The sequence below is a fragment of the Streptomyces daliensis genome (assembly GCF_054782395.1).
This window is the reverse complement of record NZ_BAAGSO010000075.1, coordinates 1-43,674: the sequence shown is the minus strand read 5'-3', so window position 1 is coordinate 43,674 and position 43,674 is coordinate 1. Positions and strand designations below refer to the sequence as shown.

Genomic DNA, 43,674 nt, shown 5'->3' with positions numbered 1-43,674 from the left:
CTCACCACAGCAGCCATCGTCATATGGCTCCGCGACACCGTCCAAGAGCCATCAGAAACGGCCTAGGCCGTGTCGTCAAAATAGCGTCGTTCCGCCCGCTAGGGCGGTGTGGGGCGGGGTCAGGTGCGTGCAGATGCAAGGCGGAGGGAGGAGAGCGCCGGGGGCACCTCCCAGCCCGCAGGGCCTGGGGGAGGGCTGCGCCGACGACTGACAACGCAGCAGATGTGCGTGCATGGCCCCGCCCCACAGACGAAATTTTGACGACACGGCCTAGGCCGTGCCTGACAACTGAGCTTGGCGAGGTTCGCGGAGCCAAAGGGATACTCCACAGGTCGCCGGCCGACGGGCGGAGACCGGGACGTCTCAGGAGCCGCGCAGCCCGTCGAGGATGACGCGGAGCGTGCGGGGTCCCCGGGCGGGGTCCGCGGGCAGGCCCAAGAAGCATCCGGGCGTGACCGCGGCCTGGGCCAGGAACGGGATGTCATGCCAGTCCACGTCGCCCCGGAGCGTGCCGGCCTGCTGGGCGCGCTCGGTGGCCTGCCGGATGAGACGCAGGAGGCGATGGCGCAGCGCGGCGATGTCGGGGCCGCCGTGTGCGTCGAGCGTTCCCGACAGGCCCGCATTCTCCGCCGTGCGGGTGGCCAGACCGCTGAACAGCCGGGTGAAGCCCTCCCATGGGTCCGCGCACTCCACAGCGGCTTCGGCGGTGCGGACCAGTTCGTTCAGGATGTCGCGCAGCACGGCAGCCATGAGTTGGTCCCGTTCCGGGAAGCGGCGGTAGACCGTGCCGACGCCCACCCCCGCTTCGCGAGCGATCTCGTGGTAGCTGACGTCCAGCCCCTTGGAGGCGACAGCGCGCCGCGCCCCGGCCAGGACGAGCGCGGCGTTGCGCTGGGCGTCCGCGCGGGGCGCCTTCCGGTCCGCCGCGTCGCTGGTCGCCGCCTGTCGTCGTGCGTTCATGGCCACACCGTACACAGAAATGGACAGGATCTGTCCGGTTCCGTTAGCCTCAAGAAACGGACAAGTCCTGTCCGTTTCGCTGGAAGAAAGAGGCGGTAGCCATGACCTCGCCCTCACCGGCTCCCCCAGGAGAAGTGCCGTCCCGCGGGAACACCGCGGTCGTCACGGGCGGAAGTGACGGCCTGGGCTACGCCATCGCCGAAGCGCTGGCCTCACGGGGCGCCGATCTGATCCTCGTAGGACGCGATCCGGACAGACTCGGCCGCGCCCGCCAAACCCTCCTGGGGCACGATGTCGCCGTCCACACCGTGTCCGCCGACCTCGCCGAGCCCGGCGCCGTAGCTGCGGTCGGTGAGGCCGTCCGCGCGCTGACCGAGCACGTTGACACGCTCGTCAACAATGCGGGCGCCGCGCACTTCGCTCCTCTCGCGGACACCACGCCGGACATGATCGATGCCATGCTGCACCTCAACGTCAAGGTGCCGCTGCTGCTCAGCCGGGCGCTCCTCGCCGAACTCACCAGGGCCCAGGGCAGCATCATCAACATCAGCAGCTACTGGGCGCGCAGAATGACGGCCGGCCGCGCCTCGGCCGCCTACTCCGCGACCCGCGGAGCCATCAACTCCCTGACCATGGCCCTGGCCAACGAACTCGGCGCCGACGGCGTACGGGTCAACGCCCTCGCGCCGGGCGCTGTCCACACCCCCACCTACCAGCGCTCCTACCTCGACCCGATGACGCCGCGGCAGCGCGCGGCGCACGACGCCGGTATCCAGGCCGCCTATCCGCTGGGCCGCATCGGCACCCCACGGGACGTCGCCGAGGCAGCCGCCTACCTGGCAGACGCACGCTGGACCACCGGCACCGTTCTCACCGTCGACGGCGGGCTCACCGTGCGCTAGCTTCCGTTTGGTCCTGTACGCCGCTTCCCCGCCGCGCCTGACGGGGGGAGCGACGCCGGGAATCAACACCTCTACGGGGTGCGGCAGTTCCGTCCGTGTACCGCGTCCCCACGCGGACGTGGCCACTCCCGCGGCCTTCAGCCCGAGGACGCGTCCTAATCAACAGAAGCGCGGAGTTCAGCACTTCGAGCGATTATCGGCCGAACGCCTTTCCGGAACGCGCCGCAGCCGCGCATGCTCAACCGCGTGACGGGACGACACCGGTGGAGACAGACCTCGGCAACTGCCCTTGCCTGCACGGCACTCGCGATGATCTGCGCCGCGCCCGCCGTGGCCGACACGGTGCCCAGTTCCCCCTTCGCCACTCCGGAGAACCAGCGGGCACGCGCCGGTGCAAGCGCCGGGCTCTCCGTGCGGGCGGGTGAGACCGAGGTCCGCGCGAACGCCCGGCACGGCGGCTGCGCCTCCCTGTCCGTGCGCGCTCCAGGGGTGAGCCTGGATCTGGTGACGCGGCACCGCTGCGGGTGTCCGCCGCCCCCACCACCTCCACCACCTCCACCCCCGCCGACGCCGACTCCACCGCCCACTCCCACGCCGCCGCCTCCCCCGCCGAGCAGCAGTCCGCCCCCGCCGCCGGAGCCGACTCCCACGATCACACCCACCCCCACACCTACGCCCACCCCCACGCCGCCGCCGCGCAGCACGCCGCCGCCCAAACCGAGCAGTCCTCCGGCGCGCTCCGAGGCCCCGGCGCCCGAGCCGAAGCCCGTACCGCCGAAGCCGGAACCGGAGCCCGAGCCCAGCGCGTCCTCCCGCGCGCCCGAGCCCGAGCCGCCGGAGCCCGAACCGGAGCCGGACGATCCGAAGCCGCCGCACACCGAGGCCGCAGCCCCCGCACCGGCCCATGTGACGCCGGACAACGAGCGCCCGAGCGGCAGGCTCCCGATGGTCACCCGCACCCTGCTCATCCTGGCCCCCGCCGTGCTGGCCGCCGCCGCGCTGCGCCCCCGCGGAAGCGGCGGTTCGGGCTCGGGCGGCTCCGGCTCCGGGACCGCTTCGGGCGGCGGAGGCCCCGCCTCCTCCGCATAGCCCCGCCCTCCGCGTAGCCCCGCTCCCTCCCGGGCCGTCACTCCGGTGACCGGCGCCGACCCCGTTCCCGGCCGCAGGCCCCGTACACAAGCCCTCTCCTGGGAGGGCGCAGGAGACGCCCATGTCCGACTGGCTGGTTCTGACCCTCGCGGTGCTCGCCGCGTGCGCGTTCGTCGTCGTCATCGTGCTGCTGCGGCAGCGGCGCGTGGGCGAGGACGACGACCCGTCCGAGACGCCCGACGTCATCGAGTACATGACCATGATGATCGGCGTGGTGTACGCGATCGTGCTCGGTCTCGCCATCGCCGGAGTATGGGAGGCCCGCAACATCGCCGACGACTCGGTGAAGGCCGAGGCCCAGGCGCTGTACGAGGTGCACCAGCGCGCCGATGTCCTCCCGAAGCCCGACCGTGAGCGCGTCCGCGACGACGTGGACGCCTATGTGCGCTACACCGTCGACAAGGAGTGGCCGTACATGGCGGAGCACGGCAAGGTCACGGAGCACGGCGCGAAGCTGATGGACCGCATCCGGCACGACGTGGTCTCCTTCGAGCCCAGCACCGTCCAGCAGGAGCAGTCCTACCCCTCACTGATCGACCAGGTCGCCGAGGCCGACGCGGCCCGTACGGACCGCGCGTCGAGCGCGGAGCCGACGATGCCCGGCGTGGTGTGGGTGGGGCTCATCGTGGGGGCCGCGGTGGCGGTCGGGATGCTCTTCACGCTCCAGATCCAGCGCTCGGGGCGGGAACTGCTGCTCGCGGTCCTCTTCACCTCGCTGATCGCCTTCCTCCTCTTCCTCGTGTGGCACTTCGACTCGCCCTTCGCGCGGGGCCTCACGGACGCGACGGAGTCCTTCACGACGCTCTTCCCGCACGTGACCTGAGCCCGTCGGCCGGCCTGTCAGCCGGCCCGTCAGCCGTCAGCCCTTGATCCGTTCGCGGATCCAGACACCGGCCTCCTTGAGGACTCCGGTTCCCGTCCACTGGTCGCCGTCGCAGGTGCCCGGCTTGAAGACGGCGCCCGAGCGCTCGTCGTCCGAGAAGTTCCAGTTGGTCCAGGAGATGCCCTTCTCCGCCATCAGGTCGAGGTACTTCTGCGCCGAGGCGAAGTCGTTGGCACCCTCCCCCGCGTAGTTCTGGGTGCCGAACTCGGTGACGAACACGGGCAGCCGGTCCGCCGCCCTGGAGAGTGCGCCAAGGTACTCCTCGCCGTGCGAGGCGGCGTAGAAGTGGAAGGTGTACATGATGTTGTCGGCGTCGACGGGGTTGTTCACGACCTCCTGCTCGTCGGCGCCCTCGGAGACCCCCAGCGAGGACCAGGCGCGGGTGCCGACGAGCACCACGCCGTCCGGGTCCTGGGCGCGGACCACCGGGATGACCTCCTCGGCGTAGGACTTGATGTCGGCCCACGCGACGCCGTTGGGCTCGTTGGCGATCTCGTAGAAGACGTTGGGCTGGTTCGCGTACTTCGCGGCCATGTCCGTGAAGAAGCGCTTGGCCAGGGCGGTGTTCCGGTTCGGGTCGCCCGGGGTGAGCTGGTGCCAGTCGATGACCGCGTACATGCCCCGCTCGATGGCCTGGTCCACGATGCGCTGGGCGAGACGGGTGAATCCCTCGGGGTCGGTCTCGTAGCCGCCCTCCTGCACATACATCGACACGCGCAGGACGTCGGCGCCCCAGTCCTGGGACAGCGCGTCGAGGGACCCGTCGGTGACGCACTGCGCGTACCACTGGGTGCCGTGGGTGCTCATGCCCTTGAGCTGCACCGCCTGGTTCCGTTCGTTGCACAGTCGCTCGCCGCAGACCGAGAGCTGCCCGTTCTCGGCGACGGCCGAGCCCGCGGGCGCGGCCGTTCGGGCGGAGGCGCTGTCGGCACCGCGCGCGGCGGGCGCCGCGGTCTCGCCCGCGCCCGCGCTGGACCACGACGGGAGCGCGAGGAGTAACGCGGCGAGCGTCGCGGCGCACAGGGCGAGCCAGGTGATGCGGCGTCTGCTGAGGTGCTGGTGCACGGATGCCTCCTGCGGAAGGTGGGGGTGAGGCCGATGAGGGGGGCATGTCATTCCCGGGTGATGCGGGAGTGGCGTGAAAGTTAGGGACCCTGACTATCGGCGTCAAGAGGTTAGGAAAGTTTCCTTACCCTTGACGACTCCTCCCCTCCCCCGGCACGGCCCGTGCGTCAAGTGAGATGCTGACGGCCCGAGAGACGAGATCACGAAGGAGTCCGGGTGTCCCTGCTCTTCCCCGCGCTGCACGCGGCGTCCTCGCGCCCCGCGCTGCGCTTCGGCGACCGCGAGCTCAGCTACCACCAACTCGCCGCCGCCGCGGGCGACGTCGCCGCACGCGTCGAGTCCGCCGGACGCGTGGCGGTGTGGGCCACCCCCGGCCTGGAGACGTGCGTCGGCGTGGTGGGCGCGCTGCTCGCGGGCGTGCCCGCGGTCCCGGTCAACCCGAAGAGCGGTGAGCGCGAACTCGCCCACATCGTCACCGACAGCGCGCCGAGCCTGGTGCTGGCCGAGCCGGGCGCCGAACTGCCCGACGCGCTGGCCTCGCTCCCCCGCGCCGACATCGACCTCACCGGCACCGGCGAGCCCTCCGACTCGGCGTGGTCGCTGCCGCCGGAGCCGGGGCCCGAATCGGCCGCGCTCATCGTCTACACGTCCGGCACGACGGGTCCGCCCAAGGGCGTCGTCCTCTCCCGCCGCGCCATCGCCAGCAGCCTGGACGCGCTGGAGGACGCCTGGCGGTGGACGGAGGACGACACGCTGGTGCACGCGCTGCCGCTCTTCCACGTCCACGGCCTGATCCTCGGCGTCCTGGGCCCGCTGCGGCGCGGCGGCGCCCTGCGCCACCTGGGCCGCTTCACCACGGAGGGCGTCGCGCGCGAGCTGTCCTCGGGCGGCACGATGCTGTTCGGGGTGCCGACGATGTACCACCGGATCGCGGAGGCCCTGGCGTCGGACCCCGCGCTGGTGTCGGCGCTGTCGGGCGCGCGGCTGCTGGTCTCCGGCTCCGCCGCGCTGCCGCTGCCCGACCACGAGCGGATCACCGAGGCCACGGGGCGGCACGTCATCGAGCGGTACGGGATGACCGAGACGCTGATGAACACCAGCGTGCGCGCCGACGGCACACCGCGCCCCGGCACGGTCGGGGTGCCGCTCAAGGACGTGGACGTGCGTCTCGTCGACGACGCGGGCGAGCGTGTCACGGTCCAGGACGGCGAGACGGTCGGCGAACTCCAGGTGCGCGGGCCCAACCTCTTCACCGAGTACCTCAACCGGCCCGATGCCACCGCCGAGGCGTTCGACGGCGGCTGGTTCCGTACGGGCGACATGGCCACGCGGGACGCGGACGGCTACGTACGGATCGTCGGCCGCAAGGCCACCGACCTCATCAAGAGCGGCGGCTACAAGATCGGCGCGGGCGAGATCGAGAACGTGCTGCTCGCTCACCCCGGTGTCGCCGAGGCGGCAGTGGCGGCGGAGCCCGACCCGGACCTGGGCGAGCGGGTCGCCGCCTGGATCGTCCCCGCCGACCCGGCGAACCCGCCCGACACGGAGGAGCTGACCGCGCTGGTGACCCGTCAGCTCGCCCCGCACAAGAGGCCGCGCACCGTGCGGTTCCTCGACGCGCTGCCCCGCAACGACATGGGCAAGGTCATGAAGCGTGAGCTGCCCGACCTGCCTGTCCAGGGCGGCTCCAGCCAGGCGCCCTGAGCGCGGGGCGGGACGGAACAGGACGGGCCGGGACGGGGCTGCCGGGCGGCGCCGGGGGCGGACCAAGCGGACCAAGCGGACCAGCCGACAACGCGGTGTCCGCGACCTCCGTGAGGAAGTCGCGGACACCGTTTCTGCGTTTCTGTTCGCCGGGGATCTCGCACGGCCGGCGGGCTCACGCTCACCCCGACGGCCGTGCCCTCGTCATCCGGGACCTGGGCCGCCGGGACCCGGGCCGTGGAAGACACCCGGACCAGGGCCGGGACCACCCGGGCCGCCGGGTCCGCCGGGGCCAGGGCCGTGGAAGACACCCGGGCCAGGGCCGGGACCGCCAGGGCCAGGACCGTGGAACACGGGGCCCGGGCCACCGGGACCGCCAGGTCCTGGGCCCATGAAGTGACCGGGCGGGCCGACCGGCTCGGGGACCTTCTCGCGAGCCGGTCCGTCGCCGTTGCCCAGGGTCTGGCGGGAGAACTGCGTGCGGTACAGCTCCGCGTACAGCCCGTCCAGTTCGAGGAGTTCCTCGTGGGTTCCGCGCTCCTTGATCTGCCCCTTGTCGACGACCAGGATCTGGTCGGCGTCCCGGATCGTGGAGAGCCGGTGGGCGATCACCAGGGAGGTCCGGCCCGTGAGCGCGGTCTTGAGAGCCCGCTGAAGGGCCGCCTCGGACTCCGAGTCGAGATGCGCGGTCGCCTCGTCCAGCACGACGACCGGCGGGGCCTTCAGCAGGAGCCGCGCCATGGCGATGCGCTGCTTCTCACCACCGGAGAGCCGGTAGCCGCGGTCGCCGACCATGGTGTCCAGACCGTCGGGCAGCGAGTCGACCAGGTCCCAGATCTGCGCGGCCTTGCACGCCTCCTTCATGTCCTGCTCGGTGGCGTCAGGGCGGGCGTAGGCGAGGTTCTCGCGGATGGTGGTGTGGAAGAGGTGGGCGTCCTGGGTGACCATGCCGACCGTCTCGTTCAGCGACGCCAGGGTGAGGTCCCGCAAGTCCTTGCCGCCGATGCGCACCGTGCCCTCGTCCGGGTCGTAGAGCCTCGGCACCAGGTGGGTGATGGTCGTCTTGCCCGCACCCGACGGGCCGACCAGCGCCGTGAGCTTCCCCGCCGGAACGGTGAAGCTCAGGTCCTGGAGGGTCCAGGCGTTGTCGTCGTCGCGCTCCGGCATGGGCGCGGCGATCGATTCCAGGGAGGCCAGCGAGATGTCGGCCGCCTTGGGATAGCGGAAGGACACTCCGTCGAACTCGACCTCCGGTGCCGAGCCGTTGCCCGAGGCCGCGGACGGCAGGGCCACCGCGTCCGGCTTCTCGGCGATCAGCGGCTTGAGGTCGAGGACCTCGAAGAGCCGGTCGAAGCTGACGAGCGCGGTCATCACGTCGGCCTGCGCGTTGGAGAGCTGGCCGACGGGCGCCATCAGCCGGGTGAGCAGCGTGGCGAGCGCCACCAGGGTGCCCACCTGGAAGGCGCCGTTGATGGCGAAGGCGCCGCCCACGCCGTAAACGGCTGCCGTGGCCAGTGAGCCGACGAGCATCGTCGAAAGGAAAAGCATCTTCATGGAGACGGAGTGCCGGACGCCGATGTCGCGTCCGCGGGCCGCCAGTTTCGAGAACTGGCCCGTCTCGGTGTCAGGGCGGCCGTAGAGCTTGGCCAGCAGGGCCCCGGTCACGTTGAACCGCTCATGCATCATCGAGCCCATTTCGGCATTGATCTGCATGTGCTGGCGAACGAGCTGCTGCATTCGCCGTCCGATCAGCCTGCCGGGCAGGATGAAGAACGGCATCAGCACCAGGGAAAGCAGGGTGATCGTCCATGACAGGTAAAGCATCGTGCCCAGGATGAACAGCAGGGTCAGCCCTGCGGAAACCACCGTCGACAACAACTGCGTCACGGCCTGCTGGGCGCCGATCACATCGGTGTTCAGCCTGCTGACCAGTGCTCCGGTCTGCGCGCGGGTGAAGAACGCCAGCGGCTGGCGCTGCACATGGTTGAAGACCTGCGTACGCAGACTGTAGATGAGCCCTTCACTGACCTTGGCCGAGTACCACGCCTCCCCGAATCCGATGACGGCGGCGAAGAGGGCCAGCACACCGACGGCCACCGCGATCCACACGACGATGGAGAGGTCCTGGGCGAGGACTCCGCTGTCGATGAGGTACTTGAGCAGAAGAGGCGGAGCAACCGCGCAGCCGGCGTTCAGCGTGGTGATGACCAGCAGAAGGCCGATGCTGCGGCGGTGCGGCCTGGTGTACGGAAGTATCCGCTTGGCAGTACCGGGTTTGACCTTCTGTTTTGTTATCGAGGAGTCCGGCCCGTCCCCTCTTATTATCATCGGCCCTGGGCCACCCATCATGGCCACAGATACCACCTCTGTTTCGTCGTCACCGTCGGGGAGGGCTCGCCTAGCTGGCGGTCTCTAGCTTGTTCATCTCATCGATGAGGCTCTGCGGACGCATATCCGTCCACTTCTCCTCGATGTACTCCAGGCACGCCTTGCGGGTGTCCTCGCCGAAAACGATCTTCCAACCGGCCGGCGTATCGGCGAAGACGGGCCAGAGGGAATGCTGGTTTTCGTCGTTCACCAGCACCACGAAAGTCCCGTTTTCATCGTCGAACGGATTTGCCATGACCACTCCCACCATTCCTGTTTTGCGGGATAAGACGTGAAACACGATAACCGAGCGTCTGAACGGCTACAAGGTCAGCAATACGGGACAGCCGCCTGAACGCCCGTTCAGAATCGGGCAGTTGACTTTCCCGTCATGACGGACGGCTCAAGTTCTCCGCATACCGAAGAAATAGGTGATCGCGGCATTCACGGATTCGGGCTTCTCAAGATATCCGTAGTGACCGCATCCGGAAATCTCTGTGTACGTGCCGTCCTGGACGCTCTCGGCGACCTCCCGCGCCAGGTGCGGGCGCACGATCAGGTCGTCGCCGAACCCGATGACGAGGCAGGGGCAGGAGATCCCGCGGTACGCGGCGAGGCGGTTCCCGAACACCTGAAGCCCCAGCTGGCCCCGGATGGAGCTGAGATCGACCGCCGACATCTCGAAGATGTCGAGCCAGTCCTGAAGCTTCGTCTCGTCGTTGAGCGTCTCCGGGGACAGGTTCTGGAGCGCCTGGATGTAGGCCGCGTAGCGCGGCGGGACCTTGGCCCCGCTGTCGCACAGCTCGATCTCGGCGGCGGACATGGCCGTGATCAGTCCGTCGGCCCGCCCGCAGGTCGCCATCAGCACGGCCTCCCGCACCAGTTCCGGCCTGGCCACCAGCAGCTCCTGCACGATGACCGAGCCCAGTGAGAAGCCCACCACCCGGCAGGGCCCCACCCCGAGGTACTCGATGAGGCCGGCGACGTCCGCCGCCATGTCGTCCAGGGTGAAGCCCTCCGGGCACAGGTCGCTCGGCGGGATGCCCCGGTTGTCGAGCGTGATCGCCCGGTATCCCGCCGCCTTCAGCGCGGGCACCTGGTGCGTGCGCCACATCCTTCCCGGCGCCCCGGTGCCGGTGACCATCACCACCGGCTCCCCCGAGCCGTAGTCGTCGTAGCCGAGGCTGATTCCGTTGATCCGCGCCACCGGCATCGGATCGTCCCCCTTCTGCTGCGTGTGCCGTACCCGCGTACGTGTGCTCAGCGGCCGGTCCAGACCGGTTCGCGCTTCTCCGCGAAGGCGCGCGGTCCCTCGACCGCGTCGTCGCTGCGCCTGCGGCGCTCCTCCCAGGTGTAGGTGGCGGTGAACGCCTCCTCGAGCGGCATGTCGACGGACTTGAGCGCGGCCTCCCTGATCGCCCGCACCGACAGCGGCGCGCTGCGGACCAGGTCCGCCACCCATCCGTCGACGCACTCGTCCAGTTCCCCGGCCGGTACGACCTCGTTGACCAGCCCGTACCGCAGTGCCGTCGCGGCATCCATCCGACGGCCCGTCAGCAGGTAGCCCATGGCGACCCGTTGGGGCATCTGGCGGGCGAGCCGGAAGGCGCCGCCCGCGCCGGGGATCAGCCCGAGCCTGGCCTCGGGCAGGCCGAAGACGGCCTGGTCAGAGGCGATGATCAGGTCGCAGGCCAGGGCGAGTTCGAAGCCGCCGCCCAGTGCGTAGCCGTGGACGCGCGCGACCACGGGCTTGGAGAGGGTGAACCGGTCGGTGAGCCGTGGCCAGCCGGGCTGGCCGCGGCTGCCGAAGGTCGTCAGGGGCGCGCCCTCCCGGTCCAGGCGGGCGCGCTCCTTCAGGTCCTGTCCGACGGAGAAGGCACGGTCGCCCGCTCCCGTCAGCACCGCGACCCTGACCGTGTCGTCGGCCTCCACGTCGTCCCAGACGCCCGCGAGTTCCTCGTGGGTGCGCAGGTCCATCGCGTTGAGCACCTCGGGACGGTCGAGCGTCACATGCGCGACGTGGTCCTTCTTCTCGTAACGCACCCGGTCGTGGCGCACCCGGTCCTCACGCGTCCGGGCGGCGGCTTCGCTCATGCGGAACGCCCCGCGAACCGGCCGACCTTGGCGATGACGTCCTCCCCGTACAGGCGCAGTGCCTGCTGGAGGGCGAACTCCGACATGTAGCGCCGGAACTCCTCCGGTGGCTCCTCGGCGAGGTTGAGCATCCTGCGGTTGGCGACGACCGCGGGGCTGCGCAGCCGCTCCACGCTCCTGGTGACGGCCGCGTCCATCTCGTCCGGCTCCACCACCTCGTCGATCACCTGGCGCGCGTCCGGCTCGTTCGCCCAGAGCCTGCGGCCCTGGAGGATGACCTGCCGGGAGACGCGCGGCCCCGTGTGCCGCCCGAGCCGGAAGTTCCCCGCACCCGGCACGATGCCCTCGCGGGCCGCGGGCAGGGTGAGGTAGGAGTCCGAGGCGGCCAGCACGTGGTCGAAGACGAAGAGCAGCTGCATGCCGCCACCGATGGCGAAGGTGTCGACCGCGGCGATCCAGGGCTTCTCGACCGTACGTGCCTGCCACGCGCCCTCGTGCTCGGTGAGCACTCCCCTGACCAGCTTGTGGATGTACCCCAGCTCGCGGCGGAGCAGGAAGTCCACCAGGGAGATGTCGCCCGCGTGCAGGCTCTTGAGGTTGATGCCCGCGCTGAAGACCCGCTTCCCGCGGTAGCGGGGGTGGGTCATCTCGCCGCCGCGCAGCACTCCCACCTCGATGTCCGGGTCGAGCAGCGCGAGATCGACGACGGTCTCCATGTCGTCGACCTGCTGGCAGTCCTCGGCGTTGAGGCAGTCGTCGCGGCACATCGTCAGATACGCCGCGCCGTCCCAGCGCTCCAGCCGGACCGACGGCGTCTCCACGACGCCGGTCCTGCGGAACTCGGGCAGCAGCTCCAGTGCGCGCCGCGTCGGCCGCAGCATGGAGTCGAGCAGGTGCGAGCCCGCCACCGGGGAGCCGAGGACCGCCTTGAGGAAGATCCCCTGGTCGATCTCGTACCCCTCCTTGTCGGCCTGGCGGCGGCTCCGGTCGGAGGCCAGCCGCTCGGCCGACGGCACCAGGGAGGGGAACTCGGCCGCCGCGGCCTCGACCAGCTCCTCGACGCGCAGACTGCGGGTGCGTCCCTCGGTGAGGCGGTCGTAGACCGCCTCGACGTGCTCGGCGAGGAAGCGGACCCGCTGGGTGCGGGCCGCGTCCTTCGCCTCGGTGATCTCGGCGCGCTGTTCCGGCGAGCGTCCGCCGGGCGCCGGCAGCGTGGCGACCAGGCCGTCGACGCGCGCCGCGGCCTCGTACAGACTCGGCCAGACTCCCTCGACGGGTGTCTGAGGAGGCTGAACGGTGGTCATGACACCTCCTGGCCGACGCGCAGCGCGCGGTCGCAGGCGGCCAGGTGCGGGCCGAGGGCGTCCTCGAAGCTCGTCGTCGTGGCGTCGAACAGGAGCTGCCTGCGAATGGCCAGCTCCTTGCCCGAGAGACCGCTGACCAGCCCGGCCGCAGCGGCGACCGCCTTCGCCGGGTCGTCGACGAGTTCATCGACGATGCCGAGCCCCTGCGCCTCGGGTGCCTCGATCGGCAGCCCGAAGAGCACGGCCCTGCGGGTGCGCGCCGCACCGGCGAGCTGGACGAGCCGGAACCCGGCCATCCCCGGCCAGGTGGCCGAGCCGTCGCTCTGGACGAGCAGCCGCGTACCGAGGGCGGCCACGCGGATGTCGGCGGCCAGGAAGGCGTCGAGCGCCGCGCCGCCGCAGTCCCCGTGCGCCACCGCGAGGGTGGCCATGGGGAGCCGCTCCAGCCTGCGCAGGGCGCGTTCCCACTTGCTGACCAGCATGACGTCGAGCCCGCTGGTCCACGTGCCGTCAGGCGCCCCGGTGACGTGCACGGTGACGACACCGGAGCCGCCCTGGTCCTCCGCGCTGTCGCAGAGCTGCGCGAGTGCCTTGACCGATGCCGCCGACAGCGGCTCGGTCCCGTCTATCTCCAGCGTGAGCGTGTGCTCCATTGCACCCTCCGGGTTCACCATCGGACCAGCGACGTTTCGAGCGTGGAACCCGGACCCATGGTCATGAGCACTCCGTAGTCACCGGGCTGGGCGACTCCCTCGTCGAGGAGCCGCTCGTAGGAGAAGAGGAACGAGCCGCTGGACACGTTGCCGTAGTCCCGCAGTACGCCCGTGGTGTGCCGTACGTCGTGCCGTGTCAGCCCGAGGTTGACGACGACGGCGTCGATCACCTTCTTGCCGCCGGAGTGGACCAGCCAGTGGCTGATGTCGCTGCGGCGCAGTCCGGTGCCGGCGAGCAGCCGGTCGACGACGATCTCGGCGTGCGCTCCGACCACGTACGGGATCAGTGGGTCCAGGAAGAAGCTGAACCTTCCCTGGTCGCGGTCCCAGTCGTAGCGCATCGCGTCGGCCGCTTCGGGAATGATGCAGCTCGCGAACTTGAGGATGCTGGGGCCCTCGGAAGCCCCCGCCGGGGTGTCCGGGATCTCCGTGAACTCCGTCGCGGCGACCGCCGCCTGACCGTTGAGCGGTTCGCCTGCGGTGCCGGACCCGCCCGCTGACAGGGCCTCGGGCACGGCCGACGGGACCGTGACCGGCGCTGTCATGAGCGCGATGGCGCCCGCGCCGTCGCCGAACAGGCTGTTGACGACCGCGGTCCGCATCGTCGAGTCCATCGCGTACGCGGCGGAGCACGCCTCCACGCACAGCACGACGGCGAGTTCGCCGGGGTTGGCCGCGGACCAGCCCGCCACCACGTTGAGGGCGTTCAGCCCCGCGTTGCAGCCCATGCCCACGATGTCGGAGCGGCTGCAGTGCCGGTCGATGCCCAGCTCGCGGATCAGCAGCGCGCTGATGCCGGGGGTCAGGAATCCGGTGGAGGTCACGCAGCACAGGTGGCGCAGGTCCGAGAGTTCCGCGCCCGCCCGCTTGAGGCAGGCGAACAGCGCCTCGGCGCCCATCTCCAGGGCCATGCGCTTGTGCTTGTCGAGAAGGTCGCCCTGCGGTTCCGAGAGGCGCTCACCATTGTCGTCCACGTCGGGAAGGGTGAGGTGGCGGCGTTCGATGGCGCTGTTGAGGAAGACCGAGCGGATGCGCGGGTCGCTGATGCCGAAGGCGTCGAGCACTTCTTCCTGGGTGTAGACCGTCGGGCTGGCCGCCGTGCCCACACCGATGATCCGGGGACGGCCGAGCGCACTCAGAGTGCGGCTCTCGGTCGTCAGACCTGCTGCTTCGAGAGATTCAGGATCCAGAAAATCCGGAGATTCCACACTGACGGTCATCGGAAAGTCCACCCCCACATACGTCGTCTGCTGCGCGGCTGCTGTGTGCCACTGACGCTGGTCACTTCAGCATCCTTTCTCAAGAGAACCTGCTTGGCACGGAGGAAAGAATGTGCGTCACTGCTCGCTCTCCGCCTCGATGAAGCGGGCGAGCCTGGCGGCGCCCTCCGCGATTTCCGCGTTCGTCAGATAACTGACGGACAGCCGGATTTCACGGAGACCGCCGCCGCCGGGATAGAAGTACTGCATCGGTGTCCAGATGACACCGAAGTTCTCCGCGGAACGCGTCAGCGCCGCGTTGTCCGCCGGAAAGGGCACCCGCATTCCCAGGAAGAACCCGCCGGTGGGTTCGTTCCAGCGGACTCCCAGGGCCGCACGGCGCTCGGCCGGAAGGCAAGTGTCCAAGTGCCGGAGCGTGGACTGCATGGCCTCGCCGTAGTGCGCGGCCGGTTTCGCGTTCAGCTCCGAGAGCCGCCCGTTGGCGGCCAGCAGCGCGCCCGCCACCGCCGCCTGGCTCAGCGCCGGGGTGTTGACGGTCACCATGCTCTTGATCTTGGCCAGTTCGTCCGCGAGCAGGGTGGTACGGCCCGTCGGCCCGTCCACGACGGGCTGGTCCGCGACCACGAAGCCCAGGCGGGCGCCGGGAAAGACCGTTTTGGCGAAGGAGCCGATGTGCACGACCCGGCGCGCCCGGTCGAGCGACTTCAGCGTCGGCAGCGGCGCGCCGGGGCTGACCAGCCGGTACGGGCTGTCCTCGATGACGAGGATGTCGTGCCGCGCGGCGCAGTCCAGCAGTTCGGCGCGGGCCCGCAGGCCCATCGTGCTGCCCGACGGGTTGGAGTGGTCGGGGATCACGTAGAAGGCGCGGGGACGCCGTCCTCCTGCCTTCTCCCGCTCGATCGCCGCCTCCAGGACCGCGACCGAGAAGCCGTCCTCGCCCTCCTCCACCGGTGTCACCGGGATGTCGAGGAGGCGGGCGGCGCCGGTGATGCCCATGAAGCAGGGACTGGAGACGAGGATCGCGTCCTCGGGGCCCGTGACCAGCGCGCGCAGCACGAGCAGCATGGCCTCCTGGGCGCCGACGGTCACCACGAGGGACTCGGCCGGCACGTCGATCTGCTCGTCCACCCTGAGCGAGTCGGCGATGATCTCGCGGACCTGTCCCGCGGTGGGCCCGTACTGGTACATGAGCGTGCGGATCTGCTCAGGCGAACGGCCCTGCTCGGCCTCGTGGTCGAGGTATCTGCGGAGGTAGGCGAAGATCTGCTCGGTGTCGAAGAACCCGTCGTACGGGCGGCCGGGGGCGAAGGAGATCGCCTCCGGGTACCGCAGGGTCACCTCGTTGAGGAAGTTCATGGTGTCCAGGACCGGATCGGAGACACTCGCGTGCAGATCCGTCCTGTTCAGCCGCGGCACCGCACCGTCAGGCGTCATCCCTGCCCCGACGGGGCTCTCTCCGGTCATGGAATTCCCCCTGCGGCATTGATTAATGGAAATCAGGAATTATCAGTCACTCGGTGCCAGCGCCAAGAATTACACGGATGAACTCCCCGTACAACGCTGTCCAACCGGCCGGTCCATGCAATTGGACGGGGCCCCATTACCCCATCTTTTCCTTTCCCCGACGCCAGGTCCAGAGAGGCCGGGCCTCTCCCGTCCCTGTGGGGTCCGGATCCGCGTTGTACCGATCTTGCCGTCACGTCGCACGAGCTGTCCGACGTCGGCTGTCCGGCACTGGATGCCACCGGTGGCGGTAACCATGAGAGCAGACCACGCTTCCTCGGGCATCCCTGTCCAACTGGTCGTTCCCCGCACTTGGACAGACGGCGGCACGAGTGGGAATGCGCGAGCACCACTGCGGTGCCGGACACGGGGTTGCCGACCGGCCGCGTACACAGCGGTGTCCCCGCTGCCGGGGGGAGCAGCGGGGACACCTTTTCTCTGTGGTGCGGTCCTTAGGTGGTGGCCAGCGCCTCGGTGGGAGGGAGCTTGGCGGCCCGTACCGCGGGATAGAAGCCGGCGAGCCCGCCGATGAGGAGGGTGGCGACGATGCCGCCCGCCATGGCCCACAGCGGGACGACGGCGGCCATGTCCTGATAGGTGGCGTAGCCGATGGTCACGCCGATTCCCAGGAGCACTCCACCGAAGCCTCCCAGTGCCGACAGGAGCAGAGCCTCTGCGAGGAACTGGGTGCGGATCTGCCCGCGGGTGGCGCCGAGGGAACGGCGCAGGCCGATCTCGGCGCGGCGTTCGAGTACCGAGATCACCATGGTGTTGGCGACACCGACACCGCCGACGAGGAGCGCGACGCCACCGAGGCCGAGGAGGAGACCGCTGAGGGTGTCATCGGTGGCTTGCTTGGCGGCGAGCGCGTCGGAGGGGCGGGACACGTCGGCCTCGCTGGGCGATTCGGGGTTGGCCGCGGCTCCCAGAACCTCCTGGACGTCCTCTACGTGGGCTTCCTCGGCACGGGTGTAGATGGTGCTGGGATAGCCGTCGAAGTCGAGACGCTCCTCGGCGACGTCCCAGCCGACGAGGGCGGCCGAGTCGAGGTCGGGGATCAGCTCGTTGGGGGCGAGGACCCCGACGACGGTGAACCACTCGTCGCCGAGCCAGACCCGGACGTCGGGCCCCGCCTCGTGGATGCCGAGCTTGCTGGCGGCGACGGACCCGAGAACAACGGCCGGGTACTTGCTGTTGGCGTTGTTCAGCCAGCGGCCGTCGACCACCTCGGCACCGACGGAAGCGGGCAGATCCGTACGCGCGGCGCTGACGGTCAGACCGCTCGACTCCTGCGTCGGAATGTGATCGTTGCGGTAGACCTTGGCACTGGTGCCGCCAATGGCGGAGACCGATTCGACGTGGGGAAGGTTGCCGATCATCTGCACCGATTCCTTGGGCAGATGGGCGGCGTCCCCGCCGAAGGAGGTACCTGGCAGGACGGTGAGGAGGTTGGTGCCCAGCGCTGCGAGCCTGCGGTTGAGGTCCTCGGTGGAGGAGGTGGAGATCCCTACCACCGAGATCATGGCGGCGATGCCGATGGCGATGCCCAGGGCCGAGAGGAAGACCCTCATCGGGCGCGACCGCAGACCCGAACCTCCCACCCGCACCACGTCCGCCAGCCCCATGCGGGCCGACTTGGGGCGGGGCGGCGGAGGCAGCGCCGGCTGCTCCCTCTCCGCTATCTCCTTCGTCGCCGTCTGCGGCGCGGTCATCGTAAGGCCTCCTCAGGCACAAGAGCAGTGGATGCCGCACCCAGGGACGAATCATGCTCGATCTTGCCGTCCTTGAGCCGGACCTCGCGGGGCAGTGACGCCGCGATGTCACGGTCGTGGGTGATGACCACCACCGTCGTCCCTGACTCGTGCAACTCGTGCAGCAGCTCCATCACCACGGCGCCCGAGCGGGAGTCGAGCGCTCCGGTCGGCTCGTCGGCGAGGAGCAGCGGGGGATCGCCCGCCACGGCCCGCGCGATGGCCACCCGCTGCTTCTCGCCGCCGGACAACTGGTGCGGCTGGTGGTACATCCGGTGGCCGAGGCCGACCCTGCGCAGCGCCCGCTCGGCCACCCTGCGCCGTTCGCTCCTGGGCCGCCCGCTGTAGAGCAGCCCGTCAGCCACGCTGTCCAGTGCCGGTACGCCGGAGGACAGGTGGAACTGCTGGAAGACGAAGCCGATGGTGCCCGCGCGCAACGCGGACAGCTCGCGGTCGCTGAGCGCGTCGATGTCGTGCCCCGCGATCCGCACTCTGCCCGACGACGGCCTGTCGAGGGTGCCCATGATGTTGAGCATCGTGGACTTCCCCGAGCCCGAAGGCCCGACCACGGCGAGGAGTTCGCCCGGCCGGATGAGCAGGTCGGCCGACCTGAGAGCGGTGACATCTCCGTACGTCTTGGACGCCCCGGCCAGATCGACGACCGGGTGGGACTGGACGGTCACTTGGGAACCCCCACGACCAGTCCCTCGGTGATGCCCTTCCCCGACACCTCGACGAGGCTGTTGGCGAACAGGCCGACCTTGACGGGCCGGTACTCGGACCCCTTCGAGGTCACGACCTCCACGGCGTAACCGCCGCCGCCCTCGGCGACCAGTGCGTTGATCGGCACCGCGAGCACGTTCTCACGTGTCTCGTCCTTCAGCTCCACGTCGACGGAAGCGGCCTGGTAGTTGCCCAGTTTCTTCTGGTCGTCGACCTTCAGCTCGACGGGCAACGTGGGCGTGTCGGAGTCCTCGGACTCGCCGGAGTCACTGGACTCGCTGTCGCTCTTGGGTGTGGTGGGTGTGCCGACGTCGGTCACCTCGGCCTCCGCCGAGGAGTTGTCGGGGAGCGTGATCGACGCCTTGGTCCCCTTCTTCACCGAGTCCTCGTACTCGACGTCCAGGTCGACGGTGATGACCCGCTCGGTGGCGGTCCAGCTCAGCAGCTCGCCGCTCAGCGCACCGCCGGGCGACGCCTTGGTGTCCGCCACCCGCCTCGCTCCGTCGGCGATCACCGCGTCACCGGACTTCACCGTCCCGGTCTCCTCGCGGCCCAGGTCGTCCTGCCACTCCTGCACGGCTTCCGCCGTACCGGAGGTGAACTCCTCGTCGACGGTGAAGCCGTCGTAGCCGAGCTTGGAGAGGTTCTTCTCCAGGATCTCGACGTCGTCGCCTTCGACCCCCGACTGCAACGTCCGGTAGAAGGGCGTGGAGCCGTAGAGCAGCGGGACCTTCTGCTGGTCGACGCTGTACACGGCGTCGCCGCGCTTGATGGTGTCGCCCTCGCTGGGCATCCAGGTGACGATCCCGGCGCTTCCGCTGTCGCCGGAGCTGTCTCCCTGGGACGCCTGGCCGCTCTGCGGGGACTGCGCGGACTGCCCGCTGTCGCTTCCTCCGCCGCTCTCCGAGCCGGACGAGGCCGGAGCCTGAACGGTGGAGGTGTCGCCGTAGCCGAGGTTGCCGTCCACGGTCTCCGTGCTGCTGAGCGTGGTCCGCTTCACCTTCGTCGTGGCGGGCGGTCCGGAGGGGGCGGCGCTCGCCGAGTCGGTGCTGTCGCCCCCGAGGGCGCCGGTGGCGGCGAGGCCCGCCGCCGCGGCGACGGCGATCGCCACCACCACGAGCAGCGAGGTACGCAGCGGGCGGCGCCTGCGGCGGGCGGGCGACGACGTCTCCGTGCTGTCGCCGTCGCCGTCACCGCCCGCCGCGACCAGGGCACCGGGGCCTTCGGCCGACGTCCCACTCACCACTTCACCGGGTTCGTGAAGTTCGAGTGCGCCGGCCGATGTACCGGCCCGGTGCAGTTCATCGGTCTCGTCCGGGGGAGTCACTCAGAACCGCCCGGCCCCGGGCCCTGAAGGCGCATCATGCCGCCGGGGAACTTGTCCTGGCATGCCTGCTGGGCCTTGGAGAATTCAGGGTCGTTCGGCTTGATGCCCGCTTCGGCGACGTTGATCGTCAGCTCGTTGCCCTTGACCTCGGGGTCGGGGAACTTCGGCAGGCCGTTCTCCCGCATGCACTTGGCCCACTCGGAGACCTTGGCCGGGTCGATGTCGCCGCCGCCGTTCTGCCCGCCCTGTCCCTGCGGTGCCAGGTCACGGCACGCCTGCATGGCGTCCTTGAAGTCCTGGGAGCTGGGGTCGACACCCTGGCCGGGGCTGATGTTGACGCGCCCGTTGGCGTCCTGCTTCGGGTCCGGGTAGTCCGGAACGCCGTTCTCCCGCATGCACTTCGCGTGCTCCAGTGCCTGGTCGAAGCCGCTCTTCGGAGACGCGGACTTCTTGTCCGAATCCGATGACGCCGCCGAGGAGTCGTCCGAGCAGCCCGTGAGCAGGGCGCCGACGAAGACAGCCGAGACGGCGAGGAGGGTCTTTGCGCTACCGCGCTTGCTTGTGGTGAACATGGGACCAAGTTCTACGCGGCTCGCGGTCACACGACGGATACAAGCGCCGGTGTCCAGCACGAGATCGGCGAGGGGGCCGCACGGAGGGCCCCGGGCACCCCTCGGCAGCACCTTCCGCGGTGCCTCCGTAAGCCGCTGAACAGGAACGATGGGCGCACGGAGCGGGCCGGTCAGCGCCAGGACACAGCAACGTCACGATGACGGCACAGCGATGCCCCGGCGGCCGTCCACCGGCTGCCGGGGCGTTCACTTCCCGTACGTGTCGCTGTTCCCGTGTCCCCGCGCGGGTGCGGGGTTACGCGGGTGCGGGGTTACGCCGTCACACCGCTGTCCCTCGGGCGCAGGCTGATCGCGCCGGAGGGGCACCTCATGACGGCGGTACGCAGCGCGGCGGCCGACGCGGGGTCCGACGCGGCGGTGTCGAGGAGGACGACCTTTCCGTCGTCTTCCGACTGGTCGAAGACATCCGGCAGGAACAGCGTGCACTGCCCCGACCCCATGCATCTGTCGCGGTCCACCCTGATTCCCGTGTCCCCCACGGTGGTCTCCGCGTCTCCCACCGGGTTCTCGGCGTCTCCCACGGGCACCTCACCAGGTAACCGGCAGCGCTTCGACGCCGTACTGGGGCGCGAACAGCCGGAAGCGCAGTTCTTCGACGGGCACCGCCAGCTCCAGGCCGGGGAAACGCTCCAGGAGCCCCGCGAAGGCCATCCGTAGCTGCATCCTGGCGAGCGAGGCTCCGACGCAGAAGTGGATGCCGTGCCCGAAGGCCATGTGCGTGGTGTTCTCACGGGTGATGTCGAGGGTGTCCCGTGGCTCGCCGGGTGTCTCGGCGCGGTTGGCCGCCAGGAGCGAACAGGCGACGACCTCGCCCGTCTTGATGACGCGGCCCGCGAGGGGCACGTCCTCCAGTGCGGTGCGGGGGGAGGCGTTGGATACGACGGCCACGTAGCGGAGCAGTTCCTCCACCGCCTGGTCCATCAGCTCGGGGCGCTCCCTGAGCAGCGCCAGCTGGTCCGGGTGCTGCAACAAGGCCAGTGTGCCCAGCCCGAGCATCTGGGTGGAGCCTTCGAGGGCCGCGGCCATGAAGGAGGAGCAGATCCCGGCCAGTTCCTGGTCGGTGATGTCCGTTCCGTGGTCGCGGATGAGCATGCTGAGGAGGTCGTCCCCCGGATCGGCCCGCTTCTGCTCCACGATCTTGACCAGGTAGCGGTCGAACGCCTTGATGGCCACCATCTTCTTCTTGCTGCGGCTGGTGGCACGCACGTCGAGGATGCGGGCCAGCTCCGCCAGGTCGTCGCGGGGGATGCCGAGCAGTCCGCAGGCGACCAGGCCGGGGACGGGCCAGGCGAAGTGCCGCATCAGATCGGCGGGTTGGCCGGCGCGCTCCATGACGTCGAGCTGATCTGCCACGATCTTCTCGATGATGGGTTCCATCCTGCGCATCCGGCGCACCGTGAACTCCGGTGTCAGCATCTTCCGGAGGCGGCCGTGCTCGGGCGGGTCGTACTGCAACAGATTGCCGGGCTCCACCAGTTGCTGGGAGTCCACCGCGCTCGCCGTGGGCGGCCGGGTGCTGAACCGCTCGGAGTCGCCGAGGATCGCGCGGACCTCGTCACGGCCGGTGGCGATCCAGTCGGAGAATCCGGGCTCCGGATCTTCGGTCAGCGGGGTCTCCACACTCATCCGGCTCAGCTCAGGCAGCGGGTCCAATCCGATCCGGCGCTTGTGCACGGGAATTTCTGATGCCTTCGACATGCGTCGACCTTTCACCCTTTCCGCTCGGCGGGGAAACACCGTGCCCGCCGAACCCTCCCACCCGGAATTCACATCACAGACGAGTGTGAAATCGCGCCGAACCCCTGTCAAGAACACCATTTCCGGGACAGCGGCGGCCTTTCCCGGGCGCGCTGAAGAATTCCCACTACCAGCTCTCCCCCGCTGCTCGCGTGCTCGCCGGAGCGTTCACCAGGTGACGGGCAGCGCCTCCACCCCGCGCTGGGGAGCGGACACGAAGAGCAGTTCCTCCGGGGGGACCGCCAGCCGCAGACCGGGGAAGCGGTCCACCAGCTTCGCGAAGGCGATCCGCAGTTCCGACCTCACCAGCGCTGCACCGACGCAGAAGTGGACGCCGTGCCCGAAGGCCACGTGCGTCGCGTTCTCACGGGTGATGTCGAAGTCCTGCGGCTCCGCACTGTGCGCCCTGGAACCGTTGGCCGCGGCCAGGGCGCAGGCCACGATCTCTCCCTTCCCGACCACTTGCCCCGCGACCGGCACGTCCGCGAGGGCCGTGCGCGGCGAGGCGATGGGCACGGGGGTCGCGTAGCGGAGGATCTCCTCGACGGCCTGGTCCATCAGCTCGGGGCGTCGGCGGAGGAGGTCGAGCTGGTCCCGGTGCCGCAGCAGTGCCAGGGTGCCCAGGCCCAGCGTTCCGGACATGTTCTCCAGGCCGGCGGCCAGCAGTGCGGCGCAGAAGCCGACCAGTTCCGCGTCGTCGACCTCGGTGCCGTGCTCCCGTATCAGCGTGCTGATGAGGTCCTCGGCCGAGGGATCGCGGCGCTTCCGCGCGACGAAGCGGGTGAGATATCCGTCGAACGCGTTCCCCGCGGCGAGCATCAGCTTCCGGGGGTGGCCGGGGCGGCGGCTGAGGATCATGTTGCGCGCCAGGTCCGGCTGGTCGTCGCGGGGAATGCCCAGCAGCGAGCAGCCGACCAGGCCCGGCACGGGCCAGGCGAAGTGGCGCATCAGGTCGGCGGGCCGGCCGGCCCGCTCCATGACGTCCAGCCGCTCCTCCACGATCCGCTCGATCAGGGGCTCCATGCCGCGGGCGCGCCGCAGCGTGAACTCCGGCGTCAGCATCCTGCGGAGCCGGGTGTGTTCGGGCGGATCGCACTGGAGGGGGTTGCCCGGCTGGGAGAGTCCGCGAGCGTCGTCGTCGGTGTCCGCGGGAGGGCGCGTGCTGAACCGCTCGTCGGCGAGGACCGCCCGCACCTCGTCACGCCCTGTGGCCACCCAGTCGTGGCGGCCCGGTCCGTCGGCGCCGTCGAGGGGCGCTCGGCCGTCCGACGGGACGCGGGCGAGGGGCGACGTGCGCCCGTCCGCGTCCCGTCGTCCTTCCAGCGGGTCCGGCATGTCACGTTCCCCCTTCGGCAGTCTCCGCGCCGTTGCCCGTTGCCCGTTGCGTCGTCAGCCCTCCGCCGTCCGCCGTCCGCTACCAGGCGAGGGGGAGCCTCTCGACGCCGTAGGCGGCGAGCGTGAGCGGCCGGAAGCGGAGTTCCTCCGGCGGCACGGCCAGCCGCAGCTCCGGGAACCGGTCCAGCAGCGCGGACACGGCCAGCCGCATCTCCATCCTGGCCAGTGCCGCTCCCGTGCAGAAGTGGACTCCGTGCCCGAACGCCATGTGGTTGTTGTTCTCGCGGGTGATGTCGAAGTCGTCCGCGGGTGCGTCGGGGTCCTGGGCGCGGTTCACCGCGAGCAGGGAGCAGGAGACGATTTCCCCGGCCTTGATCACACGGTCCCCGACCGGCACGTCCTCCAGCGCGGTACGGGGTGAGGCGATGGGGACGACGGCGACGTAGCGGAACATCTCCTCGACGGCCTGGTCCATCAGCTCAGGGCGCTCCCTGAGCAGCGCGAGCTGGTCGGGGTGCTCCAGCAGCGCCAGCATGCCCAGACCCAGCATCCCCGCCATGTTCTCCAGGCCGGCGGCCAGGAGGGAGGCGCAGAAGCCGACCAGTTCCTTGTTCTCGACCTCCTCGCCGTAGTTCCTGATGAGCGTGCTGATCAGGTCGTCGGCTGAGGGGTCGCGGCGCTTCTGCGCGATGAAGCGGGTGAGGTACCCGTCGAACGCGTTCGCCGCGGCCAGCACCAGCTTGCGCGGGCGGTCGGTGCGACGGCTCAGGTCCATGTTGCGCGCCAGGTCCGGCTGGTCGTCGCGGGGGATGCCCAGCAGCGAGCAGCCGACCAGGCCCGGTACGGGCCAGGCGAAGTGCCGCATCAGGTCGGCGGGCTGACCGGCCCGCTCCATGACGTCCAGCCTGTCCCCCACGATCTTCTCGATCAGGGGCTCCATCCTGCGTATCCGTCGCAGGGTGAACTCCGGGCGCAGCATCTTGTGGATTCTGGTGTGCTCGGGCGGGTCGTACTGGAGGGGGTTGCCGATCTGGGTCAGCTGCCGCGAGTCCTCGTCGCTGTCCGCGGGAGGGCGGGTGCTGAACCGCTCGTCGGCGAGGATGGACCGGACCTCCTCACGGCCTGTGGCCACCCAGTCGTTGATGCCGGGGCCCGAGTCCGCGGCGAGCGGGGTCTCCACGCTCATCCGGCTCAGCTCGGGCAAGGGGTCCTGCCTGATCCGCTGTTGGTGCACGGGAAGGTCCGACGGTTTGACGCCGCCCCGGTGCCTGCGCGTAGGAGGGTCTGCTGGTCTTGTCATTCGTGGGCCCCTTTCGGCCTTTCTTCGCGTCCGTGGCCACCGGCAGGGGAATCACCGCACTCCCGGGCCGTTCGACGTGGAATAACCAGGCCACGAACGATTCTCAGATCGCGCCCTGAGCGTGTCAACGGCGTCCATCCGAAGCGGTCCCGGACGCTTTTCCCCCGGCATATGGAATTTCGCGCTCCATTCCTCGCGCGCTTCCTCGCGTGCGTGAGGAGCGGAGAACCAGAGGAAAGAATTCCGGCTCCGCTTCTCACGGGCCGCGCCCGGCGGGTGCGGTGTCCACCGCACCCGCCGGGCCGCTTCACGACTGGCCGGACCCCCGCAGGGCTTCCGCCACGATGCGGCCGATGCCCGACAGGTGAGCCGCCTGAAGCATGTCGTTGTGGTTGACGGCCACTTCGTGCGTGATGATCTCCCCGTCCGTGTAGGGCTTCCAGGTCGCGACGGCCTCCGGCACCGGCAGGTCAGCGGGCCTGTCCTCGGTCGCGACGAACAATGTGATGTCGCCCCGCGACGTGCGCGGTGTGTGGTCCTGTGCGAGGGAGACCGTGTTCCGCATGATCTCCTGCATGTTCGACACGACGGGACCGCTCACCCCCATCGGGAAGGGCGCGCCCTCGCCAGGTGAGGTCTGGAAGTCGCGGATCTCCCCTGCGGTGTCGTCCCCGGCTCCGACTCCGGCCCCGGCTCCCCCGGTGGGGTCCTCGGCCCCGGTGAAGGTGGACCTGCCCAGGACTCCGGGGTAGCCGTCGAGCAGCGCCAGGAGTGCCACCTCTTCGCCCAGTTCCTCCAGCCTGGTGGCCAGCGCCTGGGCGATCACTCCGCCCACGGACCACCCGAGGAGGTGGTACGGGCCGGAGGGCTGGACCGAACGGATCTGCTCCGCGTAGTCGGCCACCATCTCCTCGACCGTCCCCGGCAGGTGCTCAGGGCCGCCCAGCCCGCGGGCCTGGATCCCGTAGACCGGCTGGTCCGCGGGCAGGTGCGGGAGGATCGCGGCGTAGCCCCAGCTCAGGCCGGTGCTGTGGTGCAGGCAGAACAGCGGGGGGCGGCTGCCCTCGGAGCGCAGCGGCAGCAGCACTTCGAGGTCGTCGCGGTTCCTGACGGTCCGCAGTCCTGCCCCCGCCTGCTCGTCCTGGTGCGCGGCGCCGCGCACCGTCAGCAGACCGGCGGTGGTCCGCTTCGCCCGCTCGCCGGTGCGCAGCATCCGGTCCCCGTCCGGGCCGAAGGGGCAGGCGACGAACAGCTCGCCGGTCCGCCCTGGCGCGTCCAGGTAGCCGCGTGCCAGCGCGGACCCGGCGACGTAGAGGTCGCCGACGACGCCGGGCGGCACCGGGCGCAGGAGGTCGTCCAGGACGTAGGCGCGGGTGTTCCGCACCGGCCGCCCCGTAGGTGTCTCCGTCGGCAGGAGCTGTCCGGACCCGCTCCGCTGGTCGAGCCACGCCGTCGCGGTCTCCGCTGTTCCGTAGCTGCTCACGAGGGGCACGTCCGGACGGTGGCGCTGCCATTCGGCCAGGTCGTCGACGGTCACCTGCGCGCCGTCCGCGACCAGGACCTCCGCGAACGGCAGCGGTCCCGCCGGGTGCTCTTCGAGGGCCGCCAGCCGGTCGCGCGTGGTGACGAGCAGGGACGTGGTGGGGGACGTGGTGGCCTGCGCGGAGGAGTCCGCGGTCTCCTGGTCCGGCACGCCGAACCGCACTCCGCCACCTGCGCACAGTGCCGCCAGCAGGGGTGTGATCAGCTCGGGAACAGGGGCCCGTGCGTCCAGGGTCGCCGCCCGGCCCGCCGGGAGGCCGTGCATCCGGTGCGCCACCTGGCTCGTCAGCGTGGTGTGCTCGACGACGGCGCCGGCCGTGCCGCCCGCCGGTGTCGTCGCGTCGTACACGAGAGCCGCGTTGCCGGGGAGCGGGACCTGTCCCGCGCCCTGCCCGTGCCCTGCGACCTTCTGCCGCGGCGAACCGCTGACGACGGCGCCGTCCGGTCCGTCGAGCAGGACGACGGGAACCGTGCTTCCCGCGGGCAGCAGCGCTGCCGTGGCCGCCGTGCACAGCAGTGCGGCCGGGCGGCCGGGGGCGGAGAGGATGCTCTCCAACGACCCTTCCGGGTCGGCGGGGAGGAACGCCGCGCCCGACTTGAGCACGCCGAGCAGCCCTGTGACCAGTGCCGTGGTGGGTGGCAGCGCCACCGCCACGGTGTCCTCCGCACCGGCTCCCAGCGCGTTCAGGTGGCGGGCGATCCGGCCGGTCACGGCCTCCAGTTCCCGGTAGTCGAGCGTCCCCTCGGCCGAGGTGACCGCGACGGCCCCGGGAGTGCGGGCCGCCTGCTGGGACAGCAGCTCGACGACCGTGCCCTCCGGAGTCCCGGCCGCCGTGTCGTCGACGGTCTCCACCAGCCGACGGTGTTCGTCCTCTCCCAGCAGGACATCGACCTGGCTCAGCCGGAGCTGCGGGTCTTCCGCCACCTGCTCCAGCACTCGGACGAGGCGCTGCGCGAGCGCGGCGGCGGTGTCGCGGTCGAACAGCTCCGTCGCATACCGCAGGGTTCCGTCCATGCCGTCCGGGCTGCCGTCGTCCTCCTGCCGCTCGGTGAGGTGGAACGAGAGATCCGTCGGAGAGACGTCGGCCTCCATGGGCAGCCGGGTGGTGTCCAGCCCCGGGAGCTCTGAGGTGTCCCACTTCTCCGCGATGTCGTCCTGCACCTCCAGCATGACCTGGAACACCGGGTGTGCCGAGGTGGCCGGCGGGAGCGGCAGCTCCTCCACCACCCGTTCGAAGGGGACGTCCTGGTACGCGTAGGCGGACAGGGTGGTCTCCCTGACCCGGCCGAGCAGCTCGACGAACGTGGGGTCGCCCGTGGTGTCCGTACGCAGTGCCAGCCGGTCGGTGAAGGGGCCGACCACCCCGTCGAGCCCTTCCTCGTCGTCCTGGCGCAGCAGCGGGGTGCCCAGCGTGAGGTCGGTTCCCGCGCCGAGCCGCGTCAGCAGGACGGCGAGCGCGGTGTGGACCGCCATGAAGGCGGATGCGCCGTGCTCTTCGGCGGTCTCCATCAGCCGGTCGTGCGCCTCGGCGCCCAGCGTCAGCGGTACGGAGTCCGCGCGGTGCGAGGGGCGCACGGGCCGCGGGCGGTCCGTGGGCAGCGGGGTCTCGGGGGCGAGGCCGCCCAGGGTGTTGCGCCAGTAGGTGAGCTGATCGCTGATCAGGCTGTCCGTGTCCTCCTCGCCCTGGAGCAGCTCCCGCTCCCACAGCGCGTAGTCGGCGAACTGGAGCGGCAGCGGCGCCCGTTCCGACACCCGGCCCTCGCTCCTGGCCCCGTACGCCGCGGCCAGGTCGCGCACCAGCAGGTCCAGCGATGCCTCGTCAGTGGCGATCCTGTGCACCACCAGGGACAGCACGTGGTCCGTCTCCGAGAGCGTGAACAGACGCTGGCTCCACGGGGTGTCCGTGGTCAGGTCGAACCGGTGCCTGGCGTGGGCGGCCAGCAGCTCCGGGAGTTCGTCCTCGGTCGCCGGTGTGACGGTCAGGGCGGGGCGTGCTCCCTCGGCGTCGGCGTCCAGTACGTGCTGACGCGGGCCCGCGTGGCCGTCGGTGCCGTCGGTACCTTCGCTGCCGTGGCTGCCGTGGCTGTCCTCGGTGAAGGTGGTCCGCAGGATCTCGTGGCGTGCCGCCACGTCGCCGAGAGCGGCTTCCAGTGCCGCCGCGTCCAGGCCGCCGCCCAGCCGCAGTGCGAGCGGGAGCTGCTGGGCACCGGCCTCCGGCGACGTACGGTCGAGTTGCCAGGTACGCCGCTGGCTCGCGGTGAGAGGAACGTCGCCCGAGTGCTCGACGGGGCGCAGCTCCGGACGCACCTTCGCCTCCAGCAGCCGGGCCACGCCGAGCGGCGTCGAGGAGCCGAAGAACTGACGCATGCTCAGCTCGGCGCCCAGCTCCGTCCTGATCCGCCCGGCCAGTCGCATCGCCAGGGTGGAGTTGCCGCCCACGTCGAAGAAGTTGTCGTCGACGCCGACCCGTTCGAGGTCGAGCACCTCGGCGAACAGCGCGCACAGCGCCTTCTCCGTCTCGGTCTCCGGGGCCCGGCCCGAAACCCGTTCGCCGAGATCGGGTACCGGCAGAGCGGTCCGGTCGAGCTTGCCGTTGGCCGTCAGCGGCAAGGCTTCCAGAACCATGACCGCGGACGGGACCATGTAGTCGGGCAGTGTCTTGGCCACGTGCTCCCGGAGCTGCTGCTGGTCGATCTCCTGTGCCTCGGGGACGACGTAACCGATCAGCCGCCTGTCGCCCGGACGCTCCTCGCGGACCACGACGGCGGCCTGGCCGACGTCGGGGTGCGAGGCGAGCACGGACTCGATCTCACCGGGCTCGACGCGGAAGCCGCGGATCTTCACCTGCTCGTCCGCACGGCCCGCGAACTCCAGCAGACCGTCCGCCGTCCAGCGGGCCAGGTCACCCGACCGGTACATCCGCCCACCCGACACGAACGGGTTGGCCACGAACCGCTCCGCCGTCAGATCCGGGCGACCGTTGTAACCACGCGCCAGACCCGCACCCGAGACATACAGCTCACCCACCGCACCCACGGGAGCGGGCTTGAGGAAATCGTCCAGGACGAAGACCTGCGCATTGCCGATCGGGGCGCCGATCGCGGGCGGGGCATCGTCGGAGGTGATGCCCTCGTTCAGGAGGGTGGCCGTGGTGATGACGGTCGCCTCCGTCGGACCGTAGGTGTTCCACACCCTCGACTGCGCCCGCCACTTCGCCGCCAGGTCCGCGCTGAGACGTTCCGCGCCCAACACCCAGTTCTCCACACCAGGAACCGATCCCGGCTCCAGGACCCCGAGAAGCGAGGGCACCACGCTGGCCACCTGGACCCCGGCCTCGCGGATCATCGCGGCCAGCGCCTGGGGCTCCAGCCGCTCCTCACTCGACGCGACGGCAAGACTGCCGCCTCCGCCCAGCGTGACGGCCACATCCAGCACCGCAGCATCGAAGGAGAACGACGCGAACTGCAACGCCACTGTTCCCTGGCTCACGCCGAGGACGGGACGCATCACCTCCGCCAGATTCGCCACACCACCATGCGCGACCGCCACACCCTTCGGCCGCCCCGTCGAACCCGACGTATAAATCACATACGCCAACTGCTCAGGCGCGAGAGACACCTCAAGCGGCTCGGACGCCTTCGACCCGATGGTCGCTGCGATGTCCCGGTCGTCCAGCAGCACCACATCCGCGACCCCGGCCGGGACCCGGTCCTCGGTACCGGACACGGCAAGAACCACCGACGCCGCGCTGTCGGACACCATGTATGCGAGCCGGTCGGCGGGGTAGTCGGGGTCGAGGGGGACGTAGGCGCCCCCGGCCTTCCACACACCCAGCATCCCGACGACCATGTCGATGCCGCGCGGCAGGCACAGACCCACCCGCGACTCGCGTCCCACACCCAGGCCCGTCAGATACCGGCCCAGTTGGTTGGCACGCGCTTCCAACTCCCCGTACGACAGCGCCTGATCGCCGGACCGTACCGCGACCGCGTCGGGGGTCGAGGCGGCCCACCCGGCGAACAGCCCCGGAACGGTACGCGCCGACACAGCCCGCGCCGTGTCGTTCCACTCCTCCACCACCCGCGTGCGTTCGGCCTCGTCCAGCACCTCGACATCCGCCAAGCGCACATCGGGGTCGGCGGCCACCTGCTCCAGCACCCTGGCCAGACGGCCGGAGAGAGCCTGAACGGTTGCCTCGTCGAACAGGTCGGCCGCGTACAGGATGCCGCCGCCGAGACCCGCCGGAGCACCCTCCGCGTCGTAACGCTCGGCGAAGGTCACCGACAGGTCGAACCTCGCCGGGGGTGCCTCCGAAGGCGGCACCGCGCTCACTTCCAGGCCCGGCAGCTCCCACCGTGCCTCGGGCACGTTCTGGAGGGCGAGCATGACCTGGAAGAAGGGGTTGCGCGACATCGACCGGGCGGGGTTCAGCTCGTCCACCAGGCGCTCGAACGGCACATCCTGATGCGCGTACGCCGCCAGATCCGTGTCCCGCATCCGCGCCAGCAGATCCACGAACGACGGATCACCGCTCAGATCCGCACGCAGAACAAGGGTGTTGACGAAGAACCCGGCCAGGTCCTCCAGCTCGGCGTCGTTGCGGCCCGCGATCGGGGTGCCCATCGGGATGTCCTCGCCCGCACCCATGCGGGCCAGCAGCAGCGACATGGCAGCGTGCACGACCATGAACATGGTGGCCCGGCCACGCCCCGCCACCTCCACCAGCCGCGCGTGCGTCTCCGCGTCCACTCCGACCGGCACGGAACCGCTGCGGAAGGAGGGGACGGCGCGACGAGGACGGTCGGCGGGCAGCACCAGTTCCTGCGGCGCACCGGCCAACGCCTCTCGCCAGTAGCCGAGCTGGCTGCTGACGACGCTCTCCTCGTCCTCCAGATCGCCCAGCACCTCACGCTGCCACAGCGCGTAGTCCGCGTACTGCACCGGGAGCGGCGCCCAGTCCGGTTCCCGGCCTGCGTCGCGGGCGGCGAACGCCGTCTCCAGATCACGGGCGAGTACGCCCATCGACCAGCCGTCGGAGGCGATGTGGTGCGTCACGATCAGCAGCACATGGTCCGTCGGCGTGATCCGCAGCAGCGTCACCCGCCAGGGAAGGTCCGTGCTCACGTCGAAGCCCCGGCCTGCCTCAGCGGCCAGTGCCTCTTGCCACGTGGCCTCGTCGGTGTCCACCACGGTCAGCGAAGGATGTGCGGCCTCGCCCTCCAGGATCCGCTGATGCGGCACCCCTTCCACGTCGGGGAAGACCGTCCGCAGTGTCTCGTGCCGCTCCGCCACGTCGCCCAGGGCCGCCGTGAGGACGGACACGTCCAGGTTCCCGGAAATCCGCAGCGCCAGAGGCAAGTTGTAGGCGGCTGCCGCCTCGGGGCTCTCCTGCATCCGGTTGAGGAGCCACATCCGGTGCTGGGCGAACGACAGCGGAAGCACCTCGGGACGGTTCTGCCGGACGAGCTTGATCCGGCTGCCGCCCTCCCCGTCCGAGATGGCTCGTGCGACGCCGGCGACCGTCGGCGCACCGAACAGTTCCCGGATGCTCACCTCCGTGTCCAGCACAGAGCGCACCCGCGCGATCAGGCGCATCGCCAGCAGCGAGTCACCGCCCAGTTCGAAGAAGGACTCCTCCGCGTTGACGCGCTCCAGGCCCAGCACCTCGCCGAACAGCCCGGCCAGCACGACTTCGGTGGGTGTTTCGGGGCCGCGCCCCTCGGCTCGGCCGGACAGCTCGGGGGCGGGCAGGACGGCACGGTCGAGCTTGCCGTTCACCGTCAGCGGCAGCGCGTCGAGCGTCAGCACCGACGTCGGGACCATGTAGTCCGGAAGCCGCTCACCTGCGAACTCCAGCAGCCTCGCGGTGTCCAGCTCATCGTCCACCGCGGGGACGACGTAGGCCGTCAGCCGCTTGTCGCCGGGCCGGTCCTCGCGGACCATGACGGCGGCCTGGCCGACGTCGGGGTGCGAGGCGAGCACGGACTCGATCTCGCCGGGCTCGACGCGGAAGCCGCGGATCTTCACCTGCTCGTCCGCACGGCCCGCGAACTCCAGCAGACCGTCCGCCGTCCAGCGGGCCAGGTCACCCGACCGGTACATCCGCCCACCCGACACGAACGGGTTGGCCACGAACCGCTCCGCCGTCAGATCCGGGCGACCGTTGTAACCACGCGCCAGACCCGCACCCGAGACATACAGCTCACCCACCGCACCCACGGGAGCGGGCTTGAGGAAATCGTCCAGGACGAAGACCTGCGCATTGCCGATCGGGGCGCCGATCGCGGGCGGGGCATCGTCGGAGGTGATGCCCTCGGCCAGCAACGTCGCCGTGGTGATGACGGTCGCCTCGGTCGGCCCGTAGGTGTTCCACACCCTCGACTGCGCCCGCCACTTCGCCGCCAGGTCCGCGCTGAGACGTTCCGCGCCCAGCACCCAGTTCTCCACACCAGGAACCGATCCCGGCTCCAGCACCCCGAGCAGGGACGGCACCACACTCGCGACGCTCACACCGGCGTCACGGATCATCGCGGCCAGCGCCTGGGGCTCCAGCCGCTCCTCACTGGAGGCGACGGCAAGAGTGCCGCCTCCGCCCAGCGTGACGGCCACGTCCAGCACCGCCGCATCGAAGGAGAACGACGCGAACTGCAACGCCACTGTTCCCTGGCTCACGCCGAGGACGGGACGCATCACCTCCGCCAGATTCGCCACACCACCATGCGCGACGGCCACACCCTTGGGACGGCCCGTCGAACCCGACGTATAGATCACATAGGCGAGCTGCTCAGGCGCGAGAGACACCTCAAGCGATTCGGACGACTCCGCCGCGACGGCCGCTGCGACGGCCGGGGCATCCAACGCAACGACGGGAACCGTGTCACCCGCGACCTGTGCCACCGTCTCCCCAGTGGCCAGAACCACCGTGGCCGCACTGTCGGCCACCATGTACACGAGCCGGTCCACCGGGTACTCGGGGTCGAGCGGCACATACGCGCCACCCGCCTTCCACACCCCCAGCATCCCCACAACCATCTCCACACCACGCGGCAAGCACAGACCCACCCGCGACTCACGCCCCACACCCAGGCCCCTCAGATACCGGCCCAGTTGGTTGGCACGCGCCTCCAACTCCCCGTACGACAACGCCTGATCGCCGGACCGCACGGCCACCGCGTCGGCAGCCGAGGCGGCCCACCCGGCGAACAGCTCCGGAACGGTACGCGCCGACACAGCCCGCGCCGTGTCGTTCCACAGTTCGACGACGGAGGACCGTTCGGACGGGCTCAGTACGTCGATGTCGCTGAGGCGGATCTTCGGGTTGGCGGCCACCTGCTCCAGCACTCTGGCCAGTCGGTCGGACAGTGCCTGGGCAGTCGCCTCGTCGAACAGGTCGGCCGCGTACAGGATGCCGCCGCCGAGACCCGCCGGTGCGCCTTCCGCGTCATAACGCTCGCCCAGGGTCACCGACAGGTCGAACCTCGCCGGGGGCTCCGATACCGAGCGCACGGGCTGTACGCGAAGGTTCGCCAGTTCCCACTCCGCCTCCGGCACATTCGCCAGCGCGAGCATGACCTGGAAGAGGGGGTTGCGCGACATCGTACGGGTCGGGTTCAGCTCGTCCACCAGGCGCTCGAACGGCACATCCTGATGCGCGTACGCCGCCAGGTCCGTCTCCCGCACCCGCTCCAGCAGATCCACGAACGACGGATCACCGCTCAGATCCGCGCGCAGGACAAGGGTGTTGACGAAGAACCCGGCCAGGTCCTCCAGCTTCGCGTCCCCACGACCGGCGATCGGGGTGCCCAACGGGATGTCCTCCCCCGCGCCCATGCGCGAGAGGAGCACCGACATGGCAGCGTGCACGACCATGAACATGGTGGCCCGGCCACGTCCCGCCACGTCCACCAGCCGCGCGTGTGTACGGGCATCCACTCCCATCGGCACGGAACCGCTGCGGAAGGAGGGGACGGCGGGGCGAGGACGGTCGGCGGGCAGGGTCAGCTCCTGCGGCGCGCCCGCCAGTGCCTCACGCCAGTACCCCAACTGGGCGCTGGCCAGGCTCTCCTCGTCCTCCAGCTCGCCCAACACCTCGCGCTGCCACAGCGCGTAGTCCGCGTACTGCACCGGCAGGGCGTCCCAGCCGGGTTCCGCGTCGGCGCTCCGTGCGGCGTAGGCAGCTTCCATGTCGCGGGCGAGTACGCCCATCGACCAGCCGTCGGAGGCGATGTGGTGTGCCACGATCAGCAGCACATGGTCCGTCGGGGTGATCCGCAGCAGTGTCACCCGCCAGGGGAGGTCCGTGCTCACGTCGAACGGGCGGCGCGCACGCTCGGCGAGACTCTCCTCCACGTGCTCCTCGTCGGTGTCCACCACGGTCAGCGGAGGGTGTGCGGCCTCGCCTTCCAGGATCCGCTGACGTGGCACCCCTTCCACGTCGGGGAAGACCGTCCGCAGTGTCTCGTGCCGGTCAGCTACGTCGTTCAGCGCCGCTTCGAGCGCCGCCACGTTCAGCTCGCCCGAGATCCGCAGCGCCATGGGCAGGTTGTAGGCAGCGGCGGCTCCAGGACCCGCCTCCTGCATCCGGTTGAGGAGCCACATCCGCTGCTGGGCGAACGACAGCGGAAGCACCTCGGGACGCGTCCTGGGTTGCAGGACGACCCGGCCCCGGGTCTCTGTGCCGTCGATCAGGCGGGCGACGCCGGCGACCGTCGGCGCACCGAACAGCTCCCGGATGCTCACCTCCGTGTCCAGCACAGAGCGCAACCGCGCGATCAGCCGCATCGCCAGCAGCGAGTCACCGCCCAGCTCGAAGAAGGACTCCTCCGCGTTGACGCGCTCCAGGCCCAGCACCTCGCCGAACAGTCCGGCCAGCACTTCTTCGGTGGGCGTCGCGGGTGCGCGGCCTTCCCTCGTGGCGAGGTCGGGGGCGGGCAGGGAGGCTCGGTCGAGCTTGCCGTTCACCGTCAACGGCAGCACGTCGAGCGTCAGCACCGACGTCGGGACCATGTACTCCGGCAGCCGCTCACCGGCGAACTCCAGCAGCTTCGCGGTGTCCAGTGCCCCCTCTGTGACGGGGACGACGTACGCGACGAGTCGCTTGTCGCCGGGCCGGTCCTCACGCACGACGACGGCGGCCTGGGACACCTCCGGATGCGAGGCGACAACCGACTCGATCTCGCCGGGCTCGACGCGGAAGCCACGGATCTTCACCTGCTCATCCGCACGGCCCGCGAACTCCAACAGGCCCTGCTCGGTCCAGCGGGCCAGGTCACCAGAACGGTACATCCGCCCGCCCGACACGAACGGGTTGGCGACGAAGCGCTCCGCCGTCAGATCCGGGCGGCCCACGTAACCACGCGCGAGTCCCGCGCCCGCGACATACAGCTCACCCGTCACACCGGGAGGCACCGGCCGCAGGAACCCGTCCAGGACGAAGACCTGCGCATTGCCGATCGGGCCACCGATCGCAGGCGGGGCGTCCTGGGCCGTGATGCCCTCGGCCAGCAACGTCGCCGTGGTGATGACGGTCGCCTCGGTCGGCCCGTAGGTGTTCCACACCCTCGACTGGGCCCGCCAGCGCGCGGCCAGATCGGCACTGAGGCGTTCCGCGCCCAGCACCCAGTTCTCCACACCCGGCACCGACTCCGGCTCCAGCACCCCGAGCAGAGACGGCACCACACTCGCGACGCTCACACCGGCCTCGCGGATCATCGCCGCCAGCGCCTGGGGCTCCAGCCGCTCCTCACTCGACGCGACGGCAAGAGTGCCGCCTCCGCCCAGCGTGACGGCGACATCCAGCACCGCAGCATCGAAGGAGAACGAGGCGAACTGAAGCGCCGTCACACCCTCCTCCACACCGAGGACGGGACGCATCACCTCCGCCAGATTCGCCACACCACCATGCGCGACCGCCACACCCTTCGGCCGCCCCGTCGAACCCGACGTATAGATCACATAGGCGAGCTGCTCCGGGACAAGAGACACCGACGACGGCTCGGACGACTCCGACGCGATCGCCGTCGCGACATCCCTGTCATCCAGCACCACCACAGAGGCCGCGCCGCCCTCGACCTGCGCCACCGTCTCCCCAGTGGCCAGAACCACCGTGGCCGCACTGTCGGACACCATGTACGCGAGCCGGTCCGCCGGGTACTCGGGATCGAGCGGCACATACGCGCCCCCCGCCTTCCACACACCCAGCATCCCCACAACCATCTCCACACCACGCGGCAAGCACAGGCCCACCCGCGACTCACGACCCACACCCAGACCCGTCAAATACCGGCCCAGACGATTCGACCGCTCCTCCAACTCCCCATACGACAGCACCTGATCGCCGCACCGCACCGCCACCACACCCGGAGTCGAAGCAGCCCACCCGGCGAACAGCTCCGGAACGGAACCCGCCGACACAGCCCGCGCCGTGTCGTTCCACTCCCCCACCACCAACGCACGCTCAGCCTCGTCCAGCACCTCGACATCCGCCAGGCGCGCCGAAGGATCAGCGACCATCTGTTCCAGCACCCGCACCAGACGGTCCAGGACCGACTGGATGGTGTCGCGGTCGAACAGGTCGGGACGGTAGTCGATCTTGCAGGGCATACGCTCGCCGGGAGCGACAAGAAGGGTGAGCGGATAGTGCGCCGATTCCTGCCCGCCGGCGAAGGTGATGGCGAAGGTGTCCGGGCTGGGAGCCGCGGCCGGGGGCCGGGGGTAGTTCTCGTAGACGACGAGCGTGTCGAAGGTCGCTCCGGGGCCGGAGACCCGCTGCACCTCGGGGAGCCCGATGTGCTGGTGTGCCATCAGGGCCGACTGGCGTGCCTGAAGCTCCGTCAGCATCTCCAGCACCGACTGACCGCCCTGGAGGCGGACCCGCACCGGAAGGGTGTTCATCGTCAGGCCGACCATCGACTCGACGCCCGGCAGCTCCGTCGGCCGCCCGGCCGAGGTCGCGCCGAACACGACGTCGTCGCGTCCGGTCAGCCGTGACAGCACGAGCGCCCAGGCGCCCTGGATCACCGAGTTGACCGTCAGGTCGTTCCCGCGCGCCATCCGGACCAGGTCCTGGGACAGCCTCGGGGGGATCTCGTCGGTGAGCCCTTCGAGTGCCACCGTCGACCGGGCCGGGTCCGCGGGGGCCACGAGTGTCGGCTCGTCGACGCCCGCCAGTTCCGCGCGCCACGCGTCCCGCGCCGCGTCCTTGTCCTGTCGGCTCAACCACGCCAGATAGTCGCGGTAGGAAGTCGTCCGCGGCAGACCCGTGGTGTCGCCGCCCGCCACGTAAACGGTGAACATCTCATTGATCAGAATCGGCAGTGACCAGCCGTCCATCAGGATGTGATGGCTGGTGATCATCAGCCGGTGCCGCTCCTCGCCCAGCCGGACGAGCCGCATGCGCAGCAGTGGCGCGACGGTGAGGTCGAGCCGCTCCGTGCGCTCCTGCTCGGCCAGGCGGTCCAGCTCGGTCAGGGCATCGGCCTCCGGCATCCCGGAGAGGTCCGTCTCCCGCCACGGCAGTGCCACCTGGCGCGCGATGACCTGGACCGCCTCACCGGACTTGCGTCGGCGGAAGCTCGCCCGCAGGACGGCATGCCGGGCCAGCAGCCCTTCCCATGACCTCCGCAGGCGGGCCACGTCCAAGGGGCCGACCAGTTCAAGTGTCCGCTGTCCCTGGTAGACGTCGGGTCCCTCGTCATCGAAGGTCGCGTGGAACAGCATCCCCTCCTGCAACGGCGACAGAGGCCACACGTCTTCGACACGGGATCGGGTCATCGCTCTTTCTCCTCACAACGGCTTGAATACAGCGAGTCACATGTGGTCGTCGGCGAACTCGTCCTCAAGATCGTCGACTTCGTCCTGTGCGAGGTCGATGAGGAGGAAGTCGGAGGGTGTGTGACCACCGGCATCGGGGTCGGTGGTGTGGGCGGCCAGGCCGTCCAGCATCTCCAGCCAGACCTGGCCGAGTCGCTCGACCTCGGCCTCCTCCCACAACTGGCCGGGCCAGCTCAGCGAGACCGTCAGTTCCGTTCCTTCGGGGGTGTCCCGGACCACCGCGCCCGCCTCCAGCGCGTGCAGTACGGGCAGATCCGGGTCAGCCGAGCCTCCGACGCCCGACTCCCCCACCATCTGCCAGGGGGCGGTCTGCCCTGTCCGCGCGCCGGCGGCGAACCGGCCCAGGTAGTTGAACCCGATCTCCGGTGCGGGCAGCGCGGCCAGCACCGGCTCCGTGTCGGGGTTGAGGTGGCGCAGCATGCCGTATCCCAGCCCGTCGCCAGGTACCGCCTGCACCTGCTCCTTCACGGTCTTCAGCAGTTCACCGGCGGCTCTGCCGCCGCCGCGCGCCTGGTGCAGGTCGACATGGTTCACCGCCATCCGGACCGGGTGCGAGCTGGCGAACCAGCCCACGGTGCGGTTCAGGTCGACGCCCGCTACCGGCTCTCGTCCGTGGCCCTCGATGGCCACCAGGACCCCGGCACCCGTTCCCGGCCGCCACTGTGCGACCGCGCCGGCGAGGGTGGCGAGCAGTACCTCGTGGACGCCGCAGTGGAAGACGGTGGGTGTGCGTCCCGCCAGGGTGACGGCACGGTCCGGCGCCACCGACCACGAACGGGACCGCAGGGTGCTGACGGTGTCCAGCACGGGGTCGAGCGCACGCCCGGTCAGGGAGGGCTTCGCCGCGCCAGGTGCCTCACCACTGCGGGACGACGCGGCTGCGCCGGGTCCGCCGACGAGGGCGACCCAGTCGTCCAGCTCAGCGACCCGTTCCTTGCTGCGGGCCTGGGTGGCGAGCAGACCGGACCAGCGCCGGAAGGACGTGCCCACGGGGTCGAGTACGGGTTCACGCCCGGCCGCGACCGCCTCGCACGCCGCCTGGAGGTCGGGCAGCAGTATCCGCCAGGACACACCGTCCACCGCCAGGTGGTGCACCACGACCGCCACCCGTCCGGTCCGGCCGGGTCCCGCGTCCAGCCACACCACCTGTGTCAGGACACCGGCCGTGGGGTCCAGGCGCTCCACCGCTTCGTGTGCCGCGTCACCCGCTGCCCTGTCCAGTGCCTCGGCCGCCAGGCCGCTCGCGTCGATCCGCGTGACCAGACCGGCGGCGTCCACCGAGCCTCGCTCGCCGACGACAAGTGCCGAGGTGTCTCCCTCGCGCACCACCCGTGCGCGCAGCATGTCGTGTGTGTCCACCACAGCGCCCACACCGGCGGTGAGGGTGCTCAGGTCGAGGCCGGGAGGAGCGCCCACCACCATCCACTGGGTGAACCGCGAGCCCGTGACCCGCTCGCCCTGCTCCCGCATCACGGGTGTCCAGCCGACCTCGCCCACACCGACGTCGCTGACGGACTCCTCCTTGGCACCCACGGCTTCCACCACGAGTGCGAGCCGCTCGGCGGTCTTCTCCTCGAATATCTGCCGAGGTGTGACCACCCAGCCCTCGCGACGGGCCCGCGACGCGAGCTGCATCGACATGATCGAGTCGCCGCCCAGCTCGAAGAAGCTGTCCTCGGCGCTCACCCGCTCCAGTCCCAGGACGTCGGCGAACAGCGCGCACAGTGCTTCTTCGAGCGGGCCCTGGGGTGCCCGTCCGGTGACGCGCTCGGCGAAGTCCGGTGCGGGCAGCGCGGCCCGGTCGAGCTTGCCGTTGACCGTCAGCGGCAGCCGTTCGAGGACGATGACCGCTGACGGGACCATGTAGTCGGGCAGCGTCTTGGCCATGTGCTCGCGGAGCAGGTTCTGGTCGACCTCGTGGACGTCGGGGATGACGTAGGCGACCAGCCGTCTGTCGCCGGGCCGGTCCTCGCGGACCACCACGGCGGCCTGGCTCACCGTCACATGGGCGGCGAGCACGGACTCGATCTCTCCCAGCTCGACGCGGAAGCCGCGGATCTTGACCTGCTCGTCCGCGCGGCCCGCGAACTCCAGCAACCCCTGTTCGGTCCAGCGGGCCAGGTCGCCCGAGCGGTACATCCGGGTGCCCGATACGAAGGGGTTGGCAACAAACCGCTCGGCCGTCAGATCAGGGCGGCCCACGTAACCACGCGCGAGTCCCGCGCCCGACACGTACAGCTCACCCGTCACACCAGGAGGCACCGGCCGTAAGAATCCGTCCAGGACGAAGACCTGCGCGTTCCCGATGGGGGCGCCGATCGCAGGCGGGGCGTCGTCCGGGGTGATGCCCTCGTCCAGCGACGTGGCCGTGGTGATGACGGTGGCCTCGGTCGGGCCGTAGGTGTTCCACACCCTCGACTGGGCCCGCCACTTGGCGGCCAGGTCGGCGCTGAGGCGTTCCGCGCCCAGCACCCAGTTCTCCACACCGGGCACGGACTCCGGCTCCAGCACCCCGAGGAGCGAGGGCACCACGCTGGCCACCTGGACCCCGGTGTCGCGGATCATCGCGGCCAGCGCCTCGGACTCGGTCCGCTCTTCGCTGGAGGCGATGGCGAGGGTGCCGCCTCCGCCCAGTGTGACGGCCACATCGAGCACCGCAGCGTCGAAGGAGAACGAGGCGAACTGAAGCGCCGTCACGCCCTCCTCCACACCGAGGACGGGACGCATGACCTCCGCCAGATTCGCCACACCACCATGCGCGACGGCCACACCCTTCGGCCGCCCCGTCGAACCCGACGTATAAATCACATAGGCAAGCTGCTCAGGCGCGAGAGACACCGACAACGGCTCGGACGACTCCGTTGCGATGGCCGCCGCCACCTCCCCGTCGTCGAGCAGCACCACATCCGCCACCCCGGCCGGGACCCGGTCCTCGGTACCGGACACGGCCAGAACCACCGAAGCGCCGCTGTCGGACACCATGTAACCCAGCCGGTCCGCCGGATGCTCGGGGTCGAGCGGCACATACGCGCCCCCGGCCTTCCACACCCCCAGCAGTCCGACGATCATGTCGACACCACGCGGCAGGCACAGACCCACCCGCGACTCACGGCCCACACCCAGACCCGTCAAATACCGGCCCAGCCGATTCGACCGCTCCTCCAACTCCCCGTACGACAACGCCTCGTCACCACACCGCACCGCCACCGCGTCCGGAGCCGAAGCGGCCCACCCGGCGAAGCGCTCGACGGTGGTTTCCGAGGGGACCGGCCGCGCCGTGTCGTTCCACTCCTCCACCAGCCGTGCGCGTTCGGCCTCGTCCAGTACCTCGATGTCACCCACCCGTGCCGCCGGGTCGGCGACCACCTGTTCCAGCACCCGCGTCAGGCGGCGGCCCATGCGGATCGCCGCCTGCTCGTCGAACAGGTCGGGCCGGTAGGTCACCAGGATCTGTAGGTTACGGTCCGGGATGACGCCCATGGTCAGCGGAAAGTTGGTCGCCTCGTGGGTCTCCATGCCCCCGAAGAAGAGCCTTTCGGCGGCTTCGGGCGAGTCGGGAGCGGCCGGGGGCCGGGGGTAGTTCTCGTACACCATGAGGGTGTCGAAGGTCGCTCCGGGGCCCGCGAGCCGCTGGATCTCCGGCAGTCCTATGTGCTGGTGGGTGATCAGCGCGGACTGGCGTTCCTGAAGCTCCGTCAGCATCCGCAGCACCGGCTGACCCGCTTCGAGACCGACTCGCACCGGCAGTGTGTTGATGAGCAGCCCGACCATCGACTCGACGCCCGGCAGCTCGGGCGGACGCCCCGCGACGGTGGCACCGAACACGACGTCCTTGCGTCCGGTCAGTCCCGCCAGGACGAGCGCCCAGGCGCCCTGCACCACGGAGTTCATCGTCAGCCCCTGGCCGCGGGCCAGCTCCGAGAGCTTTCCCGTGGTCTCCTCGGAGAGCGCCACCAGGGTCTCCTTCGGCAGCACCGCGTCCCTTCCCGGGTCGTCGGGTGCGAGGAGGGTGGGTTCTTCGACGCCCGCCAGCTCGGCCTGCCAGGCGGCCCGGCCCGCCGCCTTGTCCTGACGGTTCAGCCACGCCAGGTAGTCCCGGTAGGAGGCGACCGGGGGCAGTACCCGTGCATCACCGCCCGCCGCGTAGACCGTGGACAGCTCGTCGAGGAGGACGGGCATCGACCAGCCGTCCATGAGGATGTGATGTGTCGTCACCACGAGCCGGTGGTTGCGCTCGCCGAGCCGGACGAGGACGAGCCGGAGCAGCGGCGCCGCCGCCAGGTCCAGGCGTCCCTCCCGTTCGCGGGCCGCCAGCTCGGTGACCCGGGCCGACTGGCTGTCCTCGTCCAGCCCTGAGAGGTCCACCTCCCTCCACGGCAGGGCGACCTCCCGCGTGATGAGCTGCACCGACTCGCCCGACTTGCGCTGGTGGAAACTCGCGCGGAGTGCCGCGTGGCGTTCGAGCAGCGCTTCCCACGAGGCGCGGAAGCGGTCGGCGTCGAGCGGTCCCTCGACGGTCAGTACGCACTGCATCGCGTAGATGTCGGGGCCCTGGTCGTCGTAGGCCGCGTGGAACAGCATCCCCTCCTGCAAAGGCGACAGCGGCCACACTTCCGCCAACGCTGAGCCCTTGACGGGGGCTGGTTTCTTCACAGGGACCGTCCTCCTTCGAGTTCTGCTGCTATCGCTTCGAGTTCGTCGACCTCGTCCTGCGCGAGGTCGAGGAGGGGGAAGTCGGACGGGGTGTGTCCGCCTGCCGCCGGGGCGGTGGTGTGGTCGGCGAGGCCGGTCAGCATCTCCAGCCAGAGCCGGCCGAGCCGCTCCACCTCGTCCGCCGTCATCAGCTCGCCGGGCCAGCTCAGCGTGAGCGACAGTTCGGGCCCTTCCGGGGTGTCCCGTACCACCGCGCCCGCGTCGAGCACGTGCATCGCCGGCATGTCCGGGTCGACCGAGCCGCCGATCGCCGATTCCCCGGCGGGCTGCCACGGACCGACCGGTCCCGTGTCCGTGCCGGCGGCGAACCGGCCCAGGTAGTTGAATCCGATCTGCGGCGCCGGCAGGGCCGCCAGCCTCGGTGCCGTCTCCGGGTTGAGGTAGCGGAGCAGTTCGTATCCGAGCCCGTCGCCGGGCACCGACTGCGCCTGCTCCTTGACCGTCTTCAGCAGTTCACCCGCCGCCTCGCCGCCCGACAGCGCGTCGGCGAGGTCGGTGGTTCCTGCCGCGAGCCTGACGGGGTGTGAACTGGTGAACCACCCCACCGTGCGGGAGAGGTCCACCCCCTCCACCGGCTCACGGCCGTGCCCCTCGATGTTTACCAGCACCCCGGCATCAGCCCCCGGTCGCCAGTGTGCGACGGCCCCGGCCAGTGTGGCCAGCAATACTTCGTGGACACCGCAGTGGAAGACGGACGGTGTCCTGCCGGTCAGGGTGGCGGCGTGCGCGACGGGGACCGTCCAGCTCCGGACGTCCAGGGTCCGGGCCGTGTCGCGCTGGGGGTCCAGTGCGCGCCGTCCCAGCAGCGGCTCGGGCACACCCCCGCCCCCGCCCTCGCCACCGTTCCCGCCACCGGCCAGCGCGGTCCACGCCTCCAGCTCCGCCACCCGCTCCGCACTGCGCGCCTGCCGCGCCAA

General features: G+C 70.4%; 25 protein-coding genes. 4 read left to right on the top strand and 21 right to left on the bottom strand.

What is annotated here, in order from left to right; translation table 11 throughout:
* Window positions 1–363 precede the first annotated feature (363 nt).
* Window positions 364–960 (bottom strand): TetR/AcrR family transcriptional regulator, encoded by a 597-nt coding sequence (locus ACYVOO_RS16890; RefSeq protein ID WP_461016465.1) that lies wholly within the window; start codon window positions 958–960, stop codon window positions 364–366.
* A gap of 101 nt (window positions 961–1,061) precedes the next feature.
* Between ACYVOO_RS16890 and ACYVOO_RS16885 the strand changes: the two genes are divergently transcribed.
* From ACYVOO_RS16885 to ACYVOO_RS16875, 3 genes are all read left to right on the top strand, one after another.
* Window positions 1,062–1,862 carry an SDR family NAD(P)-dependent oxidoreductase gene (locus tag ACYVOO_RS16885; RefSeq protein WP_461016464.1) on the top strand — a complete coding sequence of 267 codons (801 nt, stop codon included), beginning with the start codon at window positions 1,062–1,064 and terminating at the stop codon, window positions 1,860–1,862.
* 906 nt (window positions 1,863–2,768) lie between these two features.
* A complete protein-coding gene (locus ACYVOO_RS16880; protein WP_461016463.1) occupies window positions 2,769–2,951 on the top strand; it encodes a hypothetical protein in 183 nt (60 codons plus the stop codon).
* A gap of 121 nt (window positions 2,952–3,072) precedes the next feature.
* Window positions 3,073–3,834 (top strand): bestrophin-like domain, encoded by a 762-nt coding sequence (locus tag ACYVOO_RS16875; RefSeq protein WP_461016462.1) that lies wholly within the window; start codon window positions 3,073–3,075, stop codon window positions 3,832–3,834.
* Between the two features lie 36 nt (window positions 3,835–3,870).
* On the opposite strand, the gene ACYVOO_RS16870 is transcribed toward ACYVOO_RS16875, so the two are convergent.
* Window positions 3,871–5,010: a glycoside hydrolase family 5 protein gene (locus ACYVOO_RS16870; protein WP_461016461.1), complete on the bottom strand. Its 1,140-nt coding sequence runs from the start codon at window positions 5,008–5,010 to the stop codon at window positions 3,871–3,873.
* A gap of 165 nt (window positions 5,011–5,175) precedes the next feature.
* On the opposite strand from ACYVOO_RS16870, the gene ACYVOO_RS16865 reads away from it, so the two are divergent.
* On the top strand, window positions 5,176–6,663 hold the full coding sequence (locus tag ACYVOO_RS16865) for an acyl-CoA synthetase (protein ID WP_461016460.1): 1,488 nt from the start codon (window positions 5,176–5,178) through the stop codon (window positions 6,661–6,663).
* A 204-nt stretch (window positions 6,664–6,867) separates the two neighbouring features.
* Here the strand turns inward: ACYVOO_RS16865 and ACYVOO_RS16860 are convergent, their stop codons facing one another.
* From ACYVOO_RS16860 to ACYVOO_RS16770, 19 genes are all read right to left on the bottom strand, one after another.
* Window positions 6,868–9,012: an ABC transporter ATP-binding protein gene (locus ACYVOO_RS16860; RefSeq protein ID WP_461016467.1), complete on the bottom strand. Its 2,145-nt coding sequence runs from the start codon at window positions 9,010–9,012 to the stop codon at window positions 6,868–6,870.
* Between the two features lie 49 nt (window positions 9,013–9,061).
* The gene (locus tag ACYVOO_RS16855; RefSeq protein ID WP_453347619.1) at window positions 9,062–9,286 is read right to left on the bottom strand and encodes an MbtH family protein; all 225 of its coding nucleotides are present in this window, start codon (window positions 9,284–9,286) and stop codon (window positions 9,062–9,064) included.
* 147 nt (window positions 9,287–9,433) lie between these two features.
* Entirely contained in the window at window positions 9,434–10,243 is an 810-nt protein-coding gene (locus tag ACYVOO_RS16850; RefSeq protein WP_461016459.1) for an alpha/beta fold hydrolase, read from the bottom strand.
* A gap of 47 nt (window positions 10,244–10,290) precedes the next feature.
* The gene (dpgD, locus tag ACYVOO_RS16845) at window positions 10,291–11,124 is read right to left on the bottom strand and encodes an enoyl-CoA-hydratase DpgD (protein WP_461016458.1); all 834 of its coding nucleotides are present in this window, start codon (window positions 11,122–11,124) and stop codon (window positions 10,291–10,293) included.
* Window positions 11,121–12,428 carry a (3,5-dihydroxyphenyl)acetyl-CoA 1,2-dioxygenase DpgC gene (gene dpgC, locus ACYVOO_RS16840; RefSeq protein WP_461016457.1) on the bottom strand — a complete coding sequence of 436 codons (1,308 nt, stop codon included), beginning with the start codon at window positions 12,426–12,428 and terminating at the stop codon, window positions 11,121–11,123. Before dpgC ends, dpgD begins: the two co-directional genes overlap by 4 nt.
* Window positions 12,425–13,081 carry an enoyl-CoA-hydratase DpgB gene (gene dpgB / locus ACYVOO_RS16835; protein WP_453347615.1) on the bottom strand — a complete coding sequence of 219 codons (657 nt, stop codon included), beginning with the start codon at window positions 13,079–13,081 and terminating at the stop codon, window positions 12,425–12,427. Before dpgB ends, dpgC begins: the two co-directional genes overlap by 4 nt.
* A gap of 14 nt (window positions 13,082–13,095) precedes the next feature.
* Complete coding sequence (dpgA, locus tag ACYVOO_RS16830; protein WP_461016456.1) at window positions 13,096–14,361, bottom strand: 3,5-dihydroxyphenylacetyl-CoA synthase DpgA; 1,266 nt, start codon at window positions 14,359–14,361, stop codon at window positions 13,096–13,098.
* A 117-nt stretch (window positions 14,362–14,478) separates the two neighbouring features.
* On the bottom strand, window positions 14,479–15,795 hold the full coding sequence (locus ACYVOO_RS16825; RefSeq protein WP_461016466.1) for an aminotransferase-like domain-containing protein: 1,317 nt from the start codon (window positions 15,793–15,795) through the stop codon (window positions 14,479–14,481).
* Between the two features lie 521 nt (window positions 15,796–16,316).
* Window positions 16,317–17,576 carry an ABC transporter permease gene (locus tag ACYVOO_RS16820; protein WP_461016455.1) on the bottom strand — a complete coding sequence of 420 codons (1,260 nt, stop codon included), beginning with the start codon at window positions 17,574–17,576 and terminating at the stop codon, window positions 16,317–16,319.
* The gene (locus tag ACYVOO_RS16815; protein ID WP_461016454.1) at window positions 17,573–18,298 is read right to left on the bottom strand and encodes an ABC transporter ATP-binding protein; all 726 of its coding nucleotides are present in this window, start codon (window positions 18,296–18,298) and stop codon (window positions 17,573–17,575) included. The genes ACYVOO_RS16820 and ACYVOO_RS16815 overlap by 4 nt, the downstream gene beginning before the upstream one ends.
* Window positions 18,295–19,581: a peptidoglycan-binding protein gene (locus ACYVOO_RS16810; RefSeq protein ID WP_461016453.1), complete on the bottom strand. Its 1,287-nt coding sequence runs from the start codon at window positions 19,579–19,581 to the stop codon at window positions 18,295–18,297. The genes ACYVOO_RS16815 and ACYVOO_RS16810 overlap by 4 nt, the downstream gene beginning before the upstream one ends.
* 80 nt (window positions 19,582–19,661) lie before the next feature.
* Window positions 19,662–20,237: a hypothetical protein gene (locus ACYVOO_RS16805; protein WP_453347610.1), complete on the bottom strand. Its 576-nt coding sequence runs from the start codon at window positions 20,235–20,237 to the stop codon at window positions 19,662–19,664.
* Between the two features lie 311 nt (window positions 20,238–20,548).
* Complete coding sequence (locus tag ACYVOO_RS16800; protein ID WP_461016452.1) at window positions 20,549–20,818, bottom strand: ferredoxin; 270 nt, start codon at window positions 20,816–20,818, stop codon at window positions 20,549–20,551.
* 7 nt (window positions 20,819–20,825) lie between these two features.
* Window positions 20,826–21,995 carry a cytochrome P450 gene (locus ACYVOO_RS16795; protein ID WP_461016451.1) on the bottom strand — a complete coding sequence of 390 codons (1,170 nt, stop codon included), beginning with the start codon at window positions 21,993–21,995 and terminating at the stop codon, window positions 20,826–20,828.
* 207 nt (window positions 21,996–22,202) lie between these two features.
* A complete protein-coding gene (locus ACYVOO_RS16790) occupies window positions 22,203–23,369 on the bottom strand; it encodes a cytochrome P450 (protein WP_461016450.1) in 1,167 nt (388 codons plus the stop codon).
* 79 nt (window positions 23,370–23,448) lie between these two features.
* On the bottom strand, window positions 23,449–24,669 hold the full coding sequence (locus tag ACYVOO_RS16785; protein ID WP_461016449.1) for a cytochrome P450: 1,221 nt from the start codon (window positions 24,667–24,669) through the stop codon (window positions 23,449–23,451).
* A gap of 307 nt (window positions 24,670–24,976) precedes the next feature.
* Window positions 24,977–37,984 (bottom strand): amino acid adenylation domain-containing protein, encoded by a 13,008-nt coding sequence (locus ACYVOO_RS16780; protein ID WP_461016448.1) that lies wholly within the window; start codon window positions 37,982–37,984, stop codon window positions 24,977–24,979.
* A 36-nt stretch (window positions 37,985–38,020) separates the two neighbouring features.
* Window positions 38,021–42,697 (bottom strand): amino acid adenylation domain-containing protein, encoded by a 4,677-nt coding sequence (locus ACYVOO_RS16775; protein WP_461016447.1) that lies wholly within the window; start codon window positions 42,695–42,697, stop codon window positions 38,021–38,023.
* On the bottom strand, window positions 42,694–43,674 hold a 981-nt coding region (locus tag ACYVOO_RS16770), incomplete at its 5' end, for a condensation domain-containing protein (RefSeq protein WP_461016446.1). The genes ACYVOO_RS16775 and ACYVOO_RS16770, both read right to left, overlap by 4 nt.

Coding starts and splice junctions, on each gene's coding strand:
- dpgB (WP_453347615.1), bottom strand. CDS start 13,081: ATGGAGCACACGCTCACGCTGGAGATAGACGGGACCGAGCCGCTGTCG.
- ACYVOO_RS16885 (WP_461016464.1), top strand. CDS start 1,062: ATGACCTCGCCCTCACCGGCTCCCCCAGGAGAAGTGCCGTCCCGCGGG.
- dpgC (WP_461016457.1), bottom strand. CDS start 12,428: ATGACCACCGTTCAGCCTCCTCAGACACCCGTCGAGGGAGTCTGGCCG.
- ACYVOO_RS16790 (WP_461016450.1), bottom strand. CDS start 23,369: ATGCCGGACCCGCTGGAAGGACGACGGGACGCGGACGGGCGCACGTCG.
- ACYVOO_RS16860 (WP_461016467.1), bottom strand. CDS start 9,012: ATGATGGGTGGCCCAGGGCCGATGATAATAAGAGGGGACGGGCCGGAC.
- ACYVOO_RS16870 (WP_461016461.1), bottom strand. CDS start 5,010: ATGACATGCCCCCCTCATCGGCCTCACCCCCACCTTCCGCAGGAGGCA.
- ACYVOO_RS16785 (WP_461016449.1), bottom strand. CDS start 24,669: ATGACAAGACCAGCAGACCCTCCTACGCGCAGGCACCGGGGCGGCGTC.
- ACYVOO_RS16855 (WP_453347619.1), bottom strand. CDS start 9,286: ATGGCAAATCCGTTCGACGATGAAAACGGGACTTTCGTGGTGCTGGTG.
- ACYVOO_RS16805 (WP_453347610.1), bottom strand. CDS start 20,237: ATGTTCACCACAAGCAAGCGCGGTAGCGCAAAGACCCTCCTCGCCGTC.
- dpgD (WP_461016458.1), bottom strand. CDS start 11,124: ATGAGCGAAGCCGCCGCCCGGACGCGTGAGGACCGGGTGCGCCACGAC.
- ACYVOO_RS16780 (WP_461016448.1), bottom strand. CDS start 37,984: ATGACCCGATCCCGTGTCGAAGACGTGTGGCCTCTGTCGCCGTTGCAG.
- ACYVOO_RS16890 (WP_461016465.1), bottom strand. CDS start 960: ATGAACGCACGACGACAGGCGGCGACCAGCGACGCGGCGGACCGGAAG.
- dpgA (WP_461016456.1), bottom strand. CDS start 14,361: ATGACCGTCAGTGTGGAATCTCCGGATTTTCTGGATCCTGAATCTCTC.
- ACYVOO_RS16850 (WP_461016459.1), bottom strand. CDS start 10,243: ATGCCGGTGGCGCGGATCAACGGAATCAGCCTCGGCTACGACGACTAC.
- ACYVOO_RS16825 (WP_461016466.1), bottom strand. CDS start 15,795: ATGACGCCTGACGGTGCGGTGCCGCGGCTGAACAGGACGGATCTGCAC.
- ACYVOO_RS16820 (WP_461016455.1), bottom strand. CDS start 17,576: ATGACCGCGCCGCAGACGGCGACGAAGGAGATAGCGGAGAGGGAGCAG.
- ACYVOO_RS16875 (WP_461016462.1), top strand. CDS start 3,073: ATGTCCGACTGGCTGGTTCTGACCCTCGCGGTGCTCGCCGCGTGCGCG.
- ACYVOO_RS16795 (WP_461016451.1), bottom strand. CDS start 21,995: ATGTCGAAGGCATCAGAAATTCCCGTGCACAAGCGCCGGATCGGATTG.